Below are 55,529 nucleotides of genomic sequence, written 5' to 3' on the forward strand. Positions count from 1 at the left end.
GCATCACCCTCGATGCGGGCCTCGCCGACACCGTCACCTGGTACCGCGACAACCGCACCTGGTGGGAACCCCTCAAGACCACACCCACCGCATGACCCGACTACTCGTCACCGGAGCCGGCGGGATGCTCGGCCGGGACCTGGTCACCGTGCTGAACGCCCGGCCCGACCTCAAGGTGACCGCCGCCGGCCGCGCCGACCTGGACATCACCGACCCCACCGCGGTACGCGCGGCCGTCGCCGAGCACGACATCGTGATCAACACGGCGGCGTGGACAAATGTCGACGGCGCGGAGGCCGACGAGGCGGCGGCCACCGCCGTCAACGGCCACGGCGTGGCGAACCTCGCGTCGGCGTGCGCCACCACCGGCGCCCGGCTCATCCAGTTGTCCACCGACTACGTGCTCGCCGGCGACGCACAGACCCCCTACCCGGAGGACGCCCCCACCGCACCGGTGAACGCCTACGGCCGGGGCAAGCTCGTCGGCGAGCAGGCGGTCGCCCGACTGCTGCCCGACACCGGGTACGTGGTCCGCACCGCCTGGCTCTACGGCGCGCACGGTCCGAACTTCGTGGCCACCATGCTCCGGCTCGCCACCCAGCGGGAGTACATCGACGTGGTCGACGACCAGCACGGCCAGCCCACCTGGTCCTACCGGCTCGCGGAACACCTCGTCACGCTGGCCGACGCCGCCCTCGACGGCCAGGCCGCCCCCGGCGTCTACCACAGCACCTGCGCCGGCCAGACCACCTGGTACGGGCTCGCCCGCGCGGCGTTCACGCTCGCCGGTCTGGACCCTGACCGGATCCGACCCACCACCAGCGACCGGTATCCTCGTCCTGCTCCCCGACCGGCGTACAGTGTGCTAGCACACAGCCGCTGGGCGGCCGCAGGCCTGCCGTCGCTCCCCGACTGGCACGCCACCCTCGTCGACGCATTCGACTCCCCCGCTCCGCCCGCTCCGTGGAAGGTCGCATGAAGCTCACCCTCGTCACCGGCTTGACCGGCCTGATATTGCTGGCCACCATCGTCGAGCTGCTGCGCCGCCGGCAGCTGCGCGAGAAGTACGGCATGCTCTGGCTCGGCGTCCTGGTGATCGTCATCCCCCTGTCGCTCTTCCCACGCCTGCTGGACAACGTCGCCGAGCTGCTCGGCGTCGCCTCCGGCGTCAGCCTCGTGCTCTTCCTCGGCATCATCTTCCTGCTGCTGGTCTGCGTGCACCTCAGCTGGGAGGTCAGCCACCTGGAGGAAGAGACCCGCACCCTGGCCGAAGACTTCGCCCTGCTCCGTACCGAGATCGACGCGGAGCGGGCGGCCCGAGACGAACTGGTGTCCCACGATGGTTAACGGCAAGCGGGTCCTGATCATCATTCCGGCGCTCAACGAGTCCGGCTCGATCGCCGACGTGGTCGGCGAGGTCCGCGGCGAACTGCCCGGCGTCGACGTGATCGTCATCGACGACGGCTCCACCGACCGCACCGCCGCGGTGGCCGCCGCGGCCGGTGCCCGGGTGGCCAAGCTGCCGTACAACCTCGGCGTCGGCGGCGCCATGCGGGTGGGCTACCGGTACGCCCGCGACCACGACTACGACGTCGCCATCCAGATCGACGCGGACGGCCAGCACGACCCCCGGTACGTGCCGAAGCTCGTCGACCTGCTCGACGAGACCGACCTGGTGATCGGCGCCCGGTTCGCCGGCGAGGGTGACTACAACGTCCGCGGCCCCCGCCGCTGGGCCATGGTCATGCTCTCCGGTGTGCTGTCGCGCGTCGCCCACACCAAGCTCACCGACACCACCTCCGGGTTCCGGGCCGCCAACCGTCGGGTGATCGACATGTTCGCCACCTGGTACCCGGTGGAATACCTGGGCGACACCGTGGAGACGCTCGTGCACACCGCCCGACGCGGCTACACCATCCGCCAGGTGCCCGTGGCGATGCGCAAGCGGATGGCCGGCACCCCCAGCCACTCCCCCGCCAAGGCCATGATCTACCTCGGCCGCGCCTTCGCCGTCCTCACGTTGGCGCTCATTCGCCGGTGATCCGCCGGCTCCTGAGCCTGGTCCCACCGGGCACCGTCGCCGTCGGCGCCGGCCTGGCCCTGCTGGGGCTCGCCTCGTACGTCCACCTGGCGGTCGCCGGGCACAGCCTCACCGTCGCGGACTACGGCTCCCTGTCCGTGCTCTGGACGATCGTCTTCACGCTCGGCATCGGTCTGTTCATGCCGGTCGAGCAGGAGGTCGCCCGCCTCGTCGCCGGCCGGCACAGTCAGGGCGACACCCCCGGGCCCGTGCTGGCCCGGGGGGCCGTCCTGGCCCTCGGTCTGCTCGTCGCCATCGTCGCGCTGATCATCGCCCTCCGAGGTCCGCTCGCCGACCGGTTCTTCGCCGGTGACGACACCATGGTCGCCGTCCTCATCGGGTCGCTCGCGGCGCTCGCCGTCGCGCACACCACCCGCGGCGTGCTCTCCGGTCTGCAACTGTTCCCCTGGTACGGCACCCAGCTCGGCGTCGACGGCGGCCTGCGCATCGCCCTCGTCGCCCTGCTCGGCCTGACCGGCGTCACCTCCCCCGTCTGGTTCGGCGCGGTCCTGATCGTCGCGCCGCTGATCGGCGTGGCGGTCACCGCCCCACCGGTCCTGCGGGCCATCGGCGGCGGCGTGCCCGTCGCCTGGGCCTCGTTCCTGCGCGGCCTCGGCCTGCTCATCACGTCCAGCCTGCTGTCCCAGGTCGTCGTCAACATCGGCGTGATCAACGTCAAGGTGCTGGACCCGTCCGACGTGGCCACCGCCGGCGCCCTGCTCTCCGCGCTGGTGCTGGTCCGGATCCCGCTGTTCGTCTTCGCGTCGCTGCAGGCGTCCCTGCTCCCGGGCCTGGCCACCTCCGCCACCACCGGCGACCGCGCCGCCTTCAACGGCCTGCTGCGCCGGGCCCTGGGCGTCGTCACCGCGCTCGGCCTCACCGGCGCCGTGCTCGCCGTCCTGCTCGGCCCGTGGCTGGTGCAGACCCTGTTCGACGCGCCCGACGTCCTGGGCCACGGCGACTTCGCCTGGCTGGCGGCAGCCACCCTCGCCTACCTCTGGGCCATGGTCCTCGGCCAGGCGCTGCTTGCGCTCGACCGGCACCGGGCACAGGCCGTCGCCTGGGCCGTCGGTGTTGCCGCGCTGGTGGTCGCTACCCTCGCCCCGGTCGCGACCGCACTGCGGGTCGAGCTCGGCTACGCCATCGGCTCCGTGGTGGTCGCCGCCACCATGGCCGCCCTGCTACGCGGCACCCGCACCGCAGGCTCGGCCCTCGACCCGTCGTCGAGCCGCGAGGCCGTGACGCCGGGAGTCGCCGCAGGGGCGTGACCCCGGCGCGCTCCGGCGCACCGTGGTCACGCCCACCTACGGCGGCGAGCCGTACGTTTCTGGACGTCGCCCGCACCGGCTGAGCACTCCCATCGCGCGGTTTCGTCTCCCGTGGCCACGCCTGCCCGGGGAGCTGCCGGGCTCCCGTGTGCGCCGGGCGGTCGCGCAGCCTTCCGATAGTGACGCAGAGCACCGCATCAGACTGGGGAACGGATACCCCCGGGGGTATGTTGGTCCCATCAGCGAGCGACATACCCCCGGGGGTATCTGACGAGGGCGGTGGGCACACGTGGAGATGAGTCCGATCATGCTGAAGGACGCGCTGACCCGACTGAAGCGCGCGCAGGGGCAGCTCGGGGCCGTGATCGCCATGATCGAGAACGGTGACGACTGCAAGCAGGTCCTCACCCAGTTGGCCGCCGTGTCCAGCGCCGTCGACCGCGCGGGCTTCAAGATCATCGCAACCGGCCTACGAGAGTGCCAGGCGGCTCGTGGGCGCGGCGAGGAGCCGCCGATGAGCGAGGAAGAGCTCGAGAAGCTGTTCCTGGCCCTCTCCTGACCTACCGGAGATCATCGCCCGCGCCGGGGTGACTGCCCCGTGCATTCCCGGTCCCCCGGGTATCCGCCAGCGGACCGCACCGGCGGGGTGAAAGAGCCGCACCGGCACGGCGAGGTGGGGCGCAACGCCCCGCCATCTCGCCGCCGGCGGGAACGTACGACCGACACAGCCGCCGCCCGTACGCCCGTTCTGGTGACGGTGTGCCACCGCGGCGGCTGGCCGCCATGCGCCCACCACCTCGGACAGGCACGGGTGCCGGCTTGCCGGTCTCCCGAGACCGGGCTCGGGCCAACAGCCGACCGCCTACCTACCACCGCAACCGAACGAGGAGACTGAGCAGTGACTGACGTGAGTGTGGAGGTCGTACAGACCTCGTCCCTGGGCGACCGCAGCTATCTTGCCCACGACGGCGAGGTGGCTATCGTCGTCGACCCACAACGGGACATCGACCGATTCCTGGCGCTGGCCGGCAGTCTCGGCGTACGCATCACCCACGTCGCCGAAACCCACCTGCACAACGACTACGTCTCCGGAGGGCTCGCCCTCGCCCGGCTCACCGGCGCGACGTACCTGGTCGCAGCCGACGACACTGTCGACTTCGAGCGGAGCCCGGTCACCGACGGTGACGCGATCACCGTGTCGACGCGGATGCGGCTGCGGGTCGTAGCCACCCCCGGGCACACCTTCCACCACCTGTCCTACGTCCTCGACAGCGAGCACGGCCCGGTCGGCGTGTTCACCGGTGGCTCCCTGCTGTTCGGCACCACCGGCCGCACCGACCTGCTGGGCAAGCAGCACGCCCACACCCTCGCCGAACACCAGTACGCCTCCGTGCACCGCCTCGCCGACCTCCTGCCCGACGGCACCGAGGTGTGGCCCACCCACGGCTTCGGCAGCTTCTGCTCGGCCACACAGTCCGACGCCCCCGAGTCGACGATCGGCCGGGAACGCACCGCCAACCCGGCGCTGCGTTTGGAGGCCGACGACTTCGTCCAGCAGACCCTCGCCGGGTTGGACGCCTACCCGGCCTACTACGCGCACATGGGCGCCCGTAACACCGCCGGCGCCGACCTGATCGACCTCACCCCGGTCGCCGTCGCCGACCCGGCCGCGTTGGCTCAGCGGATCGCCGACGGGGAGTGGGTGGTCGACCTGCGCTCGCGCAAGGCATTCGCGCACCGGCACCTCACCGGCACCCTGAGCTTCGGCCTCGACGGCCCGATGTCGACCTGGCTGGGCTGGATGGCCCCGTGGGGCACCCCGATCACCCTGCTCGGCGACAGCGCGCAGCAGGTCGCCGACGCGCAGCGGGAACTGGCCCGCATCGGCATCGACCGGCCCGCCGCCGCGGCCACCGGCAGCCCCGAGCAGTGGGCCGCCGGTGACGACACCCGGCTGACCGCCCTCACCACGGCGACCTTCGCCGACCTCGCCGCAGCCCGCGCGGGCACCCCGCCACACGCCCTGCCCGCCGCCGACGTGGTGCTCGACGTCCGGATGACCAACGAGTGGCGTACCGGGCACATCGACGGCGCGGTCCACATCCCCCTGCCCGACCTGCCGCACCGCCTCACCGACGTGCCGACCGGCACGGTGTGGGTGCACTGCGGCTCCGGCTACCGGGCCGCCGCCGCCAGCAGCCTGCTGCAACGCGCCGGTCGCCAGGTCGTGCACCTCGACGACGCCTACACCGACGCCGGCCTGCCCATCGTTCCCGGTAACTGAAACGTCCCCGCACCACCGAACAGGAGCACCCACACCACATGACCACACCCACCAGCACCCCGGCCAGCGTCGACGTCTCCGCGCTGCACGACCTGCTCGGCACCGACCAGGCGCCCCGGCTGATCGACGTGCGCACCCCCGCCGAGTTCGAGGGCGCGCACATCCCGGGCTCGTACAACGTGCCCCTGGACCTGCTGCGCGAGCACCGCGACGAACTGCGCGCCCACCTCGACGAGCGGATCGTGCTCGTCTGCCGCTCCGGGCAACGCGCCGCCCAGGCCGAGCAGGCCCTCGCCGGCGCCGGCCTGCCGAACGTGCGAGTGCTCACCGGCGGCATCACCGCCTGGCAGGCCGCGCGCGCTCCGATCACCACCGGCAGGCCCCGCTGGGACCTCGAGCGGCAGGTCCGCCTCGTCGCCGGCAGCATCGTCCTGGTCGCCGTACTCGTCAGCACCCTGATCGAACCGGTCAAGTGGGCCGCCGCGTTCGTCGGCGCCGGCCTCACCGTCGCCGCGCTCACCAACACCTGCGCCATGGGCATGATGCTGGCCAAACTGCCCTACAACCGCGGTCCCCGCACCAGTGTCGAGCAGATCGTCGGCGCCCTCACCACGGACCAGCGGTAGCGCGATGCCCTGTCGCTACGGCACACGCTCCCGGCCGGTCGGCGCAGGCCGGCCGGGAGGGGGTGACACATGATCGCCGCAGTCGGGTTCGGTGCCCTCATCGGCGTCCTGCTCGGCCTGCTCGGTGGGGGCGGCTCCATCCTGGCCGTACCCGCCCTCGTCTACGGCGCCAGCCTCACCCTCGCCGCCGCCGTGCCCATCTCGCTGCTCGTGGTCGGCATCTCGTCCGCGACCGCCCTGCTCCCCCGGCTGCGAGCCGGCCTCGTCCGATGGCGGCTCGCCGCCATCATCGGCGGCACCGGCGCGGCCGCTACCTTCGCCGGCGCCGCCGTCAACCGGCTCCTCGACCCTCGGGTCGTCCTCGCCGGCTTCGCCGTCCTCATGGTCATCGCCGGTCTACGGATGTTGCGGGACACCGACGACACCGGCGGTGACTGCGCCCTGCCCGACGGCGGCGTCAACTGGCGTGGTTGCCTGCCCAAATCCGTCGCCGCCGGGCTCAGCGTCGGCTTTCTCACCGGCCTGTTCGGCGTCGGCGGCGGCTTCCTCATCATCCCCGCCCTGGTCCTGCTGCTGGGCCTGCGCATGCCGGCCGCCGTCGCCACGTCACTGGCCATCATCGTCATCAACTCCGCAGCCGGGTTCGCCGCCCACGCCGGCGACGCCACCATCGACTACGGCATCGCCGCCGCCTTCACCGCCGCCGCCGTCACCGGCTCACTGGCCGCCGGCCGGATCGCCACCCGGCTACCCACCCACCGACTGCAACGCGCCTTCGCCTGGCTCGTCTTCGCCGTCGCCGCATTCGTCGGCATCCAGGCGATCGTCAACCCCGCCGCGGCCTGACCAGCCGTGCGGTGACGGCCGCCACCGCCGGCCACCCCACGGCAGCCGGCGAGGCGGATGCTACTTGCCGTCGGCCGGCTTGTCCTCCAGGTCGGCGGAGCCCGCCGACGTCGTCGGCTTGTGCGCCTCCGTGGTCGGCTGCGCCGGCGTGTCCGGCCCACCCGCCTCGGCCGGCTGCTCGGCCGCCGCGACATCACCGTCCAGCAGCGCCGTCAGCGCCGCGCCCGTGATCCGGCGGAACGTACGACCCACCCGCTGACGGTCCAGCACCGCCACCTCGAGCTGGTTGGCCGCGATCGTGCGCGCCGCGCCACCCTCACCACCGACGCTGCTCAACGCCTGCACCGCCACCCGGGCCGCCTCACCGAGGGACATGTCCGCGCGGTGCTGCGACTTCAGCACACCGGTGATCGCCTCGGCCTGGCCACCCATCGCCATCCGCCCCGGCTCGTCGTTGACCGAGCCGTCGTACGTCAGCCGGTACAACTCGTCGTCGTCCGCGGTCGCCCCGACCTCCGCCACGCAGATCTCCACCTCGAACGGCTTCGACTGCTCGGTGAAGATCGCACCGAGCGTCTGCGCGAACACGTTGGCCAGGGCCCGTCCGGTGACATCACGCCGGTCGTAGCTGAGCCCGTTCAGGTCGGCCATCCGCACACCGGCCCGGCGCAGATTCTCGAACTCGTTGTACCGACCGACCGCGGCGAACCCGATCCGGTCGTAGATCTCGCTGACCTTGTGCAGGGCGCTGGAGAGGTTCTCCGCGACGAAGAGCACCCCGCCGGTATAGCTGAGGACCACGGCGCTGCGACCCCGAGCGATGCCCTTGCGGGCCAACTCGGAGCGGTCGCGCATGATCTGTTCGGGCGAGGCGTAGAACTGCATGGCCACGGCGGCGGTTCTCCTTACGGCGCGGTGCTGACGACAGCTGACTGGTGGGGGTGGACGGGGCTCAACCGCCCGGGTTCTCCATCCGACCGGCGACCACGCCCTCGGCGATCGCCGCCGTCTCGGCGTCGGTCAACCGGCGGGTGCCCTCGGCGGTGGCGGTCATCACCACCGGATAGATCCGACGGGTCAGATCCGGTCCGCCGGTCGCGGTGTCGTCGTCCGCCGCGTCGTAGAGCGCCTCGACCGCGAGGCGGGTGGCGTCGTCGACGGACAGGCCGGCCCGGAACCGCTTCTTCAGCGCCGACTTCGCGAAGAGCGAGCCGGAGCCGATGGCGTCGTAGCCGGTCTCCTCGTACGGACCACCTGTCACGTCGAAGCTGAAGATCCGACCGGCCCGCGCCGGATCTCCTGCGGCCAGGTCGAAACCGGCGAACAGCGGCACCACGGCCAGGCCCTGCATCGCCGCACCGAGGTTGCCGCGGATCATCGACGCCAACCGGTTGGCCTTGCCGTCGAGCGAGAGCATCGCGCCCTCGATCTTCTCGTAGTGCTCCAGCTCCACCTGGAACAGTCGCATCAGCTCGATCCCGATGCCCGCCGTGCCGGCGATCCCCACCAGGGAGTACGCGTCGGCCGGGTGCACCTTCTCGATGTCGCGCTGGGCGATCAGGTTGCCCATGGTGGCCCGACGGTCGCCGGCCATCACGACGCCACCGGCGGCCGAGATGGCCACGATGGTGGTCGCGTGCGGCGCCAGGTCGGCTGCCATGCCCGGCGGCAACGGCCGCCGGCCGGGCAGCATCTCGGGGGCCACCCGACTCAGGAACGTCGTGAAGGAGGACGTCCCCGCGTTGGTGAACACATCTGGTAGACGCCCGGATGGATCAAAGCCCGCTGCCACGTGGTTCCTCTCAGATACGTGATCGCCCTGGCCAGCCTCATGGGACTGTCACGGAACTGGCCAAGACCACCGTTGCAGTTGAAGCAGAGTATCCCGCGCACCCATCCGGTGCGATGATCGTGGTCCAGATGTTGCGGGTCGGCACCGCCACAGATCGCGCACACCCCGCCCTGCTCGGCCAGGAGCTCCTGAAACTCCTTCTCCCCCACGCCGTACCGCCGCTGCAGGTGGTACTCGCGAGTCCCGCCGTAGAGCCGCTGCGCCGTCTCTTTGCCGCGTGCGTTGTGGCAGGGCTTGCAGTAGCTGTGCCGACCACTGGCCTTGGTCGTGGTGGTGGGGAACTCGTCCAACGACTTGATTTGCTCGCAGTCCGGACACCACTTGAAACCGTCGCCTACCGGCGTCGGCGACTTCTTCTGCGGCGCCATGCCCCGCTTGCGCCGGCTCGCCTCAGACCGACCATTGGCGCACGCCTTGCAGTAGAAGGCGAGGCCGTCCACCCGGCGCCGATCACGGTGGAAGTCGCTGCGGGCCAGCACCCTCTTGCACTGCGGGCATGCCTTACCCAGAGGGTCGATCAAATCGGACATATGCCCCTATTGACCCCCTTTCTGTACATAACCCCTCACGAACTCCTCTGCGTTTTCTTCGAGGACGGAGTCGATCTCGTCGAGGAGGTCGTCGACGTCCTCGGTGATCTCGGCGTGCCGCTCGGCCACCTCGGGGTTGGCCTCGGTGGTGACGTCCTCGATTTCCTCGCCCTGACGGGACTTGCCGGACTGCGACTGGCCGCCGCTGTCATGAGTGGCCACTGCTGCCTCCTCCACGATCGTCTGCGATGAACTTACCTCGCGCGGGCGACGAAAAGCCCGCCGCGCGCCGGCTTACGGCACGCGACGGGCATAAGGACGTACGTTCAGCCGCCGGTCAACGTCTCCAGCAGATCCTTCGCGCTGGCACAGCGGTCGAACAGTGCTCCGACGTGCGCACGCGTGCCGCGCTCCGGCTCCATCATCGGCACCCGGACGAGCGACTCCCGGCCCACGTCGAAGATCACCGAGTCCCAACTCGCGGCGACGACCTCGGACGCGTACTGGGCCAGGCAGCGACCCCGGAAGTAGGCCCGGGTGTCCTCCGGCGGCTCGGTCATCGCGGTGCGCGTCTCGTCGTCGGTGAGCAGCGTCTTCATCGCCTTTCGGGTGACCAGGCGGTGGTAGAGGCCCTTCTCCGGCCGGACGTCGGAATACTGCAGGTCGACAAGTTGCAGCTTGTGCGAGCCCCAGCCCAGCTTCTCCCGCTCCCGGTAACCCTCCAGCAGCCGCAGTTTCGCCACCCAGTCCAGCTCGTCGGCGCAGAGCATCGGATCGCGGCCGAGCCGGTCCAGCACGCTCTCCCAACGGTCGAGCACATCGACGGTCTGCTCGTCGGCGTCGGTGCCGTAGCGGTCGTCGACAAAGGACCGGGCCCGTTCCAGGTACGCCCACTGCAGGTCGAGTGCGGTCAGCCGGCGACCGTCGCGCAGTCGCATCCGGTGCGTCAGGCCGGGATCGTGACTGACCGCGCGCAGCTCGCTGACCGGGTCCGCGATGCCGAGGTCGGCGCCGAGCGCCTTCTCCTCGATCATGTTGAGGATCAGCGCGGTGGTGCCGACCTTGAGGTAGGTGGAGATCTCGGAGAGGTTGGCGTCGCCGATGATCACATGCAGCCGGCGGTATTTGTCGGCATCGGCGTGCGGCTCGTCGCGGGTGTTGATGATGGGTCGCTTGAGGGTGGTCTCCAGGCCCACCTCGACCTCGAAGAAGTCGGCGCGCTGGGAGATCTGGAAGCCGCTCTGCCCGCCGTCCTGGCCGATGCCGACCCGGCCCGCGCCGCAGACGATCTGACGGGTGACGAAGAACGGCGTCAGGTACGCCACGATGTCGGCGAACGGGGTCTGCCGGCGCATCAGGTAGTTTTCGTGCGCGCCGTAGCTGGCACCCTTGTTGTCGGTGTTGTTCTTGTAGAGGTGGATCGGCTGGCTGCCCGGGATGGTGGCGGCCCGGCGCGACGCCTCGGCCATCACCCGTTCACCGGCCTTGTCCCAGCGCACCACGTCTCTGGGGGTGGTGACCTCCGGGGTGGAGTATTCGGGGTGGGCGTGGTCGACGTAGAGCCGTGCGCCGTTTGTGAGTATCACGTTGGCGAGGCCGAGGTCCTCGTCAGCCAACGCCTCGGCCGGGTCGTAGGCGGCCCCGGAGTAGGTGAAACCGCGGGCGTCGCGCAGCGGCGACTCTTCTTCGTAATCCCAGCGGGCCCGACCACCCCGGTTGAGCTCGGGGCGTGCCCCGTAGGCGTTGACCACCTGTGATGAGGTGACCATCGGGTTGGCTCCGGCCTGCCCGGGCACGGAGATGCCGTACTCGACTTCGGTGCCCATGATCCGACGTACCGTCATGCGACCACTCGCTTCGCTCGCCCCTGCAGCCGGCGTACCCGCCGCTCACACCATCGAGACTAGTCTGCGCGGTGGCCTACTGCGCGGCCCTGCCGGTCGGCGCGGCGCGGCTGACGTGCCGTGGCCGGCCCCCGGGGCACCGCGCCCAGCCGGCTGACCGCGCCGGTCCATCCTGTGGGTTGCGTCGATGGCCTGCTGAGCGCCTTGGTCAATTGTGGGGAGTCGCCGTACGGGTGACGACGACGCCGGAGCCGCGGGGCGCCGACGGGATCGTGGAAACAGTAGCGGTGGGACGCACGCGGCGGCGGCACCGGACGAGTCCGGTGCCGCCGCTGGCGGTCAGAGGTACTGGCCGGTGTTGCTCGCGGTCTCGATGGACCGGCCGGCCTCGGTGCCCTTGCCACCGGAGACGAGCGTGCGGATGTAGACGATCCGCTCGCCCTTCTTGCCGGAGATGCGGGCCCAGTCGTCGGGGTTTGTGGTGTTGGGAAGATCCTCGTTCTCGCGGAACTCGTCGACGCAGGCGTCGAGCAGGTGCTGCAGGCGCAGCCCCTTACGGCCCGAGGTGAGGAACTCCTTGATGGCCATCTTCTTGCTCCGGTCGACGATGTTCTGGATCATCGCGCCGGAGTTGAAGTCCTTGAAGTAGAGGACTTCCTTGTCACCGTTGGCGTAGGTGACTTCGAGGAAGCGGTTCTCCTCGGTTTCGGAGTACATCCTCAGCACCACGGCGTCGATCATCGCCGCGACGGTGGCCTGGGGGTCGGCCCCGTGCTCGGCCAGGTCGTCCGGGTGCAGGGGCAGCCCGGAGAGGATGTACTTGGAGAAGATGTCCTTCGCCGCTTCGGCGTCCGGTCGCTCGATCTTGATTTTCACGTCGAGCCGACCGGGGCGCAGAATCGCCGGGTCGATCATGTCTTCCCGGTTGGAGGCGCCGATGACGATGACGTTCTCCAGCCCCTCCACGCCGTCGATCTCGCTGAGCAGCTGCGGGACGATGGTGTTCTCCACATCGGAGGAGACACCGGAGCCACGGGTCCGGAAGATCGAGTCCATCTCGTCGAAGAACACGATCACCGGGGTGCCCTCACCGGCCTTCTCCCGGGCCCGCTGGAAGATCAACCGGATGTGCCGCTCGGTCTCGCCGACGTACTTGTTGAGCAGCTCAGGACCCTTGATGTTGAGGAAGAAGCTGGTGTGCTTCTCCTTGCCCTGCCGTTCGGCGATCTTCTTGGCCAGCGAGTTGGCCACGGCCTTGGCGATGAGGGTCTTACCGCAGCCGGGCGGCCCGTAGAGCAGGATGCCCTTGGGCGGCCGGAGCTGGTGCTCACGGAACAGGTCCGCGTGCAGGAAGGGCAACTCCACCGCGTCGCGGATCTGCTCGATCTGCGACTGGAGGCCACCGATGTCGCCGTAGTCGACGTCGGGCACCTCCTCCAGGACCAGCTCCTCGACCTCGCTCTTCGGGATCCGCTCGTACGCGTACGCCGAGCGGGGCTCGATCATGAGTGAGTCGCCGGCCCGGATCGCGGAGCCGATGAGGGTCTCCGCGAGGTGCACGATGCGCTCCTCGTCGGAGTGCGAGACCACGAGCGCCCGGTCACCCGGCCCGCCGCCGGGCCCTTCCAGGATCTCCTTGAGCATCACGACCTCGCCGACCCGCTCATAGCCGAACGCGTCGACGATGTTGAGCGCGTCGTTGAGCAGGACCTCCTGGCCACGGCGCAGGTCACCCACGTCAAGTGCGGGTGAGACCGCGACCCGTAGCTTGCGACCGCCGGTGAAGACGTCCACCGAGCCGTCCTCGTGCTTGGCCAGGAAGACGCCGTACCCGCTCGGCGGTTGCGCCAGCCGGTCGATCTCCTCCTTGAGCGTCACGATCTGCGTGCGAGCCTCCTTGAGGGTGCTCACCAGCCGGTCGTTGTTCTCGGTCAGCCGCGCCAACTGTGCCTGGGTGGCCGCCAGCCGCTCTTCGAGCTGCCGGACGTGTCGGGGGCTTTCGGTCAACTTGCGCCGCACCAGAGCGAGTTCCTCCTGAAGGAACGCGACCTGCGTGGAGAGATCGTGGGCTTCCTTCTCCCACCGTGCGGCGCGCGAGTCCGCGTCGTCGCTGCGTGCTGCCACGTCCCACCTCCCCGGGGGGCTTGAACGTTCTGCCCTAACACTAGCCGCTATGAGGCCGATTCGGTCCCACGCAACACCCTCGTCACCGAACCTTGATCGCCAAGGGTGGCCTGACGGGCGGTTACCGGCGTTCGGGTACCGTCGGAGTGTAGGACGGGAGAACATGGGGGGTGCGCCGGTGACCGAGGTCGCGACCGATCAGCTGCAGGTCTGGGTGGACCAGGATCTGTGCACGGGCGATGGGCTCTGCGTGCAGTACGCGCCGGAGGTCTTCGAGTTCGACATCGACGGCCTGGCGTACGTCAAGGGTGCCGACGGTGAGCTGCTGGCGACGCCGGGCAGCCGCGTCGACGTGCCCGCGCACCTGCGGCTCGAGGTGATCGACTCCGCGAAGGAGTGCCCGGGCGACTGCATCCACGTGGTGCGCGGCGACGGTGTCGAGGTCGCCGGTCCGGACGCCGAGGAAGACTGAGCCGGTCGCCGGCCGGGCCACGTGGCCCGGCCGGTCCCGACACCGGGGCACGCCCCAAAGCACGACAGGGGTACGCCTCAGAGCATCGGCCGGCCGACCACCGAGGCGACCAGCCGCGCGAACTCCTCCAGCCGGGCGATCTGCCCGGCCCCGCCGTCGTCGAGGGTCTTGCCGAAGCGCAGCGCGTCGTGCCGTGGCGTACCCACCATCTCCTCGCTCGGCGGCGCCTCGTCGAGTGAGGTCAGCAGCAGGTAGACATCGATGCTGTCGACCCGGATCTCGCCGCTGTCGGCGCGGTTGAGCCGCCGCCGGCAGCCGACCTCGGTGACGGTGGAGACCGGCACCACCCGCAACGACGAGGTCATCGATCCCGGTGGGCCCTCCTCCGGAGGCACGTCCTCGCCGTGCCAGAGGATCAACCGGCTGCCGTCGCAGACGACGACCTCCTGCCACACGCCGTTCACCTCGTTGACGAAGCGTTCCAGCGTGAAGCCGAGCACCGACGCGCCGCGCAGCACGCCGCCGAGCGCCTCCAGGGCGACGTCCGGGTCGCGCAGGTAGGCCCGGGCCGCCGATTCCAGATCCTGGTAGGGCGACCAGTCGGGAAAGACCGCGGGGAGGTCACCGCCGCCGTAGCCCGGTCGGCTCATACCAGCGCCTCCCCCTGCTCGGCGGTGCCGCCGGCCAGCTCGATGGTCACGGCCTGTCCATCTCCCCCGTACCGTTGGGCTGCTCATCCGTCGCCAGGGCGGCGGCCTGTCGGGCCGCCTCCGCCGCGCGCAGGTCCTGGCGGCGCTGCGCGTACGCCTCGGTGCCCTTGCTGGGCTTGCGGCGGCGCGGCGGCGCGGTGACCCCGGGGGCCAGCTTGCGCGCGGACACCAGGAACGCGGTGTGCGCGATCATCCGGTGGTCCGGTCGGACGGCGAGGCCCTCGGCGTGCCAGTCGCGCACCAGGGACTCCCAGGCGCGCGGCTCGGTCCAGCCGCCGCGCTCGCGCAGCGCCTCCACCAGCTCGGACAGCTGCGGCGTGGTGGCGACGTAGCCGATGAACACCCCGCCGGGGACCAACGCCCGCTCGACCATGTCGAGAGTTTCCCAGGGGGTCAGCATGTCCAGGATGATCCGGTCGAAGCCGGTCTCCTGGCACTGGGCGACATCACCGACGTGCAGGTGCCACGACGGGTGCGGCCCGTTGAAGAACGCCTCGACGTTGCGCTTGGCGATCTGGGCGAAGTCGTCGCGCAGCTCGAACGAGTGCAGTTCGCCCTCGGTGCCGACGGCCCGCAACAGGGAGCAGCTCAACGCGCCGGAGCCGGCGCCGGCCTCCAGGACCTTCGCGCCGGGGAAGATGTCACCCATCGCGACGATCTGCGCCGAGTCCTTCGGGTAGATCACCTGAGCGCCGCGGGGCATGGACAGCACATAGTCCGACAGGAGGGGCCGCAGCGCGAGGAACGCGGTGCCGCCACCGGCGGTGGTCACCACGCTGCCGTCGGGGAGCCCGATCAGCGCGTCGTGCGCCAGGATGCCGCGGTGGGTGTGGAACTCCTTGCCGGGCTCCAGCGTCACGGTGTGCATCCGCCCCTTGGGGTCGGTCAGCTGCACCCGGTCGCCGGGCCGGAACGGCCCACGGTGCACGGGTGTCAGCGCCGGGGTGGTGGGGTCGGCTCCGACGGTGGAGGGAGTTGCGGTCACTGTGTCATCTTCCGGTTGGGTTCGAGGAGCTGTGCGAGGTCCGCGATGTGCAGAATGCCGACGACATCTTCGCCTGACGTCACCACGTACTGCGCGCCCGGGTGGGTCTGTACGGCCTCCATCACCCGCTCGCCGTCCCAGCCGATCGCCAACGCGGGAAGGGTGCCCAGGGCGCGGGCTACGGCGTCCACCGCCAGCCATGGTCGGCGGTCGACCGGAACCGCGTCGGCGGCGACCGGGTCGACGAGCGCGACCGGACGGCCGGTGGAGTCGGTGACCAGCAGGGCCGCGGCCGGCTGCCCACCGTCGGCGCGGCGGCGCTGGGCCTCGGCCAGGGGCGTGCCGGTGGTCACCGGCCAGACCGGGCGGGCCAGCCGGGAGAGGTCGATGAGCGGGAACCGGCGGCTGACCCGGGCGGCCCGGATCGCCTGCCCGGCGCCCCGCCAGAGGGTGACGGCGACAAGCAGCATCAGCGGCAGCGCCAGCGGCGCCAGATAGTCGGTCACGGTCAGCAGCCCGACCAGGGCGGCGGTGCCGACGGCGACGACCCGGCCGGCCCAGCCGGCGACCTCGGTGCCGAGGTGCCGGTCCTGGGTCAGCCCCCACACCGCGGCGCGCAGTGCCCGGCCGCCGTCGAGTGGCAGCCCGGGCAGACTGTTGAACAGCGCGACGATGACGTTGCTCACCGCGAGTTGGAAGGCGAGTTGGTGCGCCACCGTCCGCTCGGGCAGGGCGAGGGTGGCGGCGACCGCGACGACTCCGAGCACCGCGGAGACCGCCGGGCCGGCCAGCGAGACAAGCAGGTCGACCCGGGGCGACGGGGCGTCCCGGTCCATCTCGGTGTAGCCGCCGAGCAGCTCCAGGGTGATTCCCCGCACACCGATGCCGTACCGGCGGGCGGTGAGGGCGTGGCCCAGCTCGTGCAGCAGCACCGAGCCGAGCAACGACACCACGAACCCGAAGCCGATCAGGTAGCCGCTGATCTGCGGCAGATCGAGCTGGCGGCGGGCGAATTCGGCGTACAGGACGGCGATGAGCACCGCGAGCAGGACCATCGAGCCGTTGAGGTGCAGCGGCACTCCGAACACCCGGCCGACGTTCAGGCCGGGACGCCGGTCGGGTCGGCGCGGTGGCCGGGGGGTCTGCTCCATCGCCACGATGCTACGGACCGTCGTCGTGCGGGGCGGGCGGCGGTCGGTGTCACACCGGTGCCCTAACCTTTCCCGACATGACGGCGGAACCGGTCACCACCACCCAGCCCACCTCCCCGGCGCAGGCGCCGCCGACGGTGCGGGCCTCGTTGTCGCCGTCGCGGGCGGCGGATTTCAAGACCTGCCCGCTGCTCTACCGGTTCCGCAGCATCGACCGGCTGCCCGAGCGCACCACTATCGAGCAGGCCCGCGGCACGCTCGTGCACGCGGTGCTGGAGCGCCTGTTCGACCTGCCCGCGCCGGGCCGCACGCCGGCGGCGGCCGGCGACCTGGTGGCGCCCCAGTGGGATCGGCTGGTGACCGAGCAGCCGGAGCTGGCCGGGATCTTCGACGGCGCCGAGCCGGCCGGTCCGGTGGAGTTCCTGCGGTCGGCGGCCGGGCTGTTGGAGGGCTACTTCGCGGTGGAGGATCCGACCCGGCTGGAGCCGGCCGAGCGGGAGAGCCTGATCTCGGCGGTGGTCGACGAGGAGCTGCTGATCCGGGGTTATCTCGACCGGCTCGACGTCGCTCCGGACGGCGCGCTGCGGGTGGTCGACTACAAGACCGGTGGCGCGCCGCGGGAGGCGTTCGAGGCGCGGGCGCTGTTCCAGCTCAAGTTCTACGCCCTGGTGTTGTGGCGCACCCGGGGGGTGGTGCCCCGGGTGCTGCGGTTGCTCTACCTGCGCGACGCCGAGGTGTTGGACTACACGCCGGACGCTGACGAGCTGGTCCGCTTCGAGCGCACGGTGGTGGCGCTGTGGCGGGCGATCGAGCAGGCCACCGCCCGGCAGGATTTCCGACCCCGACCGAGCCGGCTCTGTGACTGGTGCAGTCACCAGGCGCTGTGCCCGAGCTTCGGCGGCACCCCGCCGCCGTTCCCGGTCTCGGCGGCGAACGCCGATCCGCTGCGCGACGCCCGGTCCGCGCCGGTGGTGCCCGGCGCCGACGAGTGACCACCTGCGGCGGGCCGTTCGGGCCCGCCGCGGGGGTGGGCCGGTTCCCTACCGCGTCCAGCCGTCTCGGCGCCCGGCTGACCGGCAGCGCCGACGGAGCGGTGCCGCGTCGATCGGTACCGGCACCGGGTCGGCCACTGGCGTGTCCGCTACGCATCGGCCGCCGTACGCGAGGATGAGCGGTGCGGGCACGACGTCGGCGCGACGGGAGACGAGATGACGGATCGGGTGGCCCCGGCGCGGCCGGTGCGGATCCTGCTCGCCGACGACCAGCCGCTGCTGCGCACCGGCTTCCGGATGGTGCTGGGGGCCGAGGGCGACCTGGACGTGGTGGCCGAGGCCGGCGACGGTGTGGAGGCGGTGGAGCTGTCCCGGCGGCTGTTGCCCGACGTCGTGCTGATGGACATCCGGATGCCCCGGATGGACGGGGTGGCCGCGACCCGGGCCATCGTCGAGTCCCGGCTGCCGGTGCGGGTGCTGGTGCTCACCACCTTCGACCTGGACGAGTACGTGGTGGGGGCGCTGCGCGCGGGCGCCAGCGGGTTCCTGGCCAAGGACGTGCCCGCCGAGGAGCTGATCGCGGCGATCCGCACGGTGGCCGGCGGGGACGCGGTGGTCTCGCCGCGGATCCTGCGGCGGCTGTTGGAGCGCTTCGCGGACCTGCTGCCCGATCCGGCGGCGACGCCCGCGCCGGTGCTCGACGCGCTCACCGACCGGGAACGCGAGGTGCTGGTGCAGGTGGCTCGGGGGTTGTCCAACGCCGAGATCGCGGCGGCGCTGTCGGTGAGCGAAACCACTGTGAAGACCCACGTCGGGCGCCTGCTGACGAAGCTGCGCCTGCGCGACCGGGTGCAGGCCGTGGTGCTGGCGTACGAGTCGGGCTTGGTCCGCCCCAGGGCGTAGCGACCGTCCGGCGGCTACCCCACCCGGCGTAGTCGAGGATCCCTCCGCGGAGGGACGGCCTGGTTGCCGTGCTCACCTACCGTGACCGGAGACGGCTCGGCGCGGTTGACCCTCCTGTGATGTGCGGGGCGGATCGGGTTCGGCGCCGTCGCCGGTCGTGGGAAACGGATCGACCGGCCGTCGGATCAGGGGCAACCCTGATCCGACATCGGGGGCCACCCGCAGCGGGAAATCCGTCCCGGGTCCCCCCGTGGGCGGACGGAACGGGCGTGAGCAGCGCCGATGATGGAACAGTCGCGCCGGACCATCGGGGGGCGGCGCGAGCATACGGACAGACGGAAGAGGTAGATGACGTGACCGCGACGGTAGGCCAGCAGGCGCAGGCCGCGGCCCGGGCGAACGACGTGTGGAAGGTGTACGGCAGCGGCGAGGCTCAGGTCATCGCGCTGCGGGGGGTCAGCGCAGAGTTCGAACGTGGCCGGTTCACCGCGATCATGGGGCCGTCCGGTTCGGGCAAGTCGACGCTTATGCACTGCCTGGCCGGGCTGGACTCGGTGACCCGGGGGACGGTGTCGATCGGTGAGACGACGGTCACCGGGCTGGGCGACGCGGGGTTGACGAAGCTGCGCCGCGACAAGGTGGGCTTCATCTTCCAGCAGTTCAACCTGCTGCCCACGCTTACCGCCAAGGAGAACATCCTGCTGCCGTTGTCGATCGCCGGGCGCAAGCCGGACCCGGCCTGGTACGACACGGTGATCTCCACTGTTGGTCTGCGCGACCGGCTGGACCACCGGCCGGCGCAGCTCTCCGGCGGGCAGCAGCAGCGGGTGGCGTGTGCACGGGCCCTGGTCTCCCGCCCAGAGGTGATCTTCGCGGACGAGCCGACCGGCAATCTGGACTCGCGCTCCGGCGCGGAGGTGCTCAACTTCCTGCGGAGCTCGGTCCGCGAGCACGGCCAGACGATCGTGATGGTCACCCACGACCCGACCGCCGCCGCGTACGCCGATCGGGTGGTCTTCCTCGCCGACGGGCAGATCGTCTCGGAGTTGATCGAGCCGACCGCCGAGACGGTGCTGGACACGATGAAGAAGCTGGACACTCCGGCCGAGGTGGGCAACTGATGTTCCGGGCGACACTGAAGAGTCTGCTGGCCCGAAAGGTCCGGCTGATCCTGTCCGGTCTGGCGGTGGTGCTCGGGGTGATGTTCGTCTCCGGTGCCTTCGTGTTGACCGACACGCTTGGCCGTTCGTTCGACTCGGTCTTCGCCGACGGGTTCTCCGAGATCGACGTGAACGTCGCGGCGAAACCGAACGTGGAACTCAGCGAAATGGAGGGCGAGCAGACCTCGGCCCCGCTGCCCGCCGCCGTGGTGGAGCAGGTCAAGCAGGTGTCGGGGGTGGCCTCGGCGACCGGCATCGTCAACGCCGACGGCGCTCGCGTGATCGGCAGCAACGGCAAGGTGATCACCTCGTTCGGCCCGCCGCAGCTTGGCGAGAACTGGATCGGCGAGACCGAGCTGATGCAGTTGCGGGAGGGGCGCGGGCCGCAGGCCGAGGACGAGATCGTGGTCAACAAGTCGTTGGCCACGGCCGCGAAGGTGCAGGTCGGCCAGAAGGTCGGGGTGCTCACCGCGTTCGAGTCGAAGAAGCGGGACTTCACACTGGTCGGGATCATGGGTTACAGCGGTAACCGGGATTCGATCGGCGGGGTCAACGAGGTCTTCTTCACCACGCCGGTGGCGCAGCGGCTGATGCTCCGCGAACCGGACACGTTCAGCAGCATCACAGTGAACGCCGCCGGCGGCGTCTCCGACGAGCGGCTGCGCGACGACGTGGCCCGCGCCCTGGGCCCGGCCTTCGACGTGAAGACCGGTGAGCAGGTGGCCGCGGACGCCTCGGCCGGCCTGAAGGAGGGCCTGTCCTTCTTCAACAAGATCCTGCTCGGCTTCGCCGCGGTGGCGCTGCTTGTCGCCACGTTCCTGATCCTCAACACCTTCTCGATCATCGTGGCCCAGCGCACCCGCGAGTTGGCGTTGATGCGCGCCATCGGGGCCAGCGGGCGGCAGATCATCGGTTCGGTGGTGCTGGAGGCCATCACTGTCGGCCTGATCGCCTCGGTCCTCGGTCTCGCCGCCGGCATCGGTGTGGGGGCGCTGCTGGCCTTCCTGTTCGGCAAGCTCGCCGGTGGCCTGACGCTGGCCGGGATCGGTGTGCCGGCGGCGGCGGTGATCGGGGCGTTCGCCATCGGGCTGCTCATCACTGTGGTCGCGGCGCTGCTGCCGGCGCTGCGGGCGTCGCGGATCCCGCCGATCGCGGCCATGCAGGACGTGGCCACGCCGGACCGGCCGCTGACCAAGGTCACCGTGGCCGGGTCGGTGGTCACCGCCATCGGCGCGGTGCTGCTCTTCCTCGGGCTCAGCGGCAACGCCGGCGGGCAGACGCTTTCCACAATCCTCGGTGGGGTGCTGTTCTCCTTCATCGGCGTGGCGCTGCTGACTCCGCTGATCAGCCGGCCGGTGGTGACCCTGCTCGGCGCGATCTTCTCCTGGTCGGTGCCGGGCAAGCTGGGCCGGCTCAACTCCGGGCGCAACCCGCGCCGCACCGCGATCACCGCCGCGGCGCTGATGGTCGGCGTCGCGCTGATCACCGGCATCACGGTGATCCTCGACTCGGCCAAGAGCAGCATCAGCGCGCTCGCCGAGGACACCATCAAGGCCGAGCTGGTGATCTCCGGTCAGCAGGGCGGTCCGCGTCCGCCGAGCTTCGACCCGGGTGTGCTGGACCAGGCGAAGGCCCTGCCCGGCGTGCAGTTGGTCGACGGCGAGTACGGCGACATGGCGAAGGTCGACGGCCAGAGCACCTGGGTCGCGGCGAGCAGTGACATCGCGTCGCTGCGGCAGATCTTCGGAGCGAAGGCCACCGCCGGCGACATCGACCGGCTCGGTCCGACCCAGATGCTGGCCAGCTCGGACACGGCCACCTCGCGGGGCTGGTCGGTGGGCTCGACGGTCAAGGTGCAACTGCCCCGGGGCGAGGCGCGGACGTACACCGTCAGCGGCATCTACGAGTCGTCCCAGTTGACCAACCCGGTGACGCTGCCGGTGCAGGCCGCGAAGGACTTCACCATCCCGCAGCCCATCCAGGGCTTCATCCAACTCGCCCCCGGTGCCCGGGTCGCCGACGTGCAGCCCCAGGTGGAGACGCTGCTGGCGGACAGCCCCGAGGTGTCGGTGGCCGACCGGGACGCGTTCGTCAAGCAGCAGACCGGTCAGCTCGACGGGCTGCTCACAATGATCAAGATCCTGTTGGGGCTGGCCCTCATCATCGCCGGGCTCGGCATCGTCAACACCTTGGCCCTGTCGGTGTTGGAACGGACCCGCGAGCTGGGTCTGCTGCGGGCGATCGGCCTGCGCCGCGGCCAGACGATGGGCATGATCACCGTGGAGGCGGTGGTGATCTCCGTGTTCGGCGCGCTGCTGGGCGTGGCGGTCGGCACCGGCCTCGGCGCCGCGGTGGTCGAGGCGCTCAAGGACGAGGGCATCACCGACCTGAACCTGCCCTGGGGGCAGATGGTCGCCTTCCTCGTTCTCGCCGCGCTCATCGGCGTGGTGGCCGCGGTGCTGCCGGCCATCCGGGCGGCCCGGATCAACGTGCTGGGCGCCATCGCCCACGACTGATCGGTTGCGGCGACGCCCCCGCTCGGCACGTGCGAGCGGGGGCGTCGGCCGTTCCGGGCGCCATCCGCGGACCGTGCCGGCCGCTCAGCCCGTCGCCGCGGTCCGGTCGGCAAGCAGCGCCGCGAGCAGATCCAGGTCCACGTCGGCCAGGCTCCGCACCTGGTGTACGCCGACAGTGCGCGCGAGCGCCACCTCCGCCGGTACGGCAAGCACCGCCGCGCCGGAGGCGAGCGCGCTGGCCACCCCGGTCGGCGAGTCCTCGATCGCCACGCAACGCTCGATCGGCACGCCCAGCAGCCGGGCGGCGGTCAGGTAGGGCTCGGGGTGCGGTTTGGCCGCGACGACCTCGTCGCCGGCGACCACTGTGTCGAAGTTGTCCCGGCCCAGGGTGTCCAGGGCGATCTCGACAAGCGCCCGGGGGCTGGAGGTGACAAGCGCGCTGGGGATTCCCGCCGCGCGGACCGCGTGTAGCAGCTCGAACGCGCCGGGCCGCCAGGGCAGACCGGTGCGGAACAGCTCCAGGATCCGGGCGTTGATCAACGCCGTGCTGATCTCCGGATCCCGTTCGGGCTGCCCCAGGTCGTCGTGCAGGATGCGCATCGACTCGGCCATGGCGGTGCCGACGATCGACCGACGGGCGTCCTCGGACAGCTCCCCGCCGTACTCACGGGCGAGTTCCTGCAGCGCGACGTCCCACAGCTTCTCGCTGTCGACGAGCGTGCCGTCCATGTCGAAGAGCACGGCGGCGGGGTGGTGGCTGCTCAGCGGATCCTCCAGGGTCGTGTCCGACACCGGCGATCCTGCCAGGCCAGGTCACCGCCGGTGGCCGCGACGGGCACCGGCGTGATCCGGGCAACCCGCTCAGCCCAGGTCGCAGGCCGCAAGTGAGCGCTCGTAGCCCCGGAAGAACGAGTCGGTGCGCTGCTCGGCGGTGCCGTGCGACCCCTCCGCGAACCACGGCTGATCCGGGTCGTCGCCGACGGCCGCCAACCCTTCGCGGAACTCGTCGAGGTCACCTTCGGCCAGGGTCAGGGCCTCGGCGCGCACCGAGTCGCCGAGGTACGCACCGGCCATGCAGTCCGCCTGCAACTCCTGCTGGATGGTGAAGCTGTAGTTGATGCCGAGCCGCACCTGGATGCCGTGGGCGTACTCGTGGCCGAGCAGGTAGAACACGAACGCGTCACCGACCTGGCGGAACGCCGCTACCGACCAGGCGACGTCGTACGCGATGAAGTCGCCCTGCGAGCAGTAGACGGCGTTGTTGCGGGGCAGCGGCTGGCCCCCGCACGACACCTCACCCGCCCGTTGGTAGGGGGTGATCCGCCGGATCGGTTGGAACCGCTGCCCGGACTCCTTGAACTGGGCCGCCCAGTACCGCTCGGCGACGTCCTGTGCGTCGGCGACGTCCTGCTTGAACTCGGCGACGCTTGTGGTGCTGTCGGCCCGGGTGGTGCTCGGCGCCGGAGCTGCCGGCGACCGGTCCCGGGTGGGACTCTCACCCGCCGGCTCGGCCAGCCCGCCGCCGGCGCAGGCGAGCGACACCAGGGCGGCGATCACCAGACCCGCCAACGGGCCTCGGACGTTGTGTCCCGACAGTGCCCCCACTGTGCCTCCCCTGGCGTCGGTCCTGCCCTGACGCAGTACCCCGACGATACGACCGCCACGCACCACTTCCACGCACACCAGCGCCACATGGTTCACCCCGGAACCGCCTCCCTCCCCCGTGATCAAGAGGTCGGCGTCACGACACGCCGGTCGGCATGACGCGAGCCTCTTGATCACCGGGGCGGAGACTGGGGTGGGTGGGTGTCCGGGTGGGGGGTTGGGCTTCGACGTTTCTGGTGGGCGGCACCGGAGGCGGTGCCGGCGACAGGAGGGAACACCCGTGAAGTACATGATTCTGCTGTTCGGCTCGCAACAGGACTACGACGTGCTGTCCGGTCGGGCGACCGACCGGCCGGCCATGTCGGCCGAGCAGGTCGCGGCGATGCACACGCACATGGAGACCGTGCACCAGGCGCTGGCCGAGTCCGGGGAGTTGGTCGACGCGCGCGGCCTGAGTGCGCCGGCACACGCCCGCCGGGTGCAGGTGCGTGCGGGCGCACCCGTGGTCACCGACGGCCCGTACCCGGAGACGCAGGAGGTCCTCGCGGGTTACACGATCGTGGAGTGCGCCAGCTTCGACCGGGCCACCGAGATCGCCGCCGGCCTGGTCGACCCGGACGCGCCCGGCGGTTACGTGGACGTGCGGCCGGTGCTGGACGGCGTCGAGGACCTGGCCGGCTGACAGGTGTCTGAGCTGCCCGTCGAGGACCTGCTGCGCGAACTGGCGCCGCAGGTCCTCGGCGCGCTGGTGCGCCGCTACGGGCACTTCGACACCGCCGAGGACGCCGTGCAGGAGGCACTGATCGCCGCAACGGACCGGTGGCCGCGCGACGGCGTACCGGAGAGTCCCCGTCGCTGGTTGATCACCGTGGCGTCCCGCCGGCTGACCGACCTGCTGCGCCACGAGCAGGCCCGGATGCGGCGGGAGGACAGGGTGGCCCGGTGGGCGCTGCCGGAGCAGTGGCGCGCCCCGGCGGCCGATCAACCGCCGGCGGACGCCGACGACACGCTCATCCTGCTGTTCCTCTGCTGCCATCCGGCCCTCTCACCGGCATCGCAGATCGCGCTCACGCTGCGCGCGGTGGGTGGGCTGAGCACCGCCGAGGTGGCCCGCGCGTTCCTGGTGCCGGAGGCGACGATGACCCGGCGGATCAGCCGGGGAAAGCAGCGGATCCGCGACACCGGGTTGCGGTTCGCGCCGCCCACCGGCGCGGAGCGCGTCGACCAGCTCGCCGCCGTGCTGCACGTGCTTTACCTGATCTTCACCGAGGGGTACGCGCGCACGGCCGGCCCCGGCTTGCTGCGCGCCGACCTGAGCGCCGAGGCGATCCGGCTGGCCCGCCTCATGCACCGGCTGCTACCGGAGGACGCGGAGGTCACCGGCCTGCTCGCGTTGATGCTGCTCACCGACGCCCGCGCTCCGGCCCGGATCGGCCCGCACGGCGAGTTGGTGCCGATGGCCGAGCAGGACCGCGGCCGATGGCGGGCCGAGCAGATCGCCGAGGGGGTCGCGCTGATCACCGCGGCGCTACCGGGCGGGGTGGTCGGGGCGTACCAGGTACAGGCCGCGATCGCCGCCGTGCACGACGAGGCGCCCCGCGCGCAGGACACCGACTGGGCGCAGATCACCGCCCTGTACGAGGTGCTGCTGGGCATCTGCGACAACCCGGTGGTGGCGCTGAACCATGCCGTGGCGGTGGCGATGAGCAGGGGCGCGTCGGCCGGCCTGGCGCTGCTCGCCGGCCTGGCGGGCGACGTCCGCCTCGCCGACGATCCCCGACTCCCGGCCGCCCGCGCCCACCTGTGGGAGATGGTCGGTGAGCGGGATGCGGCACGGGAGGCGTACCGGATGGCGGCGGCGCGCTCGACGAACCTGGCGCAGCAGCGCTACCTGAACGCCCGCGCGGACCGCCTGGCGGCGGGTGACGGATCGCGGTGACGGCGGGGTCAGGGGCTCGCGGCCAGGAAGACGAAGGCGGCGAGCAACACCAGGTGGACGCCGCCCTGGAGGACGTTGGCCCGGCCCGGCACGACGGTGAGCACCGCGGTCACCGCGGTCAGCGCGAGCAGGGCGAGCTGGGTGCCGCCGAGGCCGAGCAGCAGGGGGCCGTCCAGCCAGATCGAGGCGATGGCGATGACCGGGATGGTCAGGCCGATGCTTGCCATCGCGGAACCGAGCGCGAGGTTCAGACTTATCTGTACGCGGTCGCGGCGCGCGGCGCGGGCGGCAGCGAGGGTCTCCGGCAGCAGCACCAGCAGGGCGATGATCACACCGACGAACGCGTGCGGCAGGTTCGCGGCGGCGACGCCGGCCTCGATTGTCGGTGAGACGGTCTTCGCGTCGCCCACCACCGCGATCAACGCCACCAGCAGCAGCCCCAGGCTGATCAGCGCCGCGCGGGTCGTCGGTGGCTTGGCGTGCTCCTCGGCGTCGATCACCTGGCCCTGACTGTCGACCGGCAGGAAGTAGTCGCGGTGCCGGCCGGTCTGCACGAGCACGAACAGCCCGTACAGGGCCAGCGACGCGACGGCGGCGAAGGTGAGTTGGGCCGGGCTGAACTCCGGGCCGGGCCGGGCCGTGGTGAAGGTCGGGATGACCAGACTCAGCGTGGCCAGGGTGACCACGGTGGCCAGCGCACCGCCGGTGCCCTCCGGATTGAACACGGCGACGCGTCGGCGCAGCGCCCCGAGCAGCAACGACAGGCCGAGGATGCCGTTACAGGTGATCATGACAGCGGCGAACACTGTGTCGCGGGCGAGCGACTGGGTCTTCTCCGGGCCGCTGATCATCAGCGTGACGATGAGGGCGACCTCGATCACGGTGACCGCGACGGCGAGCACCAGTGAGCCGTAGGGCTCTCCCACCCGGTGGGCGACCACCTCCGCGTGGTGCACGGCCGCGAGCACCGCGCCGCCGAGCAGCACCGCGACCACCACGATGACGGGCCCGGGCAGACTCCGCCCCCAGGTGACGATCAGCACGAGCACGGCGAGCACGGGTACGGCGACGGTCCAGTCGGTCATCCGGGAGCGAAACAGGGTGGCCATGTCGTACAGCGTGCCAGGCCAGCTGATCATGTGCCCACCATCGACGCAGCCGGGTTCCCCATACCCGTAACCCATGGGTTACGCTTTCGGGGTGGATGAGGTGGCCAGCGCGATCGCGGACCCGGTGCGCCGGCACATCCTGACCATGCTGCGCGACGAACCCCTCTCCGCCGGTGACATCGCCAAACGGTTCGCGATCAGTCGACCCGCGGTCAGCCGCCACCTGCGGGTGCTGCGCGAGAGCGGCCTGCTCCGCGACGAGCTGGTCGGTCGCCAGAGGTTCTACCGCCTCGACCCCGGCCCGCTCGCCCCGCTGGCCGAGTGGCTGGCCGGGCTCGCCGGCGACAACAGGTGGGAGCGGCGCCTCGACGCGCTGGAAACCGAGATCTACCGCACCCGCCGAGAGCGCCGCGCTCGCGGCCCGGTGGAACACCGAAGGGAGCACACGGCATGACGCGCACACCCGCCGGACGCCTGTTTCGCACCGCCACCGGCCACGATCTTGTCCTCACCCGGACCTTCCGCGCCCCGGCGGCGGACGTCTGGGCCAGCCTGACCGAGTCGGAACGCACGGCCCGGTGGTTCGGCCCGTGGGAGGGCGACGCCGCGCCCGGACGGACCATCCGGATCCAGATGGCCTACGAGGAGGGGCAGCCCTGGTGTGAGGTCCACATCGACGCGTGCGAGCCCCAGCGACGCCTCGCCGTATCGATGATGGACAGCTACGGCACCTGGCGGCTGGACCTGGCGCTCACCGAGACCGACGGCACCACCGAACTGCGGTTCGTCCAGCACCTCACAAGCGTGGCGGGCATCGCCGAGGTCGGCGCCGGCTGGGAGTACTACCTGGACCTGCTCGTCGCCTCCCGGGACGGCTCGTCCCGGCCCGAGTTCGACGAGTACCACCCCGCCATGCAGGCCTACTACCAGGGGCTGGCGACCGACTGACCTAGGGGCCGGTCTCGCGGCGCAGCCTGGCGAACTCGGCGGTCAACGCCGGCAGCGGAAAGTGCGCGTTCAGGCCACTGGGGTTGGGCAGCACCCACACCCGCGACGGGCCCAGCCGGTCCGGCTGCGGGCCCAGCCCGGCCTTCGGCCGAACGAAGGCGATCCGGTAGGCGGTCACCCCGAGAATCGCCACCCAGCGCGGTTGGTACCGCTCGGTCTTCACCGCGAGCCCGGTCACCCCGGCCACCAACTCCGCCGAGGTCAACTCGTCGGCGCGGGCGGTGGCCCGGTTGCTGAGGCTGGTGACGCCCAGCCCCTTCCGCAGCAACTCGTCGTGTTCCCACGGCTGCAACTCACGGTCGGTGAAACCGGCGCCGTGCAGGGCCGGCCAGAACCGACTGCCCCGACGAGCGAAGGGCAGCCCCACGGCGGCGGAGTAGAGACCCGGGTTGAAGCCGCAGAACAGCACCCGCAGGCCGGGCCCGATCACGTCGGCCAGGCCCCGGCCAGCCGCCGCCGCCACCTCCTGCGGGGTCGGCCGCCGAAACGGCCCCGGCCGCCGCGCGTCCACCCCACCGATTCTGCCGTACCCGGGGGCGCCGGACCCGGCGCGCGCCGACGATCACCGTTTGACACCCTCATCGGATGCCGACCGACCACCTCGCCACCAGTCGCTACCGGCGGATGCGCTGGAACACCCCGCTGTCCGAGGAGCACGCGGCGCTGCTGCTCCAGCGACTCGAGGTCCACCCCGGGGCGCGCGTACTCGATCTGGGCTGCGGTTGGGGCGAGTTGCTGCTGCGGGCGGTCACCGCCGGAGGCGTCGCCGGCCCGGTCGCGACGAGGGGCGTCGGCGTCGACACCGACGACGCCGTGCTCACCCGGGGGCGGCGGCTGGCCGCGGATCGGTCGCTGAGCCGGCATGTCGCCTTCGTGATGGGGGACGTGGCGGCCTGGCAGGAGCCGGCCGACCGGGTCCTCTGCATCGGCTCGGCGCACGCGTTCGGCGGCACCCGGGCCGCGCTCGACGCGCTCGCCGCCGTGGTACGGCCCGGGGGCAGGCTCCTGTTCGGCGACGCGTACTGGGACCGTCCACCGACCCCGCAGGTCGAACAGATCTTCGGCACGGAGGTCACGGCGCTCCCGGAGTTGGTCGAGGCCGCCCGCGAGCGCGGCTGGCGGGTGCTGCACGTGAGCACCGCCGACCAACGGGAGTGGGACGACTTCGAGTCCACCTGGCTCGCGGGCCGGCAGGAGTGGCTGCTGGCGTACCCGGAGGATCCCCGCGCGGCCGAGGTCCGCGCGGAACTCGACGACCGGTTGCGCGAGTACGTCGGTGGCTACCGGGGCATCCTCGGTCTCGCCTACCTCGTGCTCGGTCGCTGACCGCCCGCGTTGCCGCCGCTGCCCGCCGGCGCCCTCCAGACGGTCGCCCTCGGGACCGCACGACGGCCGCGGGAGCTGGAACGGTCCCCGGCCGAACCGACGGCGCGGCTTCGATCGCTGTCGAATCGTCGCACCTTGCCATCGTCACCGACCCGGAGACGATCGCCGATCTCATCCTCCGGTCGGGCCGGGGCAACCGCGCGCACGGGTCGGCCGGCCGCCCGACGCGCGGCCGGGTAGGTGGGTAAACCAGCAGCGCCGCGCGTTGTCCGGCGCGAACGTCTCGTCCTAGTGGGTGGACCTGCCGCCGACCACGCGACGTGCCGCACCGCCTGCGCCGGCCGCACCGGCGGGCACCCGGGCCGGAGCGGGTGGGCTTGACGAGGGCAAGACATCGGAGGTTTACTGCCTCAGCGATACCAGTCGATACAATCGGACCGTCCACAGTGTCGGCCGGGGTGACCGACTGGCGCAGCGCCCCATCCTCCATCACCCCACCACCCCCGCACCACCTCAGCCGAGCATCGGCGGCCCGGCTTCCGCACCACCGCCACTGCGGCCCCGGCCTGCCCCGTGCACAGCCTGAGGTCGACGCTCAGCAGAGGAGCACGTCCATGCGTTCCCGTCCCCGTTTGTTGGCCTTCGTCATCGGCTTGGCCGTGTTGATGGCCAGCCTGCTAGTCCTTCCCACACCGTCCTCGGCCGCGCCGCTGACCAAGGTCCTGGTGTTCAGCAAGACCGCCGGCTTCCGCCACTCGGCCATCCCCAACGGCATCGCCGCCATCCAGCAGCTGGGCTCGGCCAACGGCTTCAGCGTGACAGCGACCGAGGACGCCAACCAGTTCACCACCTCCAACCTGGCCCAGTACCAGGCGGTGGTCTTCATGTCGACCACCGGCGACGTCCTCAACTCCAGCCAGCAGACGGCCTTCGAGCAGTACATCGCCGCCGGCGGTGGGTACGTCGGCGTGCACGCCGCGGCCGACACCGAGTACAGCTGGCCGTGGTACGGCCAACTGGTCGGGGCGTGGTTCGACTCGCACCCGGCGATCCAGACCGCGACCGTGAAGATCGAGGACCGGAGCAACCCGTCGACCGCGCACCTCGGCGCCACCTGGGTCCGCTCCGACGAGTGGTACAACTACCGCACCAACCCCCGGTCCAGCGCGCGGGTCCTCGCCAGCCTCGACGAGTCGTCCTACAGCGGCGGCAACATGAACGGCGACCACCCGATCACCTGGTGCAAGGCGTTCGGCGGCGGCCGGGCCTGGTACACGGGTCTCGGGCACACCGAGGCGTCGTACACCGACCCGAACTTCACCCGGATGCTGCTCGGTGGCCTGCAGGTCGCCGCGGGTTCGGTGAGCGCCAACTGCTCGCCGGGGACGGACCCGACGACCCCGCCGCCCACGACGGCCCCGCCGACCACCGCCCCGCCGACCACTCCCCCGCCCACGACGGCCCCGCCGACCACCCCGCCGCCGGCCGCCACCGGTTCCACCCTGCGGGCCCGCGCCAACAACCAGTACGTGAGCGCGCCGAACGCCACCACCGCGCTGATCGCCAACAAGAGCTCCGCCGGCACCAGCGAGCGGTTCGAACTGGTAAGCCTCGCCAACGGCAACGTCGCGCTGAAGGCCAAGAGCAACGGGCAGTTCGTCGCGGCGGAGAACGCCGGGGCGTCCGCGCTGATCGCCAACCGGGCCAGCGCCGGCGCGTGGGAGACGTTCCAGCTGATCCGCAACTCCGACGGCACGGTAAGCCTGCGGGCGACGGTGAACAGCCGGTACGTGGCCGCTGACAACGGAGGCGCCTCCCCGCTGATCGCCAACCGGACCGCCATCGGTCAGTGGGAGAAGTTCGACCTCGTCACCAACTGACCGCGCCGCGGTTCGCTCCTCACCACCCTCACCTGGTCGTGGTGCGCCCCCGCGCGCCCGTCCCCCGGTCGTCGAGAAAGGACGATCATGCTCTCGTACCCCCGGCGCTGGTCCCGGGCACTCGTCGCGGCGGTCACCACCGTCGCGAGTGTGGCCCTGGCCGTGGCCGCACCCTCCACCGCCGCCCAGGCGGTGGTGATCCCCGCCAGCGATTACCAACAGATCAAACTCGCCACCGGCTCGGCGGAGCTGGGTGAGGCCATGTCCCTGGCCGTGCTGCCCAACCGTTCGGTGCTGCACACCGCCCGCAACGGCGTGCTGCGGGTGACCGACGTGGCCGGCAACACCAAGGTCTCCGGCACCCTGTCGGTCTACACCCACGACGAGGAGGGGTTGCAGGGCGTCGCCGTCGACCCCAACTTCGCCACCAACCGGTGGATCTACCTGTACTACTCGCCCACGCTGAGCACCCCGTCCGGGGACGCCCCCACCACCGGTTCGCAGTCGGACTGGGACCGGTGGAAGGGGCACCTGCGGTTGTCGCGGTTCACCCTCAACAGCGACGACACGCTCAACCTGAGCAGCGAGAAGATCGTGCTCCAGGTCGCCAACGACCGTGGGCAGTGCTGCCACGTCGGCGGTGACCTGGACTTCGACGCCGCCGGCAACCTGTACCTGACCACCGGCGACGACACCAACCCGTTCGAGTCGTCGGGCTACGCGCCGCTTGACGAGCGGACCAACCGCAACCCGCAGTTCGACGCCCAGCGCTCGGCGGGCAACACCAACGACCTGCGGGGCAAGCTGCTGCGAATCAAGCCGCAGGCCGACGGGACGTACACGATCCCGTCGGGCAACCTGTTCGCGCCCGGCACTGCCAACACCCGTCCCGAGATCTACGCGATGGGTATGCGCAACCCCTTCCGGATGAGCGTGGACAAGGCCACCGGCGTCGTCTACGTCGGTGACTACGGCCCGGACGCGGGAAGCACCAACTCCAGCCGGGGCCCGCAGGGTCAGGTCGAGTTCAACCGGATCACGGCGCCGGGCAACTACGGCTGGCCGTACTGCACCGGCAGCAACACCAGCAACGAAACATACAACGAATACACCTTCCCGTCCGGGCCGTCGCAGTCGAAGTACAACTGCTCGGGCGGGCCGACGAACAACTCGTTCCGCAACACCGGCCTACAGACCCTGCCCGCGGCGAAGCCGGCCTGGATCAAGTACGCCGGCGACTCCGGTTCACCGTCGGAGTTCGGCAGCGGCTCCGAGTCGCCGATGGCCGGGCCGGTCTACCGGTACGACGCCTCGCTCAACTCCAGCGTCAAGTTCCCGCAGTCGCTCAACGGCCTGTTCTTCGCCGGTGAGTACGGCCGTCGCTGGATCAAGCCCATCGCCGTCAACGCCGACGGCTCGCGCGGAGAGATCTCCAGCTTCCCGTGGAGCGGCACGCAGGTCATGGACATGGCCTTCGGCCCGGACGGCGCGCTCTACGTGCTCGACTACGGCACCGGCTCGAACAACCAGGCGCTGTTCCGGATCGAGTACATCGGTGGGGGTAACCGCAACCCGATCGCTGTCGCCTCGGCCAACCCCACCTCGGGCGCCAATCCGCTTACCGTCAACTTCTCCTCGGCCGGCAGCTCCGACCCCGAAGGTGGCTCGCTGAGCTACCTGTGGACGTTCGGTGACGGCACCACGTCGACGGCGGCCAACCCGACGAAGACGTACACCACGAACGGCACCTACTCCCCCACTCTGAAGGTCACCGACCCGACCGGCCTCACCGGCACGGCGAGCCTGGTCATCACCGTGGGCAACACGGCGCCGACGGTGACGCTGACCTCGCCCGTCGACGGTCAGCTGTTCAGCTTCGGCGACACCGTGCCGTACCAGATCTCGGTGAGCGACCCGCAGGACGGCACTATCGACTGCACCAAGGTGAGCCTGACCTACGCGCTGGGCCACGACAGTCACGCCCACCAGATCACCTCGAAGACCGGGTGCAGCGGCTCGATCACCGTCCCGACCGACGGTGAGCACGACTCCGCAGCGAACATCTACGGGGTCTTCGACGCCGCCTACACCGACAACGGCGGGTTGACCACGCACAACATCAGGACGCTGCAGCCGAAGCACCGCCAGGGTGAGCACTTCGGCGCCCAGTCCGGTGTCCAGGCGACCGACCACACCAGCGCCGAGGGTGGTCGCACTGCCGGGTTCATCGAGAACAACGACTGGATCTCGTACCAGCCGTACAACCTGTCGAACGCCAACCGCATCACCGTGCGGGCGTCGTCGGCCGGCGCCGGTGGCACGATCGAGGTCCGGGCCGGTTCGGCCACCGGCAGCCTGCTGGGCACCGTCACGGTGCCGGTGACCGGCAACTGGGAGACCTTCACCGAGGTGTCCGGCACGATCAGCAACCCGCCGTCCGCGTCGACCACGCTGTACCTGGTGTTCAAGGGCGGCTCCGGCTACCTGTTCGACGTTGACGCGTTCACCTTCACCACCGGCACCGGCGGCAGCACGCCGGTGAGCACCCTGCGGGCGCAGATCAACAGCCAGTACGTGTCGGCGGTCGGCTCCACCGCGTTGATCGCCAACAAGGCCAGCGTCGGCAGCACCGAGCAGTTCGACAGGGTGGACGCCGGCAACGGCAACATCGCGCTGCGGTCGCGGGCCAACGGGCTCTACGTCTCGGCCGCGAGCTCGGGCGCCAACCCGTTGGTCGCCAACGCCACGTCGATCGGGTCGTGGGAGACGTTCCAGCTCATCACGAACTCGGATGGGACGGTGAGCCTGCGCGCCACCGTCAACAACCAGATCGTGTGTGCCGAGAACGCCGGGGCCGGTTCCCTGATCGCCAACCGGACGTCGGTGGGGGCCTGGGAGAAGTTCGTCCTGACCACCGGCTGAGTGGCACTACCCGGCCTGATCGACGGCCGGGTCGCCGAACGGCGGGAATCCGGGGTGGGCGGTGCGAACCGCCCGCCCCGTTCTCGTGTGCCGGTGCCGTTGACCCCGGCGGACTCCTAGTAGTGCTTTGTTAGGTTCTGTGGCGTTTGTTGCGGTGTAAGGGTTTCACGGGTTGGTGGCAGGTGATGCAGGCGCCGGTCCAGGTCGCGAGGAGGCGTTGCAGCTCGCGGATGACCGTGTAGAGGGTCAGGCCGGCGCAGCCGCTCTTGGGTCCAGGCGTAGTTCCGTGATGAACAGGTGCGCGGCGGTGACGAGGGTGACGTGGCGGTGCCAGCCGATGAAGGAGCGGCCTTCGAAGTGGTCCAGGCCGAGGCCGGTCTTCAGTTCGCGGTAGTCGTGTTCGATGCGCCAGCAGATCTTGCCGTAGCGGATCAGGTCGGGCCATTGGGCGATCAGCCACCGCTGCGGCAGGGTGCCGTCGGTGGCGCGGGCGACGCGGTGTCCGGCTGGGCGTACTCGTAGGAAGATGAACTGGGAACTCATCGTGCCCTTCGAGCCTTCCCGCCAGGTGATCGTTTCCGTGGCGGGACGTCCGGCGGCGCGAATGTGTTCGACCAGGCTGAGCGCGGTCGACAAGAACCCGCAGGTCGACGCCGTCTACGTCAACAACCTCGCCAACCCCGCCTGGGTCCGAGCCGGCGCCCCGCTGGTCCTGGTCGGAAACTCCGGCACCGGCAAGAGCCACCTGCTTATCGGCATCGGCACCGCCATCGCCGAGCATGGCCTGCGAGTCCGTTACACCACCACCGCGAACCTGGTCAACGAACTGGCCGAAGCCCACAACGAGAAACGCCTCTCCAAGACCCTCCACCGCTACGCCCGCTACGACCTGCTCTGCCTCGACGAATTCGGATACCTCAACCTCGACCGCACCGGCGCGAAACTCCTGTTCCAGATCTTCACCGAACGCGAAGAACGCACCCTAACGCAGCGCAGCGACCCACATACAACGCACCGGCCTCGCCGACGCGGTGGAGCCCAATCAAGGTGCCGATCATGAATGCTCGCCAGCTGGTACCCAAAGAAGCTAACGATCAAGGATCGCCGATATATCCCCCGACGGCAGGTGGTGCCAGAAGAACCTGCCCGAGTGGTGCCGGTTCAACGTGCCGGAATCGTACGAGGGCAAATACTGGACCCCGAGGCTTCAGGAGAAGTATCCGGACGGGATGTGGTTCACCGACGATGGGTACCCGGACTTCGGGCCCTACATCAAGCCGCCCCGCTCACAGCACGAGGCGCACTTCGACCCGCACTTCGAGGGCAACCACGGCAGCGACTTCACCGACGCCAATCGCAAGGCCGGTCTGCCTGCCACGCCCGAAGGCTAAGCCTGGCATCATCACCAGGACACGAAGCGGATGCAGTTGGCGCCGTCGGACCTGCACGATGCCGTCAAACACGCTGGCGGCGTATCCATCATGAAGGGAAGAACGTAGGCATGGCAGTGCCCTACCTGCGCCAGGAGGCGCCCGCGTCCGAGGAGCTTGTTGCCCGCCTCGAAGGGCGACTCGGCCATCCGCTGCCTAACACCTACCGCGCCTACCTGCGCCAGCACGACGGCGGGCGGCTCGCCAACAACGACCAAGCCGTCAACACGATCTTTTCCCTCGGCGACGTGCCCGACTACGCCAGCATGTGGGACCGGCTCGACACCTACGACGGTCGAGTGCCGACGTGGCTGTTGCCGGTAGCCCGGGACGAGTACGGCAACCTCTTCACCATCTCTCTGCGCGACATCGACAACGGCTCGGTCTGGTTCTGGAACCACGAGGAAGAGGAGATGGACGACGACCTCCCGCCCACCGAGGACGACATCACCCGCGTTGCAGACAGTTGGCCGCAGTTCCTCGACGGCCTCGCCCCGGTCGGCTAAATCCGCGACGTCAGAGGGCGGTTGCCTTGCTCGCGGTGGTGGTTGATGTTGTCCCCGATGAAGGTACGCAGCCCGAGCTGGTTGGCCGTGTCTCGGTTTGTTGCGGCTGACCCGTCGAGTGCGCCGATTCGCTCCGGGTAGGCGGTCAGGTATATCTGCCGCTCGTCGTCGGATAGGCCGCGCCACCAGGCGCGTACCTCCGCCGGATTGCTGCCGGGGCTGGGATGCTGTCCTTGCTAATCCCCAGTACCGCTGCGGCGGCCTGGGCTGCGTCTTGGGCCTTGTTGTACTCCCACGTGTACTGCCCGGGCATGCTCGTCTTCAGCTGGGTCAATGCGCGGGCGATCCGGCTGTCGGCCTCGGTGCCTCGGCAACGATTTTTTCGATGAACTCGGTGTAGATGGCAGCGTTCTGCATGTCTCGGCGATGGATGAGTTCCGCGTCCGGGTCGTGCCTCGCCTCCGCGGCCATCGGTGGCACGGTGATTCGGCCGGTGTCGTCCACGGCTAGGAGTCCGCGGGCACCCCCGCCTCGAGTTGACCGATCATCGGTGCGAGCAGGTCGTTGAGCTCCCGCACCAGCACAGCTGTGGCGCGGCGGGCCGTGGTCGCGACGTCGCCATCCGGACCGTCCGGTGCCGGCGGCAGATCATCGAGCGGTACGGGAGCCTCGACCTGGAGCATCGCCCGCAGGTGCGGGCTGCGGGTCTGATCCTGCTCGGTAGGGGTCGTGTACTGGCCGAACAGCTGGGGCCAGTCACGCCAGCCGCGGTCACGCTGCCACTGTCTGGTCCAGGTCAACTCGGCCGGCCAGCGGGAGATCACCGTCACCGCGCCGACCATGCTGCCGTCCCAGGGGCTTCTCGTGCAGGTCGCCGAGACAATCCGCCGATGCCAGCGGACGAAACCCGGAGACAGATCGGTGGCGACCCGCCAGGCGGTCGCCGCGAACCCGACCGGCGAGATGTCACCCCAGCTGTCGGCGAAGTCGTCGAGCCGCCGGCGCACCTCGGCCTCGTAGCGGCCGCCCACATCGGCACCGCGCTCACGGTCGAACTGCTCGTCCAGCCAGAAGGCGCGCGGCTCAGGCATTCCCCACCCCGGATCTGTGAAGGCTTCTCAGGCACGACGCGGCACGTTCCGCGGTCAGGCACCCGTCACCGACCGTACCCGATGGCTTGACAAGCGCCGGGTTCCGGAGTGGACGATGCACCGTGCGAATCCTCGTGGTGGGTGGCAGTGGTCTGATCGGCGCTCACGTGGTCGAGGTGCTGCGCGAGCGCGGCCACGCCACCACCACTGTGGCGCGTACCGCCCGGCCGGGGGTGGATCACCTGCTCGATGTCGGGTCCGCCTCGATCGAGCAGCTGCGGCCGATGCTCGCCGGTCACGACGGGGTCGTGTACGCCACCCGCACCGACGAGCAACGGTCGTTGCCCAGACCGATCTATCCGGAGTTCCGCCGCGACAACGTCGAACCGGTGGTACGCCTGTGCACCGCCGCCCGGACCGAGGGCCTCACCCGCGCGGTGGTGATGGGGTCGTACTACACCTACTTCGACCGGTTGCACCCACAGTGGCGGCTCGGCGAGCGGCACACGTACATCAGGTGCCGGATCGAACAGGCCCGGGAGGGACGGGCCGCCGCCGGTGCGGAACTGCCGGTCGCCGTCCTCGAACTGCCCTTCGTCTTCGGCCGGGCCGGTGACCGGTTGCCGAACTGGGCGGGGCCGCTGGACCGGTGGGCCCGCTCCCGTACCCCGCTGGTAGCGCCGACCGGCGGGAGTGCCGCGGCCTCGGCGCGCAGCGTGGCGGAGGTCACGGCGGACGCGTTGGAGCAGGCCAGCGGCGCGGACATCCCGGTCGCCGACGAGAACCTCACCTGGCACGAGATGATCGGGCGCATCGCGGCGGCGGTCGGCCGCCGCCGCCGGGTGGGCCGACTACCGGCCGGTGCGGCACGGGCCGCCCTGCGACTCGGCGGCGCGTTGCAGGGCCTCGGAGGCAAGGAGTCGGGCATCAACCCCACCCACCTCGCCGACCTGCTCCTCGCTGACCTGTTCGTCGAGCCGACAACCGGCCGGTCACTGGACTCCGCGCTACGCGAGACCTTCCCGACGACAGGCGGCGGTGGTGCGGCCGGCGCGGATCGAGCGTAAGAGAATCCTACGCTCAGCCACCTCGGCCATGTATGGATCTTGCTCTTCCGGAGTGTCAGGCTGGCCGGGTGTGCGAGATCAGCGAGACGCGAATCGGCTACCCACGCGGGCAGACCGAAGGATATGGGCGTGTCCTCGCCGTGCTGCCGTACGCGGCGGCCGGTGACCCGAGCCGGGTGGTCGTGACCGACCGCACCCCGTTCCATCCGGTGGACCACACGTGGCCGGATCAGCCCGCCGACCATGGTCTGATCTCGTTCGGATCGACGGCGGTCCCGGTCGTGGACACCCAGATCCTCTCGGTCGAGTCGGCGACCGGTGAGGTGCGGATCGGGCCCGAGGTGTCCGCGCGCCGCGGTGACCCGGACCGGATTCTCGCTGTCGGGCACATCGTGAACACCGTGGACGCCGACATCGCCGGATGGGTCGGGCAGGTCGTTTCGCTCGAGGTCGACGCCGTACGCCGGGCCGCGCTGAGTGCGGCGCACACCGGCTGCCATCTGGTCGCCTTCGCGGTCAACGAGTGCCTCGACGAGTTGTGGACCAAAGACGCTCTCCGTGACTCCAGAGGGAACAGGAACTTCGACGCGGCGGCGCTCCTGGACAGCCGACACCATGTCGATGGGAGCATCGACCGGTACCGGTTGGGAAAGTCCCTCCGAAAGAGGGGGTTCAACCATCCGGCATTCATCGCCGAACTCGACGCGTACGTTCGGCGCGCCAACGACATACTCGCGACCTGGCTGGCGTCCCAGGCGGGCGTGACCGTGACCGGTAGTTCGGACCACTTCACCGCGGACCGGCTCTGGCGGTGCGACATCTCTCCACCCGCTGTCATGCCCTGCGGTGGTACGCACGTGTCCGACCTCGGGCAGATCGCCGCGATCGATATCAGTGCCCAGTTCGACGACGAGACCAACGTGCTCACCCTCGCGGCCTCGACGGTCGTGAACGCGCATCCGCGCGGCTCGACCGCCCTCGCCCCGGGCTAGGTGCCGAGGTACGTGAGCATGGCAAGCACCCGGTGGTTCGCCGCGTGGCAACTGCGCAGCCGGGACGCCTGAGCCGGCCACCCTCACGTCGAAGCTGCGATCCGTCGTCGACGCCGTGGCCGGCGGTCCGCGCAGTGCCTAGCTAGCCCTGCGATGCCGGTGGTCGGGCGAGGTACGCGGTCTTGACGTCGGCCGAGAACCCGCAGGCGCGGTAGAAGCCGTGCGTCGCGGGGTTACGCGACCCGGTCATCAGCATCGCCTTGTAGCAGCCCGCGTCCCAGGCGGCCTGGAGCGTGGCGGCCATGATCTCGCGACCCAGCCCGGTGCCGCGCCGCGACTCCTCGACCACGACGTTCTCGATGACGGCGTAGGGCGACGCGGACCGGCTGATGTTGGGGATCAGGTTGAGGTACGTCGTGGCGACGACTACCCCGTCCACATCGAGGACGAAGAGACTCAGCCCTGGTGTGCCGAGGATCTGCGCGAAGGCCGCCTCGTCGGAGCCGTCGTCGAGCACCGGATCGTCCGGGTTCAACTGTCGGTAGAGGCGGATGATCTGCGCGAAGTCGTCAGGTCGAGCCGTCCGGAACATGCCGGGAGCCTAACGACGGCGGCGGACGGGCGCTGTCCTAGCAGCGGTGGCCCGTGCGGCCGCGACGTCGCCGCGTCTGCTGGCTCCCGAGCATGACGCGACCGCTCTCAGCGAAGCTCCTCGGCCAGCCCGACGATGATGCCCTCGGGGCCACGGACGTAGCAGAGCAGAAAGATGTCCTCGTATCGCTGCACCTCACCTACCAGTTCCGCCCCGTGGCGGCGCAGCCGGGCGATCGTGTCCTCGACGTCGTCGACGGCGAACATGATCCGGCGAATGCCGAGGGTGTTCGCCGCCGCGTCCTGCGGGTCGTGGCGGACCGCCTTCGGCGTGTGGAACACGGCCAGCTCGACCTTGCCGTGACCGTCCGGGGTCCGCAGCATCGCGACCTCCTGGCGCACGCCGTCGACGCCGACGACGCGCTCCACCCACCGCCCCTCGACCGGCCCCCTGCCCTCCAACTCCATGCCGAGCTCGACGAAGAACGCGATGACGGCGTCCAGGTCCTCGACCACGATGAGGACGTTGTCCATCCGCTTGATCGCCATGCTGGTTCCCCCTGTTCCGGGTGCGGTCGCGGTGGCCGCGATCCCTTCGAGACATGCGTACCCTGTGGCCCTGCCGGTGACTGACGCTACGAGGTGACGATGCGCGAGAGACCTCATCCGCCGGATTGGACGGTCCCGCGGGCTTCCCCTGCCCACGACGCTTGTCACCCTGCTGGCCCAGGGCCGGTGGTCGCCGACCCGAGGGTGGTAGCCAGTGACTTCTGGACCGACCCCCGCCAATGCTCCTGGCGGCTGGTGACGCCCACCTTCACGCGACTCCTCGCGATGTTCGGCCTCACCTGGCCGGCACCCATCGGTCCTGGTCCTGTGGCAGGGTGTGGCGGTGCATCACGTTGATCTTCGCGCCGCCACGCCGAGCGACCTCGCGTTCCTCACCGACATGCTGGTGGAGGCCATCAACTGGCTGCCGGAACGGAACTGGTCGCGCGAGCGCATCCTGGCCGACCCCGCGCTGGCCCACTATGTCACCGGGTGGATGCGGCCGGACGACATCGGGGTGGTCGCGGTGGAGCCGGCCGGGCAACCGGTCGGCGCGGCCTGGCTGCGGCACCTGACGGCCGCTGACCCAGGTTACGGGTACGTGAGCGACGACGTGCCGGAGCTGACCATCGGCGTGGTGCAGTCGTGGCGCGGCCGGGGTGTGGGCCGGACGCTGTTGCGCGCCACCCTGGACGCCGCCCGCGCCGAAGGCATCCGGCGGGTGTCGCTGAGTGTGGAGCGGGCGAACTTCGCCGCCGGGCTCTACGCCGCCGAAGGGTTCCGCACCGTCGAGTCGTTCGAGAACGCGGACACGATGGTCGCCGAAATCCGGGCCTGACCCGCGCCGCGTCTCTGCCGTACCGGCACGTGCCCGAGGAGGTGGGCCGCCGCGGGCCGCCTCAGGCGTGAGCGTTGAGGAAGTCGGTGATGAGGGTGGCGAGCTCCTGAGGGCGTTCGGCGACCATCGCGTGGCTGGCGCCGGCGAGCTGCCGCACCCGTAGGGACGGGTTGTCCACAGTGGCGAGCCGTTCGGCGGTGACCGTGCGATACGCCTCGTACAGGTCGCGGAACGGCTGTTGTTCGGGCAGGTCCTCGGTGGCGAGAACGAGCAACAGCGGGCAGCGGACGTCGCGGTAGGCGGGCATCAGGTCAAGGGAGTCCATGGCATCGCGGAGCTGCCGGGTGAGGGCCGGACCGGGCCGCAGCCGGCTGCGGCCGTCGTCGCCGGGCACCAGGTTGCGTGCGAAGGCAGCCACCCAGTCGTCGGGTGCGGCGCCGTAGCGCTGGGCCATGGCTCGCTGACCCGCAAGCATGGCGGCCACCTGCTCGGCGGTCAGCGGTTCGGCAAGCATCGCGGCCATCCCGTCGAAGACGGCCCGCAGCTTGGCCAGCTCGGTCTCGGCCTGCTCCGGATCCAGCCCGGCGACCTGGTCCGGACGGTTCAACGGCGGATTGCCGTCGAGGCTGACGGCACCGGGGCACTCCGGGTGACGCTGCGCCCAGAGGGTGGCGAGCATGCCGCCGAGGGAGACGCCGACCACCGCTGGGGTGGTGAGGCCGAGGTGGTCGGTGACGGCGGCCAGGTCGGCCAGTACGTCGTCCCAGCGCCACCGGCCGTCTCCGGACCGGCCGTGACCGCGCAGGTCGACGGTGACCACCCGGCGGGTCGGGCGCAGGTGCTCGGCGAGGGTGGTCATCTGGGCGAGGTTGCCACCGGCGCCGTGCAGGAGCAGCAGCGGTTGTCCGGGTCCGCCGAAGTCGCGGATCGCGATGGGCACGGCCCCGGAGTCGATGATGGTCTCAGCCACGTCGGGTTCCTTCCTTGAGCAGTCGGTCGCGTACGGAGGCGGAGCGCACGCCGCCTTCGGGATGGCGGGCGAGCTTGTCGCGGGAGACCAGGTCGTGGACGCCCTGGCGGGTGATGCCGAGCATGGCGCCGGCCACCGCGTACGACACGGATTCGGCAGTCGGGTGGCCGACCCGTCGCGCGACGGTCTGGCCGAGCGGGCTGCGCCACCAGTCGAGGGGTGGGTCGAACGGTCCGTCCTCCGGGTAGAGGGTGGAGATCGCGCGCATGACCACGCCGACGGCGGCCCGGTCGTCGCCGCCGACGAGTGTGGTGGCCCAGGATCGGGCCCGCTCCCGGACGACGGCGCGTAGCGGGTCGATGGCGTCGTGGCCGTCGAGAAGGATTTCGAGCGGGTCCAGCAGACGGATATCGATCAACCGGATGAGCTGCTCGGTCAGTTCCTGGTGAGTTGGCGACATGCCGGCCCTTTCGCTACTTGACGCCTATCGTCAAGTACTTGACGGCGAGTGTCAAGCCCGGTCGGCCGGCACGCCGCCCGGCGGTGCCGCCGTCTTCCACCGAAACTGGTGGTCGGGCTCGTCGCGATACTCCAGAACGCCCGCCCGCACCAACGCGTGCAGCATGTCGAAGAGCGCCGCACCGACCGGGTCGTCCGACCAGAACACCCACTTGACCTGCAAGAACGTGCGATCCGTAAACAGGCCCACAGCCCTGCCCAACTCGTACTGGGCGCCGTCCACGTCGGTCCACCCAGCGAGAGCGTCAGCCAGACCCATGGCCACAGATCCTCGCACGCGAACAGGGCCAACCTCAGCAGCGGCGACAGCTACGGATAACGACTGTGACAGCGCCGACCGGTACGGCAGGATCCTCGTCCGTGACGCTCGTCCTGCCACCGCGACTGACCGCATCGGCCCAGCGGTTGCGCGACACCGCCCATCGACGCGGGCTGGCCACCGTGCAGCTGCCCACCTTCACGGTGCCCACCGGCATGCGAGCCGACCACCTGCACGCCGGGCCGACCTTCGCCGACGCCGTCGCCCCGCTGCTCGGGATCGCCCCGCTGGAGGCCCCACCCGGCTGGCTCGCCGGGCTGCCCCGGGACGTCACGCGCCGGGACATCACAGTTGTCACGATCGACGACGCCTACGAACTCCGTCGACCCGCATTCATCAAGTCACCCAACGACAAGACCATCCGGGCCATGATCTACACCGACGGTTCCCGCCTGCCAGGACCCGACGCCGTCGACCGACAAACTCCCGTCCTCGTCAGCGACATCGTCGACTTCACCACCGAGTACCGGCTGCACCTGCTCGACGGCGCCGTCCACGCCGCAAGCCAGTACGCCGAGCACGGCCGGCTGCGCCTCGGCCCGGCACCTGCCGACGCGCTCGCCTTCGGCGCGGACCTGGCGGCCGGATTCGGTCACACACTTCCCACCGCCATCGTGGTCGACGTGGGGACCATCGACGGCGGCTGGGCCGTCATCGAGCCGAACGCGGCCTGGGCCAGCGGAGCCTACGAGGCCGATCCCGACCTGGTGCTCGACGTCGTCCTGCGCGCCGCCGGCCCGAGGGCCACAGTCAGTGACCACGATCGCCGGTTCATCCGGCCAGCGCAGCCCACTGCCTAGACCGTCGTCTCATCCTGCCCCTGACCGGCGACGGGCGGCCCGCGATGCCCCGAGGCCGCATTCGGGAGCCACGGTCGACGACGGTGTGGTGACTCGTCGGGCAAACCGGGGCCGTCCGCCGCTGACCGCTGGTCCTGCTGCTCGGCCTTCAGTCGCTTGTGATGGCCATCGAGCAGGTCAACCGCTTCCCGCAAGCCGCACCCGCGCTGCTCACGGATCAGGACAAGCGCTTGGATGTTCCGGCCGGCCCGAACCAGCTCATCAAGATCCTGGTTATCCACTCGATCAGGATCCCCTACCGACCCGCCGGCTGAGCCGGACGCCCTCGGGTACGGGTGACAGCACCTGAGGGCGTTACCTGGCGTGGTATTGGTCAACGGTGAGGGCGTAGTCGATCAAAGCTGACGGCTCTGCTCCCTCACCTCTGCCGCGCAACTGAGCAACGACCTAGCCAGCGCCTCCGCCCGGTCCGCCGACAACCACAACGAGCCGTGTGGCACGTCGTCATCGGGACCGGCCAGCCCTTGCGTCAGAGTCTCCGCTGGCACTTCGACGTCAAGCCGAACGAAATGATGCCCCCTGCTGTAGTCGACGAAGGCATCGAGGTACCGGTCATCATCAAAGGTCACCGCCGCATGCTGCCACGACAGCGAGGCTCACCTCACCCCTCAGCCTCGCCGCTTCGTGCCGAACGCAGCTACGCTGCGTCGTCTGCTGTCATCGGTTGTCGTCCGGTGCCCTTGGGCTCGACCACGACCTCGCCTGCCACAGTGATGTGTCGTCCACAGGTGGCAGTGCACCTGCGCCCGTCACTTGGCGTTGTATTGATCGAAGGTGAGAGCGTAGACGATCAACACGGACAAGATGCCGCCTGAGCTGCCCGCTCATTGGTGATCGGTGGTCAACGTTCCCTTGCTCCCGGTCCGCCTGTGACGGCCCGCAAACGGCATGATCTTGGGGCTCCTCGGGCTCGCGACCCTCGCTTGTGTAAGTTCTGTGCGGCAGGTCCGTCCTTGTCCGGCGGCGGTCGTCAGCTCGGATTGCCCGTCCGTCTCCGCACCTGCGGGCGCGCTACCGTCCGGTGGGGATGCTGTCAGCATTGCTGTCGACAGCTTTCCGCCGGCGGCTCTACCTCCCGGCTGTTGCGAGCGGTTGGGACCATGGCGCCATGACGCCAGGCCCACCAGCTACCCAGGCCGAGGATCAGGTATCCGAAGAGGTCCTCATGGCGGCCTACGCCGTGGTCGGCGCCCGCCGCACATCCCTCGACACGATGATGTGGCAAGTCCCCGCGTTGGCTACCGCGGCCCAGGCCTTCCTCCTCACGATTGCCCTACAGGCGGGCGGCTCAACCCCTGCTCAAGCGGTCTCGGCCGTCCTGGGCGCTATTCTCGCCCTGCTGTCGGCACAACTGATGGCCAAGCACCGCCACCTTGAAATGAGCGACAGCCGGCTAGCGGAGCGGATCGAGCGACAACTGGGCCTTGCGCAAGGCCTTGAAGTCCCTCCCCACGCCGCAGGCCGTCTCCGCCTCGGCGACCACCAGCCTTGGTGGATTCGGCTGTCGTCCTACCGCCTCTGGCTCTTCGGCGTGGCGTCGTTCGGCGTCGCCGACTTGGTCATAGCCCTCGACGCGATCGCAGGCCTGGGCATCTTTCACTGAGCCACCACCTTGACCTATGGACTGTCGGCCAGGCAGTTGCTGAGGGCCGGGTACGCAGGCCGCGAGCCGCAGCCGGTCAGCGGAGGGCTGTACCGGCGCCATGGGTCGCTCTACTTCGGCGCGGTTCGGCGAGCAGGGCGACACCGCCGGCCCTGGCGGAACAGCGACTTGGTCTTCACCATCCGCCTCGGTACGCCGATCGAGCCGAGGAACTTCCACCGGGAGTTCAAGACCCGCTGCCGCAAGACCGGCGTTCGGGAGACCTCCGTGCACACCCGGCGCACCTGCGCCACCCTGCTGGCGGCCCTCGACGTTCAGCCCCGGGTCATGATGCGGACCCAGCGGCACAGCCAGATCGCGGTGACCATGAACATCCACGCGACCGTTTGAAGCCGTGCTGTCGCAGCACCAGCCCCACCTGCTTGGCGATCATGTGCAGGTCTGCCTGCCGTACCGGACGCTCCAGGTAGAAGATCGTATTGGCGAGTACGACAAGGAGATCGAGCCACGGGAGGTTGCTGCACTTCACTGCTGCACTCCTCATCCGCGTGTAGCGCTGCTCAGCCGACCCCGAAAGGTGGCAGCGAGCTTGGCGATCGTGGTCGGGTCGCGGGCAACCTCGGCAAGGATGTCCCGGGCGACAGGCCGGTGCGTGATCTCGGCCGGTGCGGTGCGCTCGGCCTGCACCAGCAACCGAGCCACCCACATGAAGTCTCTCCATGACCTCAGACCATGCGGAACGGACGGCGGCTTTTCTGGCCTCGCACCAGCCCGCGGGATTGATCACTGCCACACGACCGTCCTGCCCGCCCTCTCCACCCGACCACTTGACCCCCGGGCAACCAACGCGGGGCGCTCACCTGCGCCTTCAAAGCCACTGAGCTGCCAGAACAGTCCCCAGCGTCCGGGACAGTCCGCGGGCGTTCGTCCCGATCGTCACCCAGGTAGTCACCCAACTGTGCTGGGAGAGTGCGAGCGGACCGGAGGGGATTCGAACCCCCGGTGGGGCATGGCACGCCAGCGGCCCCACACGCCTTCGAGCCGCCGCGCGTGCACGGCACCCGGCATCTCAGCGCTGCAATAACCCGGCTCTGCCACCGGTCCGCCGACAGTCTGCCCTCGACACTGTCAGCTTGGGAATCGTGTTGATCGATACTTTCTGTAGCGGCCCTCTCGGCGGGGAGCTAGGCAGCGCAGAGCACGAGCGTCCTCGATGTGATGCCGCTACCGTTCGACGATCCATCCAAGCTCCGCCAGGCGGCCGATCAAGCGGTCAAGATCGAGCGTCCGAAACATCCACAGCTCATCGCGATCAGCAGCCTCGAACTCCAACCCGACTTTTCGCCATCGTCGGATTGCGATCAAATTGTCGGCGGTGACCACCAGAACTCCGGCCCAGATCTCCCGTAGCGCGGGAGTCCCGCTCAGCCCGCAGCCTCGCCATCGGCCAGCCAGAGTCGGCGCGAACGCCGCCCCCCACCTTCGGAACGACCCGGATACCACCACGTATCGAGAACCCGCCTGCGCCCAACTCCGGCCCTCCGTGTTCTCTACCTGGCCACCGCTGACGGGCCTGCCGCTCGGTCGCTCGAAGTTCAACCCGGAGTCTGGAAGCCTGCGATCCGGGCCGCCGACATCCCCGACGACCGTCGCAACGCCATGCACGTCCTGCGGGAGACGGCATGATCACGGCTCAGCGGCCTTCGGGACGACCTCGGGTGCAGGTCAGTGCACCTGCGCCCGTCACTTGGCGTTGAAGTAACTGGCCTCCGGGTGGTGGACCACTATCGCGTCGGTGGCCTGCTCCGGCATCAACTGGAACTCCTCGGACAACTCCACGCCGATCCGCTCCGACCCGAGCAGGTCCACGATCTTCGCCCGGTCCTCCAGGTCCGGGCAGGCCGGGTAGCCGAACGCGTACCGGCAGCCCCGGTAGTCGTTGCGCAGAATGCCGGCCAGGTCCACAGGGTCGTCGATGCTCAACGGGCGGCCGTCGGGCAGGGTCAGCTCGGCGCGGATGCGCCGGTGCCAGTACTCGGCGAGCGCCTCGGTGAGCTGCACGGACAGCCCGTGCACCTCCAGGTAGTCGCGGTACTCGTTGCGGGCGAACAGCTTCGCCGCGTACTCGCTGACGGGTTGCCCGACGGTGACCAGTTGCAGCGCGACCACGTCGAGCTGGTCGCCCTTGGGCCTGAAGAAGTCCGCCAGGCAGAGCCGCCGCTCCTGGCGCTGGCGGGGGAAGGAGAACCGGGCGCGCTCCGCGTGCCCGTTCTCGTCGAGCACCACCAGGTCATTGCCTTCGGAGTACGCGGGGAAGTAGCCGTACACCACGGCTGCCTCAAGGACCTGGTCGGCGATCAGCCGGTCCAACCAGTACCGCAGCCGCGGCCGACCTTCGGTCTCCACAAGCTCGTCGTAGGACGGTCCGTTGCCGCCCCGGGCGCCGTTGAGCCCCCACTGCCCGCGGAACGTGGCCCGCTCGTCGAGCAACGCCGCGTACTCGGCCATCGGCACGCCCTTGACCACCCGGGTGCCGAAGAACGGCGGAGTGGGCACCTCCACGTCGACTGCCACATTGGAGCGGGTCGAGGAGTCGTGCAGCTCCGGCAGCGACTCGGTGACCATCGTCCGCTGCCGCTCCCGACGGGCCCGCCGCTCCGCGAGGGCAGCCTCCCGCTCCGGGTCGATCACCGGCGCGCCACCCCGCTTGGCGGTCATCACCTTGTCCATCAGGGACAGCCCCTCGAACGCGTCCCGCGCGTAGTGCACCTGGCCCGGGAACATCGACCGCAGGTCGTCCTCGACGTACGCGCGGGTGAGCGCCGCCCCGCCCAGCAGGACCGGCCAGCGCTCCGCGACCCCGCGGGTGGCCATCTCGGCCAGGTTTTCCTTCATGATGACTGTGCTCTTGACCAGCAGCCCGGACATGCCGATCGCGTCGGCGCGGTGCTGCTCGGCGGCGTCCAGGATGGCGTTGATCGGCTGCTTGATGCCGATGTTCACCACCTCGTAGCCGTTGTTGGACAGGATGATGTCGACAAGGTTCTTGCCGATGTCGTGCACGTCACCGCGCACCGTGGCGAGCACGATGCGACCCTTGCCGCCGTCCTCGGTGGTCTCCATGTGCGGCTCCAGGTACGCCACAGCGGTCTTCATCACCTCGGCGGACTGGAGCACGAACGGCAACTGCATCTGGCCGGAGCCGAACAGCTCACCGACCACCTTCATGCCGTCCAGCAGGATGTCGTTGATGATCGACAGCGGGGACCGGCCGCCGGCCATCGCCTCGTCCAGGTCGGCCTCCAGGCCGTTGCGCTCGCCGTCGATGATGCGCCGCTTGAGCCGCTCGTCAAGCGGCAGCGCGGCCAACTCCTGGGCGCGGCTGGCCCGGGCGCTCGTCACGTCGACGCCCTCGAACAGCTCCAGGAAGCGCTGCACCGGGTCGTACCCCTCGCGGCGCCGGTCGTAGACCAGGTCCAGGGCGACCTCGCGCTGCTCGTCGGGGATCTTCGACATCGGCAGGATCTTGCTGGCGTGCACGATGGCCGAGGTCAGGCCGGCCTGCACACACTCGTGCAGGAACACCGAGTTGAGCACCTGGCGGGCCGCCGGGTTGAGCCCGAACGAGATGTTCGAGATGCCCAGTGTGAAGTTGACCCCCGGGTAGCGGGTGGAGATCTCCCGGATCGCCTCGATCGTCTCGATGCCGTCGCGGCGGGTCTCCTCCTGACCGGTGGCGATCGGGAACGTCAACGCGTCGATCAGGATGTCCGCGCGGTCCATCCCCCACCGGCCGGTCAGGTCGTCGATCAGCCGCGCCGCGACCCGCACCTTCCACTCCTGGGTACGTGCCTGCCCCTCCTCGTCGATGAGCAGCGCCACCACCGCAGCGCCGTGCTCACGGACGATCGGCATCACCCGCGCGTACCGGGAGTCGGGGCCGTCACCGTCCTCGAAGTTCACCGAGTTGACCACGCACCGCCCACCGAGCATCTCCAGCCCCGCCTCGACCACGGCCGGCTCGGTGGAGTCCAGCATGATCGGCAGCGTCGACGCGGTGGCGAACCGCCCGGCCAGCTCCCGCATGTCCTGCGTGCCGTCGCGGCCGACGTAGTCGACGCACAGGTCGAGCAGGTGCGAGCCGTCGCGGGCCTGACTGCGGGCGATCTCCACGCAGGCCCGCCAGTCGCCGGCGAGCATCGCCTCCCGGAACGCCTTGGAGCCGTTGGCGTTGGTGCGCTCCCCCACCATCAGCACCGACGCGTCCTGGGCGAACGGCACCGGGTGGTAGACCGACGAGACACCCGCCTCGTGCCGGGGCTCGCGGGCCGGGGCGGTGACGCCGTGCAGCCGCTCGGCCAGCACCTGGATGTGCTCCGGGGTGGTGCCGCAGCAGCCCCCGACAAGCCCCACGCCGTACTCGGTGATGAACCGCTCCAGGGCCTCGGCCAGCTCCACGGGAGTCAGCGGGAAATGCGCCCCGTCGGCGGTCAGCACCGGCAGGCCGGCGTTCGGCATCACCGACAGCGGGATGCGGGAGTGCTGCGACAGATACCGCAGGTGCTCGCTCATCTCGGCCGGACCGGTCGAGCAGTTGAGCCCGATCAGGTCCACGCCCAGCGGCTCGATCGCCGCCAGGGCCGCACCGATCTCGCTGCCGACCAGCATGGTGCCGGTGGTCTCCACGGCCACGTGACAGATGATCGGCACCGACCGGCCCAGCTCGGCCATCGCCCGCTTCGACCCGACCACCGCCGCCTTGACCTGGAGCAGGTCCTGGCACGTCTCGATGATCAACGCGTCCGCGCCACCGACGATCAGACCCGCGGCGTTCTCCTGGTACGCGTCGCGCAGCGTCGAGTAGGGGGCGTGCCCGAGGGTGGGCAGCTTGGTGCCCGGCCCGATCGAGCCGAGCACGAACCGGGGCCGCTGCGGGGTGCTGGCCGCGTCGGCGGCCTCCCGGGCGATCCGGGCGCCCGCCTCGGACAACTCCCGGATGCGGTGCGGGATGTCGTACTCGGCGAGGTTGGCGAGGTTGGCGCCGAAGGTGTTCGTCTCCACGCAGTCCGCGCCGGCGGCCAGGTAGGCGTCGTGCACCCCGCGCACCACGTCGGGACGGGTGACGTTGAGGATCTCGTTGCACCCTTCGAGGCCGTCGAAGTCCTCGAGTGTGAGGTCCGCGGCCTGCAGCATCGTGCCCATCGCCCCGTCGGCGATGAGAATCCGGCCAGCCAGCGCATCCAGCAACGAAGTCCGCACGCGTCCAGGTTAGTGCGGCAGCCGTCCTGCTCACCCACCCTCGGCACCTGATCCCAGATTGTGTCAGCGGGATCACGCTGTCCGGTCCGTTCGGGTATGACCGGGCCTGGAAGCGGCAGACCGGCGCGGCCGACAGGCCGTACCTCCGCCCGGGACGTAGGCTGACGGACGTGAAGGACAACAGGGACGCCGCTGTGCCCCACGGTATGACGACCGGGCGCCATCCCGGCGCCGGCCGCGACGAGCAGGGTGAGGTGACGGCGTGACCGAGTTCGACGGACTGCCGGTGCTGCGGTCCCCGGTGGCCATCGCCGCGTTCGAGGGCTGGAATGACGCCGCTGACGCGTCCACCGCCGCGGTGGAGCACCTTGAGCAGGTCTGGAACGCCCGGCAGATCGCCGAGCTGGATCCGGAGGACTTCTACGACTTCCAGGTCAGCCGGCCCACCATCACGATGGCCGACGGGGAGACCCGTCGGGTGGAGTGGCCGACGACCCGGTTCATGGTGGCCAGCCCGGAGGGCACCGACCGTGACGTGGTGCTGATCCGCGGCATCGAGCCGAGCATGCGCTGGCGGACGTTCTGCGAGCAGGTGCTGGAGATCTGCCACAGCCTGGAGGTGGAACGGGTGGTGCTGCTCGGCGCGTTGCTCGCCGACGTTCCGTACACTCGGCCGTTGCCGATCAGCGGCAGCGCCTCGGACGCGCAGGCCGCCGAGCGCTACCAGCTCACCCCAACCCGCTACGACGGGCCGACCGGGATCGTCGGCGTGCTCCACGACGCCTGCACCCGCGCCGACGTGGATGCCGTCTCGTTCTGGGTGCACGTGCCGCACTACGCCAACAACCCGCCCTGCCCCAAGGCCACCCTCGCCCTGCTGCACCGGGTGGAGGAGGTCGTCGACCTGCCGGTGCCGATGGCCGACCTGGCCGAGGAGTCCGCCGAGTGGGAGCAGCGGGTGCGCAGCGCCGCCGAGCAGGACGCCGAGCTCGGCGAGTACGTCCGCGAGCTGGAGGAACGGGTCGGCGACGAGGGCATCACCCCGCTGACCGGTGACGAGATCGCTCAGGAGTTCGAGAAGTACCTGCGCCGCCGGGGCGGTTCGGCCGGCCCCACCGCCGGCTCCTGGTAGCACTGTTCGTCGCGGGCCCTCGGACCTTTGTGGTCCGAGGGCCCGTTTTTTCGCGTGTCACGGGTAGCGCCGTCACACCCGCTAGGGCATCCTAGGAACCTAGATGTGATCAAGGAGGCGGGTGTGCAGATCAATCCCGGGGCCGCCGAGTTCCCGCACCGACAGATCGCCGCGCAGCTCAAGGCCCAGGTCCGCCGGGGCGACTGGGGGCCCGGCGAGCGGCTGCCGTCCATCCCGGCCATCGCCGAGATGTTCGGCGTCGCCAAACAGACTGTGCAACGCGCCGTCGACCAGCTCCGCGTCGAGGGCATCCTGATCACCAAACCCGGCTCCGGTACGTACGTCCGGGGCACCCGACGCCGACTCAACCGCCTCTCCCGAGGCCGGTACGGCGGCTTCCGCGGCTACCACACCGACCTGGCCGCCCGGTACCGTCAGCAACTCGTCTCGGTCGGCTCCGCCCCCGCCCCGGCCGAGGTCGCCGACGCCTTCGGCGTGTCCGACGGCACCAGCCTGCTCTGCCGCCGACACCTCGTGCGCACCGACGACTCCCCCGTCGAGGTGGGCGCCTCCTGGTTCCTGCCCCGCGACACCGCAGGCACCTCGCTTGAGCGCGCCGAGGCGTTCGGCCGGCCGCTCTACCAGGAGGCCGAGGAGGCCACCGGGCGGCGGTACGTCTCGGCCACCGACACGATCAGCGCCCGCCAACCCAGCCGGGAAGAGGCCGAAACCCTCCAGATCCGGCCCGATACCCCGGTGCTGCACCTGCTGCACGTCGCGTACGACAGTCACCGCAAGCCCATCGAGGTCGCGCAGGCCACCTGGCCCGGCCCGATGACCACCCTCACCGAGGAGTACCAGATTCCTGCCCCCACCCCCGAGGCCGATCCCGACCCCGGCCTGGTTCTGGGCTAGGTTCCGGCTCGCCGATCATGTCCGTCGGGGCATGGCGCGGAGCCAGTCCAGCGCCACGACGCGGTTGAGGACGGCTGGGTAGTCGGTGCCCCAGACCGCCTGTTGAACTCGCGTCCCACCTGGTTTGCGTTCGCGGTGGGCGGCGCGGTCACAGTTGGCACGGCCCGTGAAATGCGGTCAGACTCTCTTGCACGGATAGGTCTGTAATGCAAAGCTAACTTCATGACACACGAATCCGTTCCACAGGCGGATGGGCCTCACGAGCTGTTGGCGGCCGTGCGCGACCTGACCCGCCAGGTCCGTGTCGCCCAGCGCGGCACCTGGTTTCCGCTGCTGGTCTTCGCGGTGATCACCCTGATCGCGATACCCGTCTACCGGTACGCCCCCTACGTCGACCTGTTCGACACCTGCCGATCCAGCCCGCAGCACACGGTCTGCATGGCACCCAACCCGACGGAGCTCGGATACTGGACGGTCGCGCTGGTGCTCTCCTACGCGGCGATCGCAGGCTTCTACGTACGACAGTCCCGACGGCGCGGCGTGGGCACCCCGATCCGCCCCTACGTCGTCGTCGGCGTCGCGTTGGCCGTTCTGATGACGGCCGTGTCGATCTGGCTGAGGCTCCACCCGCTCGTCTCCGTCCCCGCCGACCCCTTCTCCACCGATCCGGCCGCGATCGAGGTCGGGCCAGCGGCGTGGCTCGTCAACGGGCTGGCCAGTCCCATAGCGGTAATCGCGTTGGCGCTGCTGGTGCTCGCGTGGGTCGAACGCAACTGGGCGCTGCTGGCGTACAGCCTCGTCTACCTGGCGAGCGTGATGGTGCAGGGCGGCCAGGTCATCCACTCGACCTCGCCGTGGTTCTTCCTGCCGTACCTGCTCGTCCCGGCGGCGCTGCTGCTGCTCGGCAGTGCCGCCTTCGCCCTGTTCCGGCCGACCACCGAGGTTCCGGGGCGATGACCGACCATCCCACCAACGGCCTCGACGACGTGGTCCACCAGCGCGTCCGCTTGGGCATCCTGGCCATCGCTCACCAGGCCCGCCAGGTCGAGTTCGGCTTCCTGCGCACCACCCTGCAGCTGACCGCGGGCAACCTCGGGCAGCACCTGAACGTCCTGGAGAAGGCCGAGCTGATCCAGATCGAGAAGGGCTACGAGGGCAAGCGCCCACGCACCTGGGTGACTCTCACCGCTACCGGTGAGGCAGCCCTGCGCGACGAGATCGCCCACCTCAAGGAACTCATTCAGCAGGTCGAACATGCCGAGACGGCGCCGATCGCCGACCGGTGACCGGGTGACCGACGGCCAGCCGACGTGCGCGGACCGGATCCCGTGCAACACGGGGTCTGTCACGCCCAGACACGGCAGGCCTGGTGTCTCCAGCAGCAGAGCGCTGAAGTCTTCATCATCGAAGAGCGCTGACACCGATACAACTACACCCTCAGTGTATACACTGCGATGATATCGATGGCCGGAACGCTCCGTTGCGGCGTCGAAAAACCCAAGGGGAGGACAAATGGAAACCGTGCAGCCGATGGGTGGACGGGGAATGACGCGCCGCGGCCTTGTCGGAGCGGCACTGGCGACCGGGATCAGCGTGCCGCTTGGCATCGCCGGTCGCGCCACGGCAGCCGCCACCGATCCGGGCTTGGTCCGGCTCTCTCTGCCCGCGCCGACCGGGCCGTACCGCGTGGGGACGGTGCCGCTGCACCTGGTCGACCGGTCACAGCCGGACCCGCTGGCCGGGCCGGGACGGTACCGGGAGTTGATGGTCAGCCTCTGGTACCCCGCCCGGGACGTGCGGCGACACCCGCTCGCCCCGTGGATGACCGCCGCCTCGATGCGCACGCTGCTGGGCTCCGCCGGCTTCGACCCCGACGCCGCGCTGGCACCACTGACCGCCGGCCACGAGGGCGCCCCGGTGTTGCGCCCGCGCCGACGGCTGCCGGTGGTGCTGTACTCGCACGGCGCCGGCAGCCACCGTTCGGACACCACAATCGTTGTCCAGGAACTGGCCAGCCACGGCTATGTGGTGGTCACGGTGGACCACACCTACGACGGGTTCGGCGAGTTCCCCGACGGCCGGGTAACCGTCCAGGAGAACAGCCACCACGCCACCCCATGGACCTATACCCGCGACGTCCGGTTCGTCCTCGACCAGATCGCCGACCTCGCCGCCGGGGGCAACCCCGACGTCGACCACGCACCGCTGCCGGCCGGGCTGGGCACCGCCCTCGACCTAAGCCGAATCGGCATGTTCGGTTGGTCGAAGGGCGGCACCGCGACGGCCCTGACCATGGCCACCGACCGGCGGATCCGAGCGGGACTGAGCATCGACGGCCCGATGCTGTCGCAGCCGCTGCCCACCACCGACCTGTACCGGCCGTTCATGCTGATGACGGCGGCGTTCACCCAGGCCGCGGAGCCCGCCGTCGCCGAGTTCTTCACCCACCTACGCGGATGGCGGCTCAACATCCAAGCCGCCGAAGCTGTCCACTCGTCCTACGGGGACAACCAGTGGCTGATTCCACAACTGGCACGGGTCATCGGGATGAGCGACGAGGAACTCGTCAGCTGGATCGGGAATCTCGACCCCGCCCGCGCGGTGCGGATCGGGCAGGCGTACCCGCTGGCGTTCTTCGACCTGCACTTGCGGCACCGGGGCGGCCGTCTCCTGAGCGGCCCGAGCCGCTCCTTCCCCGAGGTGACGTTCATTCCATAGCCCGTTCGTCCGCGCCGTGCCGGCCCGCCCCAACCCCC

The 55,529-nt window shown here is 70.3% G+C and carries 59 protein-coding genes, 1 tRNA gene and 2 pseudogenes; 36 read left to right on the forward strand and 26 right to left on the reverse strand.

Annotated elements, in window-relative coordinates:
• The first annotated feature begins 91 nt into the window (after positions 1–91).
• The 8 genes from rfbD (at position 92) to AB0B86_RS29270 (ending at position 7,104) form a co-directional block, all read left to right on the forward strand.
• The gene (rfbD, locus tag AB0B86_RS29235; protein WP_357406421.1) at positions 92–979 is read left to right on the forward strand and encodes a dTDP-4-dehydrorhamnose reductase; all 888 of its coding nucleotides are present in this window, start codon (positions 92–94) and stop codon (positions 977–979) included.
• Positions 976–1,347, forward strand: a complete 372-nt coding sequence (locus tag AB0B86_RS29240) for a DUF2304 domain-containing protein (RefSeq protein WP_357406419.1) — start codon at positions 976–978, stop codon at positions 1,345–1,347. The genes rfbD and AB0B86_RS29240 overlap by 4 nt, the downstream gene beginning before the upstream one ends.
• Complete coding sequence (locus AB0B86_RS29245) at positions 1,340–2,041, forward strand: glycosyltransferase family 2 protein (protein ID WP_357406417.1); 702 nt, start codon at positions 1,340–1,342, stop codon at positions 2,039–2,041. The genes AB0B86_RS29240 and AB0B86_RS29245 overlap by 8 nt, the downstream gene beginning before the upstream one ends.
• Positions 2,038–3,348, forward strand: a complete 1,311-nt coding sequence (locus tag AB0B86_RS29250) for a polysaccharide biosynthesis protein (RefSeq protein ID WP_357406415.1) — start codon at positions 2,038–2,040, stop codon at positions 3,346–3,348. The genes AB0B86_RS29245 and AB0B86_RS29250 overlap by 4 nt, the downstream gene beginning before the upstream one ends.
• A 289-nt stretch (positions 3,349–3,637) precedes the next feature.
• Positions 3,638–3,907, forward strand: coding sequence for a metal-sensitive transcriptional regulator (locus tag AB0B86_RS29255; protein WP_357406413.1), 270 nt, complete (start codon positions 3,638–3,640; stop codon positions 3,905–3,907).
• A 339-nt stretch (positions 3,908–4,246) separates the two neighbouring features.
• The gene (locus tag AB0B86_RS29260) at positions 4,247–5,632 is read left to right on the forward strand and encodes an MBL fold metallo-hydrolase (protein WP_357420222.1); all 1,386 of its coding nucleotides are present in this window, start codon (positions 4,247–4,249) and stop codon (positions 5,630–5,632) included.
• A gap of 38 nt (positions 5,633–5,670) precedes the next feature.
• Positions 5,671–6,258, forward strand: a complete 588-nt coding sequence (locus AB0B86_RS29265; RefSeq protein ID WP_357406409.1) for a rhodanese-like domain-containing protein — start codon at positions 5,671–5,673, stop codon at positions 6,256–6,258.
• A gap of 69 nt (positions 6,259–6,327) precedes the next feature.
• Complete coding sequence (locus AB0B86_RS29270; RefSeq protein ID WP_357406408.1) at positions 6,328–7,104, forward strand: sulfite exporter TauE/SafE family protein; 777 nt, start codon at positions 6,328–6,330, stop codon at positions 7,102–7,104.
• 60 nt (positions 7,105–7,164) lie between these two features.
• Here the strand turns inward: AB0B86_RS29270 and prcA are convergent, their stop codons facing one another.
• The 6 genes from prcA to arc form a co-directional block, all read right to left on the reverse strand.
• Positions 7,165–7,995, reverse strand: coding sequence for a proteasome subunit alpha (gene prcA / locus AB0B86_RS29275; RefSeq protein WP_357406406.1), 831 nt, complete (start codon positions 7,993–7,995; stop codon positions 7,165–7,167).
• 61 nt (positions 7,996–8,056) lie between these two features.
• A complete protein-coding gene (gene prcB, locus AB0B86_RS29280) occupies positions 8,057–8,896 on the reverse strand; it encodes a proteasome subunit beta (protein ID WP_357406404.1) in 840 nt (279 codons plus the stop codon).
• Positions 8,815–9,486 carry an endonuclease VII domain-containing protein gene (locus AB0B86_RS29285; RefSeq protein WP_357406402.1) on the reverse strand — a complete coding sequence of 224 codons (672 nt, stop codon included), beginning with the start codon at positions 9,484–9,486 and terminating at the stop codon, positions 8,815–8,817. Before AB0B86_RS29285 ends, prcB begins: the two co-directional genes overlap by 82 nt.
• Before the next feature lie 6 nt (positions 9,487–9,492).
• Entirely contained in the window at positions 9,493–9,708 is a 216-nt protein-coding gene (locus AB0B86_RS29290; RefSeq protein ID WP_030332902.1) for a ubiquitin-like protein Pup, read from the reverse strand.
• A 104-nt stretch (positions 9,709–9,812) separates the two neighbouring features.
• Positions 9,813–11,330, reverse strand: a complete 1,518-nt coding sequence (gene dop / locus AB0B86_RS29295) for a depupylase/deamidase Dop (protein ID WP_357406400.1) — start codon at positions 11,328–11,330, stop codon at positions 9,813–9,815.
• Positions 11,331–11,669: 339 nt separating this feature from the next.
• Positions 11,670–13,454, reverse strand: coding sequence for a proteasome ATPase (arc, locus tag AB0B86_RS29300; protein ID WP_357406398.1), 1,785 nt, complete (start codon positions 13,452–13,454; stop codon positions 11,670–11,672).
• Positions 13,455–13,632: 178 nt separating this feature from the next.
• On the opposite strand from arc, the gene AB0B86_RS29305 reads away from it, so the two are divergent.
• Positions 13,633–13,926 (forward strand): ferredoxin, encoded by a 294-nt coding sequence (locus AB0B86_RS29305; protein ID WP_357406396.1) that lies wholly within the window; start codon positions 13,633–13,635, stop codon positions 13,924–13,926.
• A 77-nt stretch (positions 13,927–14,003) separates the two neighbouring features.
• Here the strand turns inward: AB0B86_RS29305 and AB0B86_RS29310 are convergent, their stop codons facing one another.
• From AB0B86_RS29310 to AB0B86_RS29320, 3 genes are read right to left on the reverse strand one after another with little or no spacing between them, the layout of a single operon-like run.
• Positions 14,004–14,576, reverse strand: coding sequence for a hypothetical protein (locus AB0B86_RS29310; RefSeq protein ID WP_355029057.1), 573 nt, complete (start codon positions 14,574–14,576; stop codon positions 14,004–14,006).
• Positions 14,577–14,622: 46 nt separating this feature from the next.
• Complete coding sequence (locus AB0B86_RS29315) at positions 14,623–15,573, reverse strand: tRNA (adenine-N1)-methyltransferase (RefSeq protein WP_357406437.1); 951 nt, start codon at positions 15,571–15,573, stop codon at positions 14,623–14,625.
• Between the two features lie 44 nt (positions 15,574–15,617).
• On the reverse strand, positions 15,618–16,772 hold the full coding sequence (locus AB0B86_RS29320; RefSeq protein ID WP_357406394.1) for a M50 family metallopeptidase: 1,155 nt from the start codon (positions 16,770–16,772) through the stop codon (positions 15,618–15,620).
• A 77-nt stretch (positions 16,773–16,849) separates the two neighbouring features.
• Here AB0B86_RS29320 and AB0B86_RS29325 point away from each other — a divergent pair, with 77 nt between their 5' ends.
• The 4 genes from AB0B86_RS29325 to AB0B86_RS29340 all read left to right on the forward strand — a co-directional run bounded on the left by AB0B86_RS29325 (position 16,850) and on the right by AB0B86_RS29340 (position 22,343).
• Positions 16,850–17,764, forward strand: a complete 915-nt coding sequence (locus tag AB0B86_RS29325) for a PD-(D/E)XK nuclease family protein (protein WP_357406392.1) — start codon at positions 16,850–16,852, stop codon at positions 17,762–17,764.
• Positions 17,765–17,980: 216 nt separating this feature from the next.
• Complete coding sequence (locus AB0B86_RS29330; protein ID WP_357406390.1) at positions 17,981–18,667, forward strand: response regulator transcription factor; 687 nt, start codon at positions 17,981–17,983, stop codon at positions 18,665–18,667.
• A 353-nt stretch (positions 18,668–19,020) separates the two neighbouring features.
• Positions 19,021–19,788, forward strand: a complete 768-nt coding sequence (locus AB0B86_RS29335) for an ABC transporter ATP-binding protein (protein WP_357406388.1) — start codon at positions 19,021–19,023, stop codon at positions 19,786–19,788.
• Positions 19,788–22,343: an FtsX-like permease family protein gene (locus tag AB0B86_RS29340; RefSeq protein WP_357420223.1), complete on the forward strand. Its 2,556-nt coding sequence runs from the start codon at positions 19,788–19,790 to the stop codon at positions 22,341–22,343. Before AB0B86_RS29335 ends, AB0B86_RS29340 begins: the two co-directional genes overlap by 1 nt.
• Positions 22,344–22,427: 84 nt before the next feature.
• Here AB0B86_RS29340 and AB0B86_RS29345 read toward each other — a convergent pair whose 3' ends face one another.
• Together AB0B86_RS29345 and AB0B86_RS29350 are read right to left on the reverse strand one after the other, a co-directional pair.
• Positions 22,428–23,084, reverse strand: a complete 657-nt coding sequence (locus tag AB0B86_RS29345; RefSeq protein ID WP_357420241.1) for an HAD family phosphatase — start codon at positions 23,082–23,084, stop codon at positions 22,428–22,430.
• Between the two features lie 120 nt (positions 23,085–23,204).
• Positions 23,205–23,948, reverse strand: coding sequence for a neutral zinc metallopeptidase (locus AB0B86_RS29350; protein ID WP_357406384.1), 744 nt, complete (start codon positions 23,946–23,948; stop codon positions 23,205–23,207).
• Positions 23,949–24,237: 289 nt separating this feature from the next.
• Here AB0B86_RS29350 and AB0B86_RS29355 point away from each other — a divergent pair, with 289 nt between their 5' ends.
• Both AB0B86_RS29355 and AB0B86_RS29360 read left to right on the forward strand, forming a co-directional pair.
• A complete protein-coding gene (locus tag AB0B86_RS29355; protein WP_357406432.1) occupies positions 24,238–24,630 on the forward strand; it encodes a YciI family protein in 393 nt (130 codons plus the stop codon).
• A gap of 3 nt (positions 24,631–24,633) precedes the next feature.
• Entirely contained in the window at positions 24,634–25,887 is a 1,254-nt protein-coding gene (locus AB0B86_RS29360) for a sigma-70 family RNA polymerase sigma factor (protein WP_357406383.1), read from the forward strand.
• A gap of 8 nt (positions 25,888–25,895) precedes the next feature.
• On the opposite strand, the gene AB0B86_RS29365 is transcribed toward AB0B86_RS29360, so the two are convergent.
• Complete coding sequence (locus AB0B86_RS29365) at positions 25,896–26,996, reverse strand: ionic transporter y4hA (RefSeq protein ID WP_357406430.1); 1,101 nt, start codon at positions 26,994–26,996, stop codon at positions 25,896–25,898.
• 73 nt (positions 26,997–27,069) lie between these two features.
• On the opposite strand from AB0B86_RS29365, the gene AB0B86_RS29370 reads away from it, so the two are divergent.
• Both AB0B86_RS29370 and AB0B86_RS29375 read left to right on the forward strand, forming a co-directional pair.
• The gene (locus AB0B86_RS29370; RefSeq protein ID WP_357406381.1) at positions 27,070–27,450 is read left to right on the forward strand and encodes a metalloregulator ArsR/SmtB family transcription factor; all 381 of its coding nucleotides are present in this window, start codon (positions 27,070–27,072) and stop codon (positions 27,448–27,450) included.
• Positions 27,447–27,944, forward strand: coding sequence for an SRPBCC family protein (locus AB0B86_RS29375; RefSeq protein ID WP_357406379.1), 498 nt, complete (start codon positions 27,447–27,449; stop codon positions 27,942–27,944). The genes AB0B86_RS29370 and AB0B86_RS29375 overlap by 4 nt, the downstream gene beginning before the upstream one ends.
• A 1-nt stretch (position 27,945) precedes the next feature.
• On the opposite strand, the gene mug is transcribed toward AB0B86_RS29375, so the two are convergent.
• Positions 27,946–28,515, reverse strand: a complete 570-nt coding sequence (gene mug / locus AB0B86_RS29380) for a G/U mismatch-specific DNA glycosylase (RefSeq protein WP_357406377.1) — start codon at positions 28,513–28,515, stop codon at positions 27,946–27,948.
• Positions 28,516–28,589: 74 nt separating this feature from the next.
• Here mug and AB0B86_RS29385 point away from each other — a divergent pair, with 74 nt between their 5' ends.
• The 3 genes from AB0B86_RS29385 to AB0B86_RS29395 all read left to right on the forward strand — a co-directional run bounded on the left by AB0B86_RS29385 (position 28,590) and on the right by AB0B86_RS29395 (position 34,132).
• Positions 28,590–29,330, forward strand: coding sequence for a methyltransferase domain-containing protein (locus AB0B86_RS29385; RefSeq protein ID WP_357406376.1), 741 nt, complete (start codon positions 28,590–28,592; stop codon positions 29,328–29,330).
• A 614-nt stretch (positions 29,331–29,944) separates the two neighbouring features.
• Positions 29,945–31,210 carry a ThuA domain-containing protein gene (locus AB0B86_RS29390; RefSeq protein ID WP_357406374.1) on the forward strand — a complete coding sequence of 422 codons (1,266 nt, stop codon included), beginning with the start codon at positions 29,945–29,947 and terminating at the stop codon, positions 31,208–31,210.
• 87 nt (positions 31,211–31,297) lie between these two features.
• Positions 31,298–34,132 (forward strand): PQQ-dependent sugar dehydrogenase, encoded by a 2,835-nt coding sequence (locus AB0B86_RS29395; RefSeq protein ID WP_357406372.1) that lies wholly within the window; start codon positions 31,298–31,300, stop codon positions 34,130–34,132.
• Positions 34,133–34,378: 246 nt separating this feature from the next.
• Here AB0B86_RS29395 and AB0B86_RS29400 read toward each other — a convergent pair.
• A pseudogene (locus AB0B86_RS29400) lies at positions 34,379–34,705 on the reverse strand (IS701 family transposase); the annotation flags it as partial.
• Between the two features lie 31 nt (positions 34,706–34,736).
• Here AB0B86_RS29400 and AB0B86_RS29405 point away from each other — a divergent pair.
• From AB0B86_RS29405 to AB0B86_RS29420, 4 genes and pseudogenes are all read left to right on the forward strand, one after another.
• Positions 34,737–35,192 (forward strand): ATP-binding protein, encoded by a 456-nt coding sequence (locus AB0B86_RS29405; protein ID WP_357420224.1) that lies wholly within the window; start codon positions 34,737–34,739, stop codon positions 35,190–35,192.
• A gap of 106 nt (positions 35,193–35,298) precedes the next feature.
• Positions 35,299–35,523: a hypothetical protein gene (locus AB0B86_RS29410; protein ID WP_357406368.1), complete on the forward strand. Its 225-nt coding sequence runs from the start codon at positions 35,299–35,301 to the stop codon at positions 35,521–35,523.
• Positions 35,524–35,535: 12 nt separating this feature from the next.
• Positions 35,536–35,631, forward strand: a pseudogene (locus tag AB0B86_RS29415) (HNH endonuclease); the annotation flags it as partial.
• Positions 35,632–35,633: 2 nt separating this feature from the next.
• On the forward strand, positions 35,634–36,068 hold the full coding sequence (locus AB0B86_RS29420) for an SMI1/KNR4 family protein (RefSeq protein ID WP_357406366.1): 435 nt from the start codon (positions 35,634–35,636) through the stop codon (positions 36,066–36,068).
• A gap of 330 nt (positions 36,069–36,398) precedes the next feature.
• Here AB0B86_RS29420 and AB0B86_RS29425 read toward each other — a convergent pair whose 3' ends face one another.
• Positions 36,399–36,572, reverse strand: coding sequence for a hypothetical protein (locus AB0B86_RS29425; protein WP_357406364.1), 174 nt, complete (start codon positions 36,570–36,572; stop codon positions 36,399–36,401).
• Between the two features lie 2 nt (positions 36,573–36,574).
• Positions 36,575–37,159: a hypothetical protein gene (locus tag AB0B86_RS29430; protein ID WP_357406362.1), complete on the reverse strand. Its 585-nt coding sequence runs from the start codon at positions 37,157–37,159 to the stop codon at positions 36,575–36,577.
• A gap of 122 nt (positions 37,160–37,281) precedes the next feature.
• Here AB0B86_RS29430 and AB0B86_RS29435 point away from each other — a divergent pair, with 122 nt between their 5' ends.
• Positions 37,282–38,226 carry an NAD(P)-dependent oxidoreductase gene (locus tag AB0B86_RS29435; protein WP_357406360.1) on the forward strand — a complete coding sequence of 315 codons (945 nt, stop codon included), beginning with the start codon at positions 37,282–37,284 and terminating at the stop codon, positions 38,224–38,226.
• A gap of 68 nt (positions 38,227–38,294) precedes the next feature.
• Complete coding sequence (locus AB0B86_RS29440) at positions 38,295–39,218, forward strand: hypothetical protein (protein WP_357406358.1); 924 nt, start codon at positions 38,295–38,297, stop codon at positions 39,216–39,218.
• Between the two features lie 142 nt (positions 39,219–39,360).
• On the opposite strand, the gene AB0B86_RS29445 is transcribed toward AB0B86_RS29440, so the two are convergent.
• Together AB0B86_RS29445 and AB0B86_RS29450 are read right to left on the reverse strand one after the other, a co-directional pair.
• Positions 39,361–39,810 carry a GNAT family N-acetyltransferase gene (locus AB0B86_RS29445; RefSeq protein WP_357406356.1) on the reverse strand — a complete coding sequence of 150 codons (450 nt, stop codon included), beginning with the start codon at positions 39,808–39,810 and terminating at the stop codon, positions 39,361–39,363.
• A gap of 107 nt (positions 39,811–39,917) precedes the next feature.
• Positions 39,918–40,358: a VOC family protein gene (locus AB0B86_RS29450; protein WP_357406354.1), complete on the reverse strand. Its 441-nt coding sequence runs from the start codon at positions 40,356–40,358 to the stop codon at positions 39,918–39,920.
• 343 nt (positions 40,359–40,701) lie between these two features.
• Between AB0B86_RS29450 and AB0B86_RS29455 the strand changes: the two genes are divergently transcribed.
• On the forward strand, positions 40,702–41,196 hold the full coding sequence (locus AB0B86_RS29455; protein ID WP_357406352.1) for a GNAT family N-acetyltransferase: 495 nt from the start codon (positions 40,702–40,704) through the stop codon (positions 41,194–41,196).
• 61 nt (positions 41,197–41,257) lie between these two features.
• On the opposite strand, the gene AB0B86_RS29460 is transcribed toward AB0B86_RS29455, so the two are convergent.
• The 3 genes from AB0B86_RS29460 to AB0B86_RS29470 are packed head-to-tail and all read right to left on the reverse strand — an operon-like array spanning position 41,258 to position 42,944.
• Positions 41,258–42,166: an alpha/beta hydrolase gene (locus AB0B86_RS29460; protein WP_357406350.1), complete on the reverse strand. Its 909-nt coding sequence runs from the start codon at positions 42,164–42,166 to the stop codon at positions 41,258–41,260.
• Positions 42,159–42,626, reverse strand: a complete 468-nt coding sequence (locus AB0B86_RS29465) for a hypothetical protein (protein WP_357406349.1) — start codon at positions 42,624–42,626, stop codon at positions 42,159–42,161. The genes AB0B86_RS29460 and AB0B86_RS29465 overlap by 8 nt, the downstream gene beginning before the upstream one ends.
• 51 nt (positions 42,627–42,677) lie before the next feature.
• Entirely contained in the window at positions 42,678–42,944 is a 267-nt protein-coding gene (locus AB0B86_RS29470; RefSeq protein WP_357406347.1) for a hypothetical protein, read from the reverse strand.
• A gap of 101 nt (positions 42,945–43,045) precedes the next feature.
• On the opposite strand from AB0B86_RS29470, the gene AB0B86_RS29475 reads away from it, so the two are divergent.
• Both AB0B86_RS29475 and AB0B86_RS29480 read left to right on the forward strand, forming a co-directional pair.
• The gene (locus AB0B86_RS29475; RefSeq protein WP_357406345.1) at positions 43,046–43,804 is read left to right on the forward strand and encodes an ATP-grasp domain-containing protein; all 759 of its coding nucleotides are present in this window, start codon (positions 43,046–43,048) and stop codon (positions 43,802–43,804) included.
• Between the two features lie 161 nt (positions 43,805–43,965).
• Positions 43,966–44,118 carry a hypothetical protein gene (locus tag AB0B86_RS29480; RefSeq protein WP_357406343.1) on the forward strand — a complete coding sequence of 51 codons (153 nt, stop codon included), beginning with the start codon at positions 43,966–43,968 and terminating at the stop codon, positions 44,116–44,118.
• An 81-nt stretch (positions 44,119–44,199) separates the two neighbouring features.
• Here AB0B86_RS29480 and AB0B86_RS29485 read toward each other — a convergent pair whose 3' ends face one another.
• Positions 44,200–44,433 (reverse strand): hypothetical protein, encoded by a 234-nt coding sequence (locus AB0B86_RS29485; protein WP_357406341.1) that lies wholly within the window; start codon positions 44,431–44,433, stop codon positions 44,200–44,202.
• A 458-nt stretch (positions 44,434–44,891) separates the two neighbouring features.
• Here AB0B86_RS29485 and AB0B86_RS29490 point away from each other — a divergent pair, with 458 nt between their 5' ends.
• Both AB0B86_RS29490 and AB0B86_RS29495 read left to right on the forward strand, forming a co-directional pair.
• The gene (locus AB0B86_RS29490; RefSeq protein WP_357406339.1) at positions 44,892–45,467 is read left to right on the forward strand and encodes a hypothetical protein; all 576 of its coding nucleotides are present in this window, start codon (positions 44,892–44,894) and stop codon (positions 45,465–45,467) included.
• 168 nt (positions 45,468–45,635) lie between these two features.
• The gene (locus tag AB0B86_RS29495) at positions 45,636–45,857 is read left to right on the forward strand and encodes a hypothetical protein (protein WP_357406338.1); all 222 of its coding nucleotides are present in this window, start codon (positions 45,636–45,638) and stop codon (positions 45,855–45,857) included.
• Between the two features lie 150 nt (positions 45,858–46,007).
• On the opposite strand, the gene AB0B86_RS29500 is transcribed toward AB0B86_RS29495, so the two are convergent.
• The 4 genes from AB0B86_RS29500 to metH all read right to left on the reverse strand — a co-directional run bounded on the left by AB0B86_RS29500 (position 46,008) and on the right by metH (position 50,726).
• On the reverse strand, positions 46,008–46,175 hold the full coding sequence (locus tag AB0B86_RS29500; RefSeq protein WP_357406336.1) for a hypothetical protein: 168 nt from the start codon (positions 46,173–46,175) through the stop codon (positions 46,008–46,010).
• A gap of 268 nt (positions 46,176–46,443) precedes the next feature.
• Positions 46,444–46,571, reverse strand: a tRNA-OTHER gene (locus AB0B86_RS29505).
• A 120-nt stretch (positions 46,572–46,691) separates the two neighbouring features.
• Positions 46,692–46,850 carry a hypothetical protein gene (locus AB0B86_RS29510; RefSeq protein ID WP_357406334.1) on the reverse strand — a complete coding sequence of 53 codons (159 nt, stop codon included), beginning with the start codon at positions 46,848–46,850 and terminating at the stop codon, positions 46,692–46,694.
• A 360-nt stretch (positions 46,851–47,210) separates the two neighbouring features.
• Entirely contained in the window at positions 47,211–50,726 is a 3,516-nt protein-coding gene (metH, locus tag AB0B86_RS29515; protein ID WP_357406332.1) for a methionine synthase, read from the reverse strand.
• Between the two features lie 262 nt (positions 50,727–50,988).
• On the opposite strand from metH, the gene AB0B86_RS29520 reads away from it, so the two are divergent.
• The 5 genes from AB0B86_RS29520 to AB0B86_RS29540 all read left to right on the forward strand — a co-directional run bounded on the left by AB0B86_RS29520 (position 50,989) and on the right by AB0B86_RS29540 (position 55,491).
• Complete coding sequence (locus tag AB0B86_RS29520; protein ID WP_357254177.1) at positions 50,989–51,858, forward strand: PAC2 family protein; 870 nt, start codon at positions 50,989–50,991, stop codon at positions 51,856–51,858.
• A gap of 123 nt (positions 51,859–51,981) precedes the next feature.
• Complete coding sequence (locus tag AB0B86_RS29525) at positions 51,982–52,773, forward strand: GntR family transcriptional regulator (protein ID WP_357420225.1); 792 nt, start codon at positions 51,982–51,984, stop codon at positions 52,771–52,773.
• A gap of 222 nt (positions 52,774–52,995) precedes the next feature.
• The gene (locus AB0B86_RS29530; protein ID WP_357420226.1) at positions 52,996–53,730 is read left to right on the forward strand and encodes a hypothetical protein; all 735 of its coding nucleotides are present in this window, start codon (positions 52,996–52,998) and stop codon (positions 53,728–53,730) included.
• Positions 53,727–54,059 (forward strand): transcriptional regulator, encoded by a 333-nt coding sequence (locus AB0B86_RS29535; protein ID WP_357406326.1) that lies wholly within the window; start codon positions 53,727–53,729, stop codon positions 54,057–54,059. Before AB0B86_RS29530 ends, AB0B86_RS29535 begins: the two co-directional genes overlap by 4 nt.
• Positions 54,060–54,285: 226 nt before the next feature.
• A complete protein-coding gene (locus tag AB0B86_RS29540) occupies positions 54,286–55,491 on the forward strand; it encodes an acetylhydrolase (protein WP_357406324.1) in 1,206 nt (401 codons plus the stop codon).
• Positions 55,492–55,529 lie beyond the last annotated feature (38 nt).

The organism is Micromonospora sp. NPDC049047 (assembly GCF_040649135.1).
In the GTDB taxonomy this organism is placed as follows: Bacteria; Actinomycetota; Actinomycetes; order Mycobacteriales; family Micromonosporaceae; genus Micromonospora.

Bases quoted from the DNA above. Each gene is read 5' to 3' on its own strand.
- rfbD (WP_357406421.1), top strand. From the start codon at position 92: ATGACCCGACTACTCGTCACCGGAGCCGGCGGGATGCTCGGCCGGGAC.
- AB0B86_RS29240 (WP_357406419.1), top strand. From the start codon at position 976: ATGAAGCTCACCCTCGTCACCGGCTTGACCGGCCTGATATTGCTGGCC.
- AB0B86_RS29245 (WP_357406417.1), top strand. From the start codon at position 1,340: ATGGTTAACGGCAAGCGGGTCCTGATCATCATTCCGGCGCTCAACGAG.
- AB0B86_RS29265 (WP_357406409.1), top strand. From the start codon at position 5,671: ATGACCACACCCACCAGCACCCCGGCCAGCGTCGACGTCTCCGCGCTG.
- AB0B86_RS29270 (WP_357406408.1), top strand. From the start codon at position 6,328: ATGATCGCCGCAGTCGGGTTCGGTGCCCTCATCGGCGTCCTGCTCGGC.
- AB0B86_RS29285 (WP_357406402.1), bottom strand. From the start codon at position 9,486: ATGTCCGATTTGATCGACCCTCTGGGTAAGGCATGCCCGCAGTGCAAG.
- dop (WP_357406400.1), bottom strand. From the start codon at position 11,330: ATGACGGTACGTCGGATCATGGGCACCGAAGTCGAGTACGGCATCTCC.
- AB0B86_RS29310 (WP_355029057.1), bottom strand. From the start codon at position 14,576: ATGAGCCGACCGGGCTACGGCGGCGGTGACCTCCCCGCGGTCTTTCCC.
- AB0B86_RS29320 (WP_357406394.1), bottom strand. From the start codon at position 16,772: ATGGAGCAGACCCCCCGGCCACCGCGCCGACCCGACCGGCGTCCCGGC.
- AB0B86_RS29325 (WP_357406392.1), top strand. From the start codon at position 16,850: ATGACGGCGGAACCGGTCACCACCACCCAGCCCACCTCCCCGGCGCAG.
- AB0B86_RS29330 (WP_357406390.1), top strand. From the start codon at position 17,981: ATGACGGATCGGGTGGCCCCGGCGCGGCCGGTGCGGATCCTGCTCGCC.
- AB0B86_RS29340 (WP_357420223.1), top strand. From the start codon at position 19,788: ATGTTCCGGGCGACACTGAAGAGTCTGCTGGCCCGAAAGGTCCGGCTG.
- AB0B86_RS29355 (WP_357406432.1), top strand. From the start codon at position 24,238: ATGATTCTGCTGTTCGGCTCGCAACAGGACTACGACGTGCTGTCCGGT.
- AB0B86_RS29365 (WP_357406430.1), bottom strand. From the start codon at position 26,996: ATGGCCACCCTGTTTCGCTCCCGGATGACCGACTGGACCGTCGCCGTA.
- AB0B86_RS29370 (WP_357406381.1), top strand. From the start codon at position 27,070: ATGGGTTACGCTTTCGGGGTGGATGAGGTGGCCAGCGCGATCGCGGAC.
- AB0B86_RS29375 (WP_357406379.1), top strand. From the start codon at position 27,447: ATGACGCGCACACCCGCCGGACGCCTGTTTCGCACCGCCACCGGCCAC.
- AB0B86_RS29385 (WP_357406376.1), top strand. From the start codon at position 28,590: ATGCCGACCGACCACCTCGCCACCAGTCGCTACCGGCGGATGCGCTGG.
- AB0B86_RS29390 (WP_357406374.1), top strand. From the start codon at position 29,945: ATGCGTTCCCGTCCCCGTTTGTTGGCCTTCGTCATCGGCTTGGCCGTG.
- AB0B86_RS29395 (WP_357406372.1), top strand. From the start codon at position 31,298: ATGCTCTCGTACCCCCGGCGCTGGTCCCGGGCACTCGTCGCGGCGGTC.
- AB0B86_RS29405 (WP_357420224.1), top strand. From the start codon at position 34,737: ATGTGTTCGACCAGGCTGAGCGCGGTCGACAAGAACCCGCAGGTCGAC.
- AB0B86_RS29420 (WP_357406366.1), top strand. From the start codon at position 35,634: ATGGCAGTGCCCTACCTGCGCCAGGAGGCGCCCGCGTCCGAGGAGCTT.
- AB0B86_RS29430 (WP_357406362.1), bottom strand. From the start codon at position 37,159: ATGCCTGAGCCGCGCGCCTTCTGGCTGGACGAGCAGTTCGACCGTGAG.
- AB0B86_RS29445 (WP_357406356.1), bottom strand. From the start codon at position 39,810: ATGTTCCGGACGGCTCGACCTGACGACTTCGCGCAGATCATCCGCCTC.
- AB0B86_RS29450 (WP_357406354.1), bottom strand. From the start codon at position 40,358: ATGGCGATCAAGCGGATGGACAACGTCCTCATCGTGGTCGAGGACCTG.
- AB0B86_RS29465 (WP_357406349.1), bottom strand. From the start codon at position 42,626: ATGTCGCCAACTCACCAGGAACTGACCGAGCAGCTCATCCGGTTGATC.
- AB0B86_RS29470 (WP_357406347.1), bottom strand. From the start codon at position 42,944: ATGGGTCTGGCTGACGCTCTCGCTGGGTGGACCGACGTGGACGGCGCC.
- AB0B86_RS29480 (WP_357406343.1), top strand. From the start codon at position 43,966: ATGGCCATCGAGCAGGTCAACCGCTTCCCGCAAGCCGCACCCGCGCTG.
- AB0B86_RS29490 (WP_357406339.1), top strand. From the start codon at position 44,892: ATGCTGTCAGCATTGCTGTCGACAGCTTTCCGCCGGCGGCTCTACCTC.
- AB0B86_RS29500 (WP_357406336.1), bottom strand. From the start codon at position 46,175: ATGTGGGTGGCTCGGTTGCTGGTGCAGGCCGAGCGCACCGCACCGGCC.
- AB0B86_RS29530 (WP_357420226.1), top strand. From the start codon at position 52,996: ATGACACACGAATCCGTTCCACAGGCGGATGGGCCTCACGAGCTGTTG.
- AB0B86_RS29535 (WP_357406326.1), top strand. From the start codon at position 53,727: ATGACCGACCATCCCACCAACGGCCTCGACGACGTGGTCCACCAGCGC.
- AB0B86_RS29540 (WP_357406324.1), top strand. From the start codon at position 54,286: ATGGAAACCGTGCAGCCGATGGGTGGACGGGGAATGACGCGCCGCGGC.